General features: G+C 53.3%; 39 protein-coding genes (1 of these 39 cut by a window edge). 30 read left to right on the top strand and 9 right to left on the bottom strand.

Annotated elements, in window-relative coordinates:
- The first annotated feature begins 445 nt into the window (after positions 1 to 445).
- Together PGR10_RS24100 and mdtD are read left to right on the top strand one after the other, a co-directional pair.
- Positions 446 to 1,147 (top strand): FadR/GntR family transcriptional regulator, encoded by a 702-nt coding sequence (locus PGR10_RS24100; RefSeq protein ID WP_087858855.1) that lies wholly within the window; start codon positions 446 to 448, stop codon positions 1,145 to 1,147.
- 13 nt (positions 1,148 to 1,160) lie between these two features.
- A complete protein-coding gene (gene mdtD, locus PGR10_RS24095) occupies positions 1,161 to 2,558 on the top strand; it encodes a multidrug transporter subunit MdtD (RefSeq protein ID WP_430924235.1) in 1,398 nt (465 codons plus the stop codon).
- Here the strand turns inward: mdtD and rbsR are convergent.
- From rbsR to kup, 7 genes are all read right to left on the bottom strand, one after another.
- Positions 2,555 to 3,547 (bottom strand): ribose operon transcriptional repressor RbsR, encoded by a 993-nt coding sequence (gene rbsR / locus PGR10_RS24090; protein ID WP_411325282.1) that lies wholly within the window; start codon positions 3,545 to 3,547, stop codon positions 2,555 to 2,557. The two genes, mdtD and rbsR, sit on opposite strands and share 4 nt — an antisense overlap.
- Before the next feature lie 3 nt (positions 3,548 to 3,550).
- A complete protein-coding gene (rbsK, locus tag PGR10_RS24085) occupies positions 3,551 to 4,483 on the bottom strand; it encodes a ribokinase (RefSeq protein WP_430924233.1) in 933 nt (310 codons plus the stop codon).
- A 98-nt stretch (positions 4,484 to 4,581) separates the two neighbouring features.
- Positions 4,582 to 5,472, bottom strand: a complete 891-nt coding sequence (gene rbsB, locus PGR10_RS24080; protein ID WP_015368990.1) for a ribose ABC transporter substrate-binding protein RbsB — start codon at positions 5,470 to 5,472, stop codon at positions 4,582 to 4,584.
- Positions 5,473 to 5,499: 27 nt separating this feature from the next.
- Positions 5,500 to 6,465 (bottom strand): ribose ABC transporter permease, encoded by a 966-nt coding sequence (rbsC, locus tag PGR10_RS24075; protein WP_015368991.1) that lies wholly within the window; start codon positions 6,463 to 6,465, stop codon positions 5,500 to 5,502.
- Between the two features lie 5 nt (positions 6,466 to 6,470).
- Positions 6,471 to 7,976 (bottom strand): ribose ABC transporter ATP-binding protein RbsA, encoded by a 1,506-nt coding sequence (rbsA, locus tag PGR10_RS24070; RefSeq protein WP_430924232.1) that lies wholly within the window; start codon positions 7,974 to 7,976, stop codon positions 6,471 to 6,473.
- A 10-nt stretch (positions 7,977 to 7,986) separates the two neighbouring features.
- Entirely contained in the window at positions 7,987 to 8,406 is a 420-nt protein-coding gene (gene rbsD, locus PGR10_RS24065) for a D-ribose pyranase (RefSeq protein WP_087858858.1), read from the bottom strand.
- A gap of 186 nt (positions 8,407 to 8,592) precedes the next feature.
- The gene (gene kup / locus PGR10_RS24060) at positions 8,593 to 10,461 is read right to left on the bottom strand and encodes a low affinity potassium transporter Kup (RefSeq protein WP_015368994.1); all 1,869 of its coding nucleotides are present in this window, start codon (positions 10,459 to 10,461) and stop codon (positions 8,593 to 8,595) included.
- Positions 10,462 to 10,678: 217 nt separating this feature from the next.
- On the opposite strand from kup, the gene ravA reads away from it, so the two are divergent.
- Entirely contained in the window at positions 10,679 to 12,178 is a 1,500-nt protein-coding gene (gene ravA / locus PGR10_RS24055; RefSeq protein ID WP_430924230.1) for an ATPase RavA, read from the top strand.
- Positions 12,175 to 13,623 (top strand): ATPase RavA stimulator ViaA, encoded by a 1,449-nt coding sequence (viaA, locus tag PGR10_RS24050; RefSeq protein ID WP_015703920.1) that lies wholly within the window; start codon positions 12,175 to 12,177, stop codon positions 13,621 to 13,623. Before ravA ends, viaA begins: the two co-directional genes overlap by 4 nt.
- 3 nt (positions 13,624 to 13,626) lie before the next feature.
- Here the strand turns inward: viaA and asnA are convergent, their stop codons facing one another.
- Positions 13,627 to 14,619, bottom strand: a complete 993-nt coding sequence (asnA, locus tag PGR10_RS24045; protein ID WP_032712991.1) for an aspartate--ammonia ligase — start codon at positions 14,617 to 14,619, stop codon at positions 13,627 to 13,629.
- Positions 14,620 to 14,771: 152 nt separating this feature from the next.
- On the opposite strand from asnA, the gene asnC reads away from it, so the two are divergent.
- The 26 genes from asnC to PGR10_RS23915 all read left to right on the top strand — a co-directional run bounded on the left by asnC (position 14,772) and on the right by PGR10_RS23915 (position 42,250).
- Positions 14,772 to 15,230 carry a transcriptional regulator AsnC gene (asnC, locus tag PGR10_RS24040; RefSeq protein WP_015368998.1) on the top strand — a complete coding sequence of 153 codons (459 nt, stop codon included), beginning with the start codon at positions 14,772 to 14,774 and terminating at the stop codon, positions 15,228 to 15,230.
- 98 nt (positions 15,231 to 15,328) lie between these two features.
- Positions 15,329 to 15,769: an FMN-binding protein MioC gene (gene mioC, locus PGR10_RS24035; protein WP_087858860.1), complete on the top strand. Its 441-nt coding sequence runs from the start codon at positions 15,329 to 15,331 to the stop codon at positions 15,767 to 15,769.
- A 383-nt stretch (positions 15,770 to 16,152) separates the two neighbouring features.
- Complete coding sequence (gene mnmG / locus PGR10_RS24030; RefSeq protein ID WP_015369000.1) at positions 16,153 to 18,042, top strand: tRNA uridine-5-carboxymethylaminomethyl(34) synthesis enzyme MnmG; 1,890 nt, start codon at positions 16,153 to 16,155, stop codon at positions 18,040 to 18,042.
- 112 nt (positions 18,043 to 18,154) lie between these two features.
- A complete protein-coding gene (gene rsmG, locus PGR10_RS24025; RefSeq protein WP_087858861.1) occupies positions 18,155 to 18,778 on the top strand; it encodes a 16S rRNA (guanine(527)-N(7))-methyltransferase RsmG in 624 nt (207 codons plus the stop codon).
- Positions 18,779 to 19,394: 616 nt separating this feature from the next.
- Entirely contained in the window at positions 19,395 to 19,775 is a 381-nt protein-coding gene (atpI, locus tag PGR10_RS24020) for a F0F1 ATP synthase subunit I (RefSeq protein WP_015703918.1), read from the top strand.
- Between the two features lie 8 nt (positions 19,776 to 19,783).
- Positions 19,784 to 20,599: a F0F1 ATP synthase subunit A gene (gene atpB / locus PGR10_RS24015; RefSeq protein ID WP_015369004.1), complete on the top strand. Its 816-nt coding sequence runs from the start codon at positions 19,784 to 19,786 to the stop codon at positions 20,597 to 20,599.
- Between the two features lie 48 nt (positions 20,600 to 20,647).
- A complete protein-coding gene (gene atpE, locus PGR10_RS24010) occupies positions 20,648 to 20,887 on the top strand; it encodes a F0F1 ATP synthase subunit C (RefSeq protein WP_000429386.1) in 240 nt (79 codons plus the stop codon).
- A 54-nt stretch (positions 20,888 to 20,941) separates the two neighbouring features.
- A complete protein-coding gene (gene atpF / locus PGR10_RS24005; RefSeq protein WP_004107293.1) occupies positions 20,942 to 21,412 on the top strand; it encodes a F0F1 ATP synthase subunit B in 471 nt (156 codons plus the stop codon).
- 14 nt (positions 21,413 to 21,426) lie between these two features.
- Complete coding sequence (gene atpH, locus PGR10_RS24000) at positions 21,427 to 21,960, top strand: F0F1 ATP synthase subunit delta (protein WP_015369005.1); 534 nt, start codon at positions 21,427 to 21,429, stop codon at positions 21,958 to 21,960.
- Positions 21,961 to 21,972: 12 nt separating this feature from the next.
- Positions 21,973 to 23,514, top strand: a complete 1,542-nt coding sequence (gene atpA / locus PGR10_RS23995; RefSeq protein ID WP_015369006.1) for a F0F1 ATP synthase subunit alpha — start codon at positions 21,973 to 21,975, stop codon at positions 23,512 to 23,514.
- A gap of 50 nt (positions 23,515 to 23,564) precedes the next feature.
- Positions 23,565 to 24,428: a F0F1 ATP synthase subunit gamma gene (gene atpG, locus PGR10_RS23990; RefSeq protein ID WP_015369007.1), complete on the top strand. Its 864-nt coding sequence runs from the start codon at positions 23,565 to 23,567 to the stop codon at positions 24,426 to 24,428.
- A gap of 26 nt (positions 24,429 to 24,454) precedes the next feature.
- Positions 24,455 to 25,837, top strand: a complete 1,383-nt coding sequence (gene atpD / locus PGR10_RS23985) for a F0F1 ATP synthase subunit beta (RefSeq protein ID WP_015369008.1) — start codon at positions 24,455 to 24,457, stop codon at positions 25,835 to 25,837.
- Positions 25,838 to 25,857: 20 nt separating this feature from the next.
- Positions 25,858 to 26,277, top strand: a complete 420-nt coding sequence (locus tag PGR10_RS23980; protein WP_015703917.1) for a F0F1 ATP synthase subunit epsilon — start codon at positions 25,858 to 25,860, stop codon at positions 26,275 to 26,277.
- A gap of 704 nt (positions 26,278 to 26,981) precedes the next feature.
- Positions 26,982 to 28,352 carry a bifunctional UDP-N-acetylglucosamine diphosphorylase/glucosamine-1-phosphate N-acetyltransferase GlmU gene (glmU, locus tag PGR10_RS23975; RefSeq protein WP_430924229.1) on the top strand — a complete coding sequence of 457 codons (1,371 nt, stop codon included), beginning with the start codon at positions 26,982 to 26,984 and terminating at the stop codon, positions 28,350 to 28,352.
- Positions 28,353 to 28,537: 185 nt separating this feature from the next.
- Positions 28,538 to 30,367, top strand: coding sequence for a glutamine--fructose-6-phosphate transaminase (isomerizing) (gene glmS / locus PGR10_RS23970; RefSeq protein ID WP_430924228.1), 1,830 nt, complete (start codon positions 28,538 to 28,540; stop codon positions 30,365 to 30,367).
- A 167-nt stretch (positions 30,368 to 30,534) separates the two neighbouring features.
- Positions 30,535 to 31,434: an AraC family transcriptional regulator gene (locus PGR10_RS23965; RefSeq protein ID WP_430924227.1), complete on the top strand. Its 900-nt coding sequence runs from the start codon at positions 30,535 to 30,537 to the stop codon at positions 31,432 to 31,434.
- 52 nt (positions 31,435 to 31,486) lie between these two features.
- Positions 31,487 to 33,244, top strand: coding sequence for an amidohydrolase (locus PGR10_RS23960; RefSeq protein WP_087858864.1), 1,758 nt, complete (start codon positions 31,487 to 31,489; stop codon positions 33,242 to 33,244).
- Positions 33,245 to 33,549: 305 nt separating this feature from the next.
- The gene (gene pstS, locus PGR10_RS23955) at positions 33,550 to 34,590 is read left to right on the top strand and encodes a phosphate ABC transporter substrate-binding protein PstS (RefSeq protein ID WP_015369012.1); all 1,041 of its coding nucleotides are present in this window, start codon (positions 33,550 to 33,552) and stop codon (positions 34,588 to 34,590) included.
- A gap of 125 nt (positions 34,591 to 34,715) precedes the next feature.
- A complete protein-coding gene (pstC, locus tag PGR10_RS23950) occupies positions 34,716 to 35,675 on the top strand; it encodes a phosphate ABC transporter permease PstC (RefSeq protein ID WP_015703914.1) in 960 nt (319 codons plus the stop codon).
- On the top strand, positions 35,675 to 36,565 hold the full coding sequence (gene pstA, locus PGR10_RS23945; RefSeq protein ID WP_015369014.1) for a phosphate ABC transporter permease PstA: 891 nt from the start codon (positions 35,675 to 35,677) through the stop codon (positions 36,563 to 36,565). The genes pstC and pstA overlap by 1 nt, the downstream gene beginning before the upstream one ends.
- Positions 36,566 to 36,611: 46 nt before the next feature.
- Positions 36,612 to 37,385 (top strand): phosphate ABC transporter ATP-binding protein PstB, encoded by a 774-nt coding sequence (pstB, locus tag PGR10_RS23940; protein WP_015369015.1) that lies wholly within the window; start codon positions 36,612 to 36,614, stop codon positions 37,383 to 37,385.
- Between the two features lie 49 nt (positions 37,386 to 37,434).
- The gene (phoU, locus tag PGR10_RS23935; RefSeq protein WP_004145007.1) at positions 37,435 to 38,160 is read left to right on the top strand and encodes a phosphate signaling complex protein PhoU; all 726 of its coding nucleotides are present in this window, start codon (positions 37,435 to 37,437) and stop codon (positions 38,158 to 38,160) included.
- Between the two features lie 166 nt (positions 38,161 to 38,326).
- Entirely contained in the window at positions 38,327 to 38,527 is a 201-nt protein-coding gene (locus PGR10_RS23930; RefSeq protein ID WP_430924226.1) for a hypothetical protein, read from the top strand.
- Positions 38,528 to 38,637: 110 nt separating this feature from the next.
- Positions 38,638 to 40,272: a carbohydrate porin gene (locus PGR10_RS23925; protein WP_430924225.1), complete on the top strand. Its 1,635-nt coding sequence runs from the start codon at positions 38,638 to 38,640 to the stop codon at positions 40,270 to 40,272.
- 42 nt (positions 40,273 to 40,314) lie between these two features.
- Positions 40,315 to 41,481, top strand: a complete 1,167-nt coding sequence (locus PGR10_RS23920; RefSeq protein ID WP_430918437.1) for an alpha/beta hydrolase-fold protein — start codon at positions 40,315 to 40,317, stop codon at positions 41,479 to 41,481.
- Between the two features lie 49 nt (positions 41,482 to 41,530).
- Entirely contained in the window at positions 41,531 to 42,250 is a 720-nt protein-coding gene (locus tag PGR10_RS23915; protein WP_032713000.1) for a glucosamine-6-phosphate deaminase, read from the top strand.
- Between the two features lie 69 nt (positions 42,251 to 42,319).
- Here the strand turns inward: PGR10_RS23915 and yieH are convergent, their stop codons facing one another.
- Positions 42,320 to 42,475: the end of a 6-phosphogluconate phosphatase gene (yieH, locus tag PGR10_RS23910; protein ID WP_113374101.1), read on the bottom strand. The gene runs 510 nt beyond the window's last position; the window shows 156 of its 666 coding nt (coding positions 511-666); its start codon lies off the right edge, out of view; the stop codon is at positions 42,320 to 42,322.

Genomic DNA, 42,475 nt, shown 5'->3' with positions numbered 1-42,475 from the left:
AGAGACTTGGTATTCATTTTTCGTCCGAGGACGTTAAGAATCCATGTCACTTTGAGTGCCCACACAGATTGTCTGATAAATTGTTAAAGAGCAGTTGCAACGCGGCTTTCAGCTCACCGTTGCGAGGTCCCGTATATTACGTTTTCCTCATTCAGAGTCAAGCGTTTATTTTCACTTTTCTCTGTCGGTTTTCAGCGTTGTTATTTACCGCTGAAACCCTGCTGACCCGGCGGCTTGCTTGCCGTTGTTCCGTGTCAGTGGAGGCGCATTATAGGGAGTTCTGAGACGTTGACAAGCCCTGTTTTCAAAAAACTTTTCAACCGTCTCTTTTTTCGCCAAAGGCGGTGTTAAAACCGTAAAAAAACGCCCTTTTGCTGTTTTAACCACCGAAACAAGCCGCCAGATGGCATACTGATGAAGTAGAAAAGAGAAAGGAACGGCATTCATGTCTATAAGCGCACAGCAGCTGGCGGCACAAAAAAACATCTCCTGGGTCATCGCGGAGAAGATCGCCCAAAAAATCCTCACCGGCGAATATCCGCCAGAGAGCATCCTTCCTGGTGAAATGGAACTGGGTGAACAGTTTGGCGTGAGCCGGACGGCAGTGCGAGAAGCGGTAAAAACGCTGGCAGCTAAAGGCATGCTGCTTCCGCGTCCGCGTATCGGTACTCGCGTTCTGGCGCGCAGCAGCTGGAACTTTCTGGATAAAGAGCTGCTCGCCTGGTGGCTGACGGAAGATAATTTTGCCGAGGTGGTTAGCCATTTCCTGGTGATGCGCAGCAGCCTGGAGCCTCAGGCCTGTTTTCTGGCGGCGATAACCGGCACCTCCGAGCAGAAAGCGCAGCTCAATACGCTAATGGAAGAAATGATCGAACTAAAAAGGCATTTTATCCGCGAACGCTGGATTGAAGTTGATATGGCCTGGCATGAACATATCTATGCGATGAGCGGCAATCCGTTTCTCACCTCTTTCGCGTCATTATTCCATTCGGTATATCAGACCTATTTCACCTCGATTACGCAAAATGAAGTCGTTAAACTCGATCTGCACCAGGCTATTGTTGACGCCATTCAGGAAAGCGACGGTCCGCGCGCGCAGCTTGCCTGCCAGACATTATTGAATACCCCAAACCACACAGGTAAATAAAGAAGGAAATGGCATGACCGGGAAGAAAGGGCTGAGTATGGCCGGACTGCCGTGGATTGCGGCCATGGCTTTCTTTATGCAGGCGCTGGACGCCACTATTCTTAATACCGCGCTTCCCGCGATTGCGCATAGCCTCGGTCACTCCCCGCTGGCGATGCAATCCGCCATTATCAGCTACACCCTGACGGTAGCGATGCTGATTCCGGTGAGCGGCTGGTTAGCTGACCGCTTTGGCACCCGCAAAGTCTTTATCGTTGCCGTTAGCCTGTTTACCCTGGGCTCCCTCGCCTGCGCGCTTTCCACTTCGCTTCCCGAATTGGTTGTCTTCCGCGTTATCCAGGGGATCGGCGGCGCGATGATGATGCCGGTTGCGCGTCTGGCGCTGTTACGCGCCTATCCGCGTAGCGAACTGCTGCCGGTACTCAACTTCGTTACCATGCCCGGACTGGTCGGCCCCATCCTCGGTCCTGTACTTGGCGGCGTGTTAGTTACCTGGGCCAGTTGGCACTGGATTTTCTTGATTAATATCCCGATTGGCATCATCGGCATTCTCTACGCCCGCAAATATATGCCGGACTTCACCACGCCCCGCCGTAGTTTCGACACCAGCGGTTTTGTGCTTTTCGGTTTAAGCCTGGTGCTGTTCTCCAGCGGTATTGAGCTCTTTGGCGAGAAAATTGTCGCCAGCTGGCTGGCGCTGGCCGTCATCGCCCTGAGCGTCGTGCTCATGCTGGCCTATATTCGACATGCTCGTCGCCATCCCACTCCGCTGATTTCGCTCTCTCTATTTAAGACCCATACCTTCTCTGTCGGAATCGCCGGTAACCTGGCGACACGGTTAGGTACCGGCTGCGTGCCGTTCCTGATGCCGCTGATGCTACAAGTCGGTTTCGGCTACCCGGCCATTATCGCCGGCTGCATGATTGCGCCGACGGCCATCGGCTCAATTATCGCCAAGTCGACCGTCACGCAGATCCTGCGCTGGTTTGGTTATCGCAAAACATTGGTGGGAGTCACCATCTTTATTGGTCTGATGATCGCGCAGTTTGCGCTGCAGTCGCCGGGAATGCCGCTTTGGCTGCTACTACTGCCGCTATTTGTACTGGGGATGGCGATGTCCACGCAGTTCACCTCGATGAACACCATTACGCTTGCCGACTTAACCGATGACAATGCCAGCAGCGGCAACAGCCTGCTCGCGGTAACCCAGCAGCTGTCGATTAGCCTGGGCGTGGCCATCAGCGCGGCGGTCCTGCGCTTTTATGAAGGGTTTGATAACGCCAGCACCATCGAACAATTCCACTATACCTTTATCACGATGGGTGCGATCACCGTGGTATCAGCGTTGATGTTTATGCTGCTCAGAGCCAAAGATGGCCGCAACCTGATAACGGAGCGGCACAAGCATTAAGCTGAACCGCGAATCACTAGCTCGGGGGTAAGCTGCACGCGCTGTTGTTTTTGCCCAGGTTCCGCCATGCGGTGAATCAGCACATCGATAGCCAGCTCCCCCAGTTCATCTTTGGGTTGATGAATGGTGGTGAGCGGCGGGGTCATATAGCGCGCCAGTTCAATATCGTCATACCCCACCAGCGCCATATCCTGTGGAATACGCAACCCGGCCTGATACAGCGCCTGATAAGCACCGACCGCCATCGCATCATTACCGACAAATACCGCCTGCGGCCGTGGCGTTAACGCCAGCAGTTGCTGCATCGCAGTAAAACCGCCGCCAAATTCAAAATCGCTGGTAATGACATAACCTTCGGCGACATTCAGCCCGGCGCGCGCCATCGCCGCATGATAACCTTCCAGCCGCAGTCGCGACGGCGTCTTATCCAGCGGCCCGGCAATGCAGGCAATACGGGTATGACCGCGATCGATCAGATACTGGGTCGCCATATCGCCACCGAGCAATGAATTATCCTGAATCAGATCGCTGTCGCCGTCGAAAGGCGCCCAATCCATCATCACCGTCGGCACCGACGGATAACGCTGCATGATCTCCTGGGAAGGTTGATGCGTTTCGGTGCACAGCAGCAGCAGACCATCGACGCGTTTTTGCATCAACGTTTCCAGATTGCGGTTCATCCGCTGCTCATCGCCTTCGGTATTACATAGCACCAGGCTGTAACCGCGCTCGAAACAGCTACGCTCCACGCCGCGCACCAGCTCCGAATAAAACGGGTTGGTACTGGCGGTGATCAGCATGCCGATGGTTCGCGTCTGATTTAACTTGAGGCTACGCGCCAGCGCCGAAGGCGCGTAGTTAAGACTTTTGATCGCCGCATCAACTTTGGCGGTAATCGCCTCGCTGACAAAGCGGTCTTTATTAATGACGTGAGAAACGGTCGAGGTGGAAACGCCCGCGACGCGGGCCACATCCTTCATGGTAGCCAAGCATTACCCCTGTTGACGCAAGAATTCGTCGATCTCTTTGCGCCACGGCACAGACGGTTGCGCCCCCTTACGGGTGACGGCAATCGCGGCGGCGGCATGGGCAAAACGGATGGCGTCTGACACTTCGCGGCCTTCCAGCAGCGCGGTGACAAATGCGCCATTAAAAGTGTCGCCAGCGGCAATCGTATCGATGGCCTGAACTTTAAATCCTGGAACCCGGCGGCTTTCGCCCTCGCAGCTTAACCATACGCCGCGGCTGCCGAGAGTAATCATCACCGTACCAATTCCCTTCGCATGAAGCGCGCTGGCGGCTTTCGCGGCATCGTCGTCGCTCTCAACGCGAATACCGGTCAGCTTTTCCGCTTCGGTTTCATTGGGCGTAATGACATCCACCAGCGCCAATAGCTCATCCGAAAGTTCACGCGCCGGTGCGGGGTTGAGTACCACCGTCGTCTGATGCTGATGGGCGATTTTCGCGGCGGCCATCACGCTCTCCAGCGGCGACTCCAGCTGCATTAACAATGCCTGCGCGTTGGTGATACGTTCTTTCTCCGCCTCTACCTGAGAAACCGATAGCGCCGCATTAGCGCCGGCATGAATACCGATGACATTCTCACCTTCCGCGTTAACGAAAATTAACGCGACGCCGGTAGATTCGCCAGCAACGGCGCGCACCGGGGCCACGTCGATATTATCGCTCTCCAGCTGGCGGCGGACGCGTTCGCCAATGTCGTCATCGCCGGTACAGGCAATGAAGGCAATATCCGCGCCGCTACGCCCGGCAGCCACCGCCTGGTTAGCGCCTTTACCGCCGAATGCGACCTGATAGTGGTTTCCGGTGACGGTCTCACCTGGAGTAGGGAAGGATTCAAGGTTAAGAATGTGATCGGCATTGATGCTGCCAAGGACGACAAGTTTGCCTGCGGTTTTCATCATCTTTATTCCCGGGAAAGCGCGCCACCGGACTCCGGTGGCGCATGCCCTGCTTTTCTTTTTATGTTGTCCCTCGGGCCGTTGCCGACCCGAATCGCATTTTACTGCTTAATGACCAGTTTCAGCTCAACCGGATAGCTGGCATCCACTTTTTCGCCCTTCAGCACTTTATCCGCGGTTTCGACGCCTTTAACGCCGATCTGCTCCGGCAACTGGGCGATAGTCGCTGCCAGTTTGCCACTATTTACTGCTTTTTCGCCATCCGGAGTGCCGTCAAATCCAACCACCATCACATCAGATTTTCCTGCAGTCTGCAGCGCACGCAGCGCGCCCAGCGCCATTTCGTCGTTCTGCGCAAACACCGCCTGCACGTCCGGATGCGCCGTCAGCAGGTTCTGCATCACGTTCAGACCTTTAGTACGGTCGAAGTCAGCAGGCTGGCTGGCCAGTACGTTGAACTTATGCGCCGCCACGGCCTGTTTGAAACCTTCGCCGCGCTCGCGCGCCGCAGAGGTACCTGCAATGCCTTGCAGCTCAATCACTTTCGCGCTTTCGCCGACTTTCTTCGCAATATAGTCGCCGGCCATTTTACCGCCCAGCACGTTATCGGAAGCAATATGGCTTACCACATCGCCTTTAGAAGCCTGGCGGTCAAGGGTAATGACCGGGATTTTAGCCTGGTTCGCCATCTTCACCGCATTGCCGACAGCATCGGAGTCGGTTGGGTTAATTAGCAGCAGCTTAGCGCCGCGCACCGTTAAGTCCTGTACGTTCGCCAGCTCTTTTGCCGGGTTATTTTGGGAATCCAGCACCACCAGGTTGTAACCCAGCTTATCGGCTTCTTTCTGCGCGCCGTCTTTCAGAGAAACGAAGAACGGGTTATTCAGGGTAGAGATAACCAGTGCGATGGTATCTTTCGCCATCGCGTTTGCGCTAACGGTCGCGCTTAGAGCAACAGCAGAGACCAGGGTCGCCAGTTTTTTCATATTCATAGTTAAGATGTCCTGTAGAGTTCTCAGTTACTGCTTTTTGTTATCTACCAGTACCGCCAGCAAAATCACCACCGCTTTGACGATCATCTGGTAATAGGAAGAAACGCCTAAAAGGTTCAGACCATTGTTCAGGAAGCCAAGGATCAACGCGCCAATCAGCGTGCCGACGATGCGCCCCTTACCACCGGCCAGGCTGGTGCCGCCAAGTACGACCGCTGCAATCGCGTCTAATTCATAGCCTGTCCCCGCCGTTGGCTGCGCAGAGGAAAGACGCGCCACTTCGATGATACCGGCCAGTGAAGCCAACATCCCGCACAGCGCATAGACGATGATTTTCACTCTATTCACGCTGATGCCGGAAAGCCGCGTCGCCGCTTCGTTACCGCCCAGCGCGTAAATATAACGGCCCAGGCGAGTATGGTGCAGCATGTACCAGGCCGCCAGGAAGACAATCGCCATAATCCATACCGGCGTCGGGATCCCCAGCGGGCGTCCGATACCGAACCAGCCAAATAGATCGGCGTTATCGCTAAAGCCGGTGTTGATCGGGCTGCCGTTGGTATAAACCATCGTCACGCCGCGCAGCAGCAGCATCATCACCAGGGTGGCGATAAACGCCTGCACGCGACCTTTCGCGACAATTACCCCGGTCACCGCGCCAATAGCCGCACCGAGCGCCAGCGCTGCGGCAACGGCCACCAGCGCATTCACTTCGATACCGACGATAGACGCCGCGACGGCGCCGGTCAATGCCAGCAGAGAACCGACGGACAGGTCGATTCCCGATGTCAGAATGACCAGCGTCATCCCGACCGCCATGATGGCGTTAACGGAAGTCTGCTGCAGAATATTGAACAGGTTATTGACGGTAAAAAAGTTGGGGCTCATGGTCGAAACGATCGCGATCAGCACCAGCAGGGCGATCAGCGACTTTTGCTCCATCAGCCACGCTTTAGTGAAATAGCGGCGACCAGTAACAGCCTGGGTAGTCATCTTTTTTACTCCTGATTCACACGGTTAAGCTTGCCCACAGCGGCAGCCATCAATACTTCCTGGGTGGCCTGCTCGCGTGTGAATTCACCGCCGAGATGCCCTTCATGCATCACAATGATGCGATCGCTCATGCCCAGCACTTCCGGCATCTCCGAAGAGACGAGAATGATGCTCAGGCCATCGGCTTTAAACTGGTTAATCAGCTGGTAGATCTCTTTCTTCGCCCCGACGTCGACGCCACGGGTTGGTTCATCAAGGATCAGCACTTTTGGCCGGGTCATCAGCCCGCGAGCGATAGCGACTTTTTGCTGGTTACCGCCGGAAAGCAGACCTATTGCCTGCTCCATTGAAGGCGTCTTCACATTAAACAGCCGAATGAAATCACTGACCGCCTGCTGTTCATCTTTATGCTTAAGGCTGCCGCCCGCCCGGCTGAAGTAGCGCAGCGCGGTCAATGACATGTTCTCTTTGACCGACATTCCGAGCACCAGTCCATCACGCTTACGGTCTTCGGAGATATAGACAATGCCGTTAGCCAGACCATCCTGCGGTGAACGGGTGACAACTTCATGGCCATCCAGCGTCACGGAACCGCTGCTACGTGGCAGCGCGCCGTACAGCACTTTCATCAGTTCAGTACGTCCGGCCCCCATCAGCCCAGCGACGCCAAGGATTTCGCCCTGACGCAGGGTAAACGTCACGTTTTCCACACCGGAGCCGCAGAGATTATCGACCTTCAGACGGACCGCGCCCGGCGCCTTATCGAGATGCGGATATTGATCTTCCAGCTTACGGCCAACCATCATCTCGATCAGTCGGTCTTCATCCAGCGAAGCCACTTCGCGCTCGGCAATAAATTGCCCGTCGCGGAATACGGTGACGTCATCGCAGATTTCGAAGATCTCTTTCATGCGGTGAGAGATATAGACAATGCCGCGCCCCTGCGATTTCAATTCGCGAATGACGCGGAACAGCGATTCGGTCTCGGTATCGGTCAGGGCATCGGTGGGCTCATCCATAATGATGACCTTCGATTCGAAGCTCAGCACTTTGGCGATTTCCACCATTTGCTGATCGCCAATCGAAAGATCGCCCACCAGCTTCTGGCTGTTAAAGCGTAAATTCAGCTTCGCCAGCAGCTTGTCCGCTTCGGCATACATCTTTTTCCAGTCGATTTTGCCAAAGCGGTTAACGAACTCGCGGCCAAGGAAGATGTTTTCTGCAATCGTTAATTGCGGGATCAGGTTGAGTTCCTGGTGAATGATGCCGATACCGGCTTCCTGTGAGGATTTTGGGCCGTTAAAGGTCGTTTCTTTACCTAACCACAGCAAAGAACCGCCATCACGGGTATAGATGCCGGTCAGTACCTTCATCATCGTAGATTTACCGGCGCCATTTTCCCCTACCAGCGCCATTACCCGGCCGGCATAGACATTCAGCGCCGCGCCCGAGAGCGCTTTGACGCCAGGGAACGCTTTATCGATCCCTTTCAGCTGTAATAAAGCTTCCATGACGGCGACCTCAGAAAGTGACGCCAGCACAGAGAATAATATTCGCAAACGGGGAACACTCCCCGCTGCGAATTACCGCCTGACTATCTGCGGTTTGTTTTTTGAACTGCTCATGACTGGTGTAACGAATTTCAATCGTATTTCCCTGGTGCTGCTGCAGCTGCTCAAGATGATTGAGCAACGTCGCGTGGAGTTGCGGATTATGGGTTTTAATCTCTTCCGCGATGACCGCCGCCTCAACCTGCATTTCCGTCGTTACGACTTCCAGTACCTGCATAAAAGAAGGTACGCCCTGAGTAAGCGCCATATCAATGCGCGCGCTGCTGCGGGGAACCGGCAATCCGGCGTCGCAAACAACCAGCGTATCGGTATGACCGAGGCGGGAGATAACGGAAGAAATATCAGCGTTAAGTACGGTGCCTTTTTTCATTTTTTCTCTTTTGCTCCACTAGCGAAACGTTTCGCTGGACTAAGTATTGTCAATCAGCGAACAGAAAACCACCGGCAGAAGAGAGAAATGTGATCGCCATCGAAACGTTTCGCAAGACGTGGACAAGAAGTTACATCAAGATGTGAGAGACAAAAAAGCCCTTCGTTATTGAAGGGCTTTTTAACATCAGATTTCCACCTGCGTACCGAGTTCGATAACCCGGTTCGGCGGGATTTCAAACTGATCCGGCGCGCGCAGAGCGTTACGCTGCAGCAACAGATACAGTTTGCCGCGCAGGCGCAGATACCATGGCCGTTTGCCGATAATCAGCGACTCGTGGGACATAAAGAATGACGTTTCCATCATTCGACAGCTCAACCCTTCCAGGCCGCAGCGATGGAACACCTCTTCGACGTTCGGCGTTTCACGCCAGCCATAGCTTGCCACGACGCGCCAGAACGACGGCGACAGTTGCTCAATCTGCACGCGGCGAACGTTATGCACATACGGGGCATCTTCGGTGCGCAGAGTCAGCAGGATTACGCGTTCATGCAACACCTTGTTGTGTTTCAGGTTATGCAGTAGAGCAAAAGGGATCACGTTCAGGGCGCGAGACATATAGACCGCGGTACCCGGCACGCGCACCGGCGGCGATTTTTCCAGCGAGGAGATCATCGCTTCCAGCGAGTTGCCATGCTCATGCATCCGGCGCAGCAGGCGGAAACGCTCGCTCTTCCAGGTGGTCATCACCGTAAACATCACCAGGCCCAGTGATAACGGCAACCAACCGCCGGAGACGATTTTATCGAGGTTCGCCGAGAACAGCGGAATATCGATACAGAGGAAGGCCACCAGCATCAGGCCGACAAACAGCTTATTCCAGTGCCAGTTTTTGCGCGCCACGGTCGCCGACAGAATGGAGGTCAACACCATGGTGCCCGTTACCGCAATACCGTATGCCGCCGCCAGATTAGAAGAGTGCTCGAAGCTGACAATGACGATGACCACAGAAACGTACAGCAGCCAGTTAATGAACGGGATGTAAATCTGCCCGGACTCCATTTCCGAAGTATGGATAATGCGCATTGGCGACAGATAGCCCAGACGCACGGCCTGGCGAGTCAGCGAGAAGACCCCGGAAATCACCGCCTGCGAGGCGATAACCGTCGCCAGGGTCGCGATAATCAGCATCGGGATCAGCGCCCATTCCGGCGCCAGCAGGAAGAACGGGTTTTTAATGGCTTCCGGGTGCTTCAGCAGCAGCGCGCCCTGGCCAAAATAGTTAAGCACCAGTGATGGCAGCACCACCGAGAACCACGCCACGCGAATCGGTAGTTTGCCGAAGTGGCCCATATCGGCATACAGCGCTTCCACACCGGTAATCGACAGCACCACCGCGCCAAGCGCAATAAAGGATACCGTTTTGTACTGCAGGAAGAAATGTACCGCCCAGTAAGGGTTAAGCGCCTGCAGAACTTCCGGGTTATCGAGGATACTGCGCGCGCCAAGCACCGCCAGCAACAGGAACCAGATCAGCATAATTGGCGCGAACAGCTTGCCGACCATCCCGGTACCGTGTTTTTGAATAGCAAATAGCAGGGTTAGTACAATAATGGAAATGGGGACAATCCAGGTATCCAGCTGTGGGGCGATAATTTCCAACCCCTCTATCGCCGACATCACCGATATTGCCGGGGTTATTACTACTTCACCATAGAAGAAGCTACCGCCAATCAGGCCGAGGATCACCAACACGGAGGTCATCTTTGCCGAGGTGTTACGCCCCGCCAGCGACATCAGCGTTAAGATCCCGCCCTCGCCGGCGTTATCCGCCCGCATCACGAAGGTGATGTATTTAATTGATACGGTAAAGATCAACAGCCAGAAAATCAGCGACAGAAAGCCAAACACCGCATCGCGTTCAACGCCAAAGCCAAACTGGCCTGACAGACATTCGCGAAGAGTATACAGTGGACTGGTACCGATATCGCCGTAAACCACGCCGATTGCCGCCAGCGTTATTGCCGGCAACGATTGTTTATTATCAGTGCTCATAGACTAGTCTTTTCGTTTATAAAACAAATGTGTGCCTAGTCCCTTGGCCCACAAAAAGCGCACAGTATGCACGATTATTTGCTGAATCGTACCCCTAACTGACACCATATTAACTTAGCTCAAAGAAAATAAATCGATTCTTCAGGCTATTACCACCCCTAATCAAACATCTATACTCGACGCAATAACGACACACGACAAAGCACGCAACTCTATTATGGCTCAATCACATTTACTGGCAGAAAGAATTTCCCGACTTAGCGCCACCCTGGAAAAAGGACTCTTTGAACGCAGCCACGCAATACGTCTGTGCCTGCTGGCTGCGCTCAGCGGCGAGAGCGTATTCCTGCTGGGTCCACCCGGCATCGCGAAAAGCCTCATAGCCCGCCGACTTAAGTTCGCTTTCAAGCAAGCGCGCGCTTTCGAATATCTGATGACCCGCTTCTCCACCCCGGAAGAAGTTTTCGGCCCGCTGTCGATTCAGGCGCTCAAAGATGAAGGGCGCTATGAGCGTTTAACGGCAGGCTATCTGCCAGAGGCGGAAATCGTCTTCCTGGATGAAATCTGGAAAGCCGGCCCGGCTATCCTTAATACCCTGCTGACGGCCATCAACGAACGCCACTTCCGCAACGGCGCCCATGAAGAGAAAATCCCGATGCGCCTGCTGGTTGCGGCGTCGAACGAACTTCCCGAAGCGGATAACAGCCTCGAAGCCTTATATGACCGCATGCTGATCCGCCTGTGGCTGGATAAAGTACAAGATAAAACTAACTTCCGCTCGATGCTGGTCAGCCAGCAGGATGAAAACAGCAATCCGGTTCCCGAAAACCTGCAAATCAGCACCGAAGAGTTCACCCAGTGGCAGCACGATATTGGTACCGTGAAGTTGCCGGACAATGTCTTCGAGCTGGTTTTCCAGCTGCGCCAACAATTAGATGCCTTGCCTAATGCGCCTTACGTTTCCGATCGCCGCTGGAAAAAAGCCATCCGTCTGCTGCAGGCCAGCGCCTTCTTTAGCGGCCGCGACGCCATCGCGCCGATCGACCTGATCCTGCTGAAAGATTGCCTGTGGCATAACATCGAAAGCATGAATCTGATGTCGCAGCAGTTGGAATCCCTGATGACCAGCCATGCCTGGGGCCAGCAGGCGATGCTGACTAAACTGGGCGCTATCATCCAACGCCGTATTCAAATCCAGCAGCAGCACAGCGATAAAACCGCGCTTAAAGTCACGCGCGTGGGCGGCATGTTCAGCCGTAAGCCGCATTATGAACTGCCGGACGGAATTGAAGGCGAGACGTTGACGCTGCTTCTCCAGCAACCGCTGAAATTGCACGATCTCGAAGTCATTCATATCACCTTTGAACGCGAAGCGCTGGCCAACTGGCTGGAGAAAGGCGGCGAGATCCGCGGCAAGCTCAACGGCATCGGTTTTGCCCAGCCATTGACGATAGATGTCGATGCCAGCCAGCACCTGGTGGTGCGCGACGTCAGCCTGCAAGGCTCGCGCCTGTCGCTGCCCGGCAGCGAATCTCAGGAAAATATGCCAGCCGAGATCCGCCAGCAGCTGGAAGCGCTGGATGACGAGTGGCACCAGCAACATAACCGCTTTAGCGAACAGCAAAAATGCCTGTTTATTCCCGGCGACTGGCTGGGGCGTATCGAAGCCAGCCTGCAGGACGTCGGCGCGCAAATTAAACAGGCGCGCCAGCCATGACGCTCGACATGCTGAATGTCATGCTGGCGGTCAGCGAAGAAGGGATGATCGAGGAGATGCTGCTGGCGCTGCTGGCCTCTCCTCAACTGGCGGTGTTCTTTGAAAAATTTCCGCGGCTGAAAAATATCATCGCCGCCGATATTCCGCGCTGGCGAGAAGCGGTTCGCGCCCGGCTCAAAGAGACGCAAATCCCTCCCGAACTGGACGCCGAAGTGCAGATCTATCAGCAGGCTCAGCTGCTTTCAACGTCGCAATTTATTGTGCAACTGCCGCAGATCCTCGGCAAGCTGCATAAGCTACAGTCGCCCTTTGCCGCTCAGGCGCAGCAGCTGGTGGACGATAACGCGACCTTCACCCCAGCGCTACATACTCTGTTCTTACAACGCTGGCGCTTAAGCCTCGTGGTACAGACCACCACCCTCAACCAGCACCTATTAGACGATGAGCGCGATCAGCTGCTCAGCGAGGTGCAGGAACGAATGACGCTCAGCGGGCAGCTAGAGCCGGTGCTGGTGGAAAACGACAACGCCGCCGGCCGCCTGTGGGATATGAGCGCCGGCGAGCTTAAACGTGGCGATTATCAGCTGATCGTGCGCTATGGCGATTTTCTCAGCCAACAGCCGGAACTGATGCAGCTTGCTGAGCAGTTGGGCAGATCGCGGGAAGCCAAACTGGTGCCGAAGAAAGATGCGCCGATGGAGACCTTCCGCGCGATGGTTCGTGAACCGGCAACGGTACCAGAGCAGGTCGATGGCCTGCAGCAAAGCGACGATATTCTACGTCTGTTGCCGCCAGAGTTGGCAACGCTCGGCATCACCGAACTGGAGTTCGAGTTCTACCGTAAGCTGGTGGAAAAACAGTTGTTAACCTATCGCCTGCACGGCGACGCATGGCGGGAGAAAATAACCGAACGCCCGGTAACCCGGCAGGATTTTGATGAGCAGCCGCGGGGGCCATTTATTGTCTGCGTAGATACCTCAGGTTCGATGGGCGGCTTTAACGAGCAATGCGCTAAAGCCTTTTGTCTGGCGCTGATGCGCGTCGCGCTGGCGGATAACCGTCGCTGCTACATCATGCTGTTCTCCAGCGAAGTGGTGCACTACGAGCTAACCGGCCCGCAGGGGCTTGAACAGGCGATCCGTTTTTTAAGCCAGCGTTTTCGCGGCGGCACCGATCTGGCCAGCTGTTTTCGCGCGATCGTTGAACGTTTGCAAAGCCCGCAATGGGTCGATGCCGATGCGGTGGTGATTTCCGATTTTATCGCCCAGCGGTTGCCGGATGAAGTGGTCAATAAGGTGGGGGAGTTGCAGCACAAACATCAGCACCGTTTTCACGCGGTGGCGATGTCGGTACACGGCAAACCCGGCATCATGCGCATCTTCGATCATATCTGGCGCTTTGATACCGGATTGCGTAGCCGCCTGTTGCGTCGCTGGCGGCGTTAATCTTTACAACAGAGCGGCGACGCTTTCACGCACCTGCGTGGGCCATACGCCGCACTGTACCTGGCCGATATGGTCAAGCTGCAGCAACAGCATGGTTAAACGCGACTGGCCAATACCGCCGCCAATAGTCTGCGGCATTTCGCCGCGCAGCAGCGCCTGGTGCCATTCAAGTTGCAGACGGTCTTCATCGCCGGTTACCGCCAACTGGCGCTTCAGCGCCTCGGCGTCAACACGGATCCCCATAGAGGAAAGCTCAAAAGCATCTTCCAGCACCGGGTTCCACACCAGGATATCGCCGTTCAGGCCGGCAAAACCTTCCGCTGATGGCGAGCTCCAGTCATCATAATCCGGCGCGCGAACATCGTGGCGCTTGCCGTCAGACAGTTTACCGCCGATACCGATTAAGAAGACGGCGCCAAGCTCTTTAGCGATCGCTCGCTCGCGACCTTTGGCGTCCAGATCCGGATAACGGCTCAACAGTTCCTGACTGTGAATAAAGTGGATCTGTTCCGGCAGGAATGGCGTCAGACCAAATTCCTGACTTACCGCCAGCTCGGTGGCTTTGATCCCGGCGTAGATCGCCTCAACCGTCGCTTTCAGCGTGCCGGTATGACGTTCGCCGTCGCCCATGACGCGTTCCCAGTCCCACTGGTCAACATAAACGGAGTGAATTGGGGTGAGGCGGTCTTCATCGGGGCGAAGGGCCTTCATGTGCGTGTACAGCCCTTCGCCCGCGCTGAAGTCGTGTTGTCCCAGGGTTTGACGCTTCCACTTCGCCAGTGAATGAACCACTTCGAATTGGGCGTCTGGCAGTGTTTTCACTTTTACCTGAACCGCTTTCTCGCAGCCGGATAAGTTGTCCTGCGTCCCATCACCGACGCGGCTTAAGATCGGCGCCTGCACTTCAATCAGGCCAAGCTTCTCTTCCAGCTGACGGGAAAAATGGGATTTAACGAAACTAATCTGGCGTTGTTTTGCGATGTATGCGGTTTTCATTTTTTATCACTCCTGCGTCCTGTTGATATTGATTAAGCAACAGAAATGGCACTGAACTCAATAATCAATCAATAAAAAGACGCCTTGAGTTTTGATTCATTAAATTAACAGGCTAAAATAGTAAGAATCATCAAACATCATAAGAAAAAACAATGGAAAATTATCAGATCGACAATCTGGACCGCGGCATTCTTGATGCCTTAATGGCGAATGCGCGCACTGCCTACGCCGAACTGGCCAAACAGTTCGGCGTTAGCCCAGGTACGATTCACGTACGCGTAGAGAAAATGAAACAGGCGGGCATTATTACGGGGGCAAGAATCGACGTCAGCCCGAAACAGCTCGGTTATGACGTCGGCTGTTTCATCGGCATTATTCTTAAGAGCGCCAAAGACTATCCTTCCGCTCTCGCCCGGCTGGAGAGCCTGGAAGAGGTGACAGAGGCTTACTACACCACCGGCCACTACAGCATCTTTATTAAGGTAATGTGCAAATCCATCGATGCCCTACAACAGGTACTTATCAACAAGATCCAAACAATCGATGAAATTCAGTCCACTGAAACCCTGATCGTGCTGCAGAACCCGATCATGCGTACCATCAAGCCCTGATCGCTTTTTTTAATCCCACATTTTTCCACAGGTAGATCCCAGCTCGCTCACAGCGTACAATACGCCACTCAGAATAGTTGAGCGAGCGATCGGCGATCATGGCAGACATTACACTTATCAGCGGCAGCACCCTGGGCAGTGCGGAATATGTAGCAGAACATCTGGCGGAAAAGCTGGAAGAAGCGGGCTACAGCACTGATATCCAGCACGGTCCGCTGATTGACGATCTGCAGGCTGAAGGGATCTGGTTAGTTATCTCTTCTACCCATGGCGCCGGCGATATTCCGGACAACCTGGTCCCCTTCTATGAAGCATTGCTGGAGAAGCAGGCCGATCTTTCCGCCGTTCGCTTTGGCGCGGTGGGCATCGGTAGCCGCGAATATGACACTTTTTGCGGCGCAATCGACAAATTAGAAGCGGCATTGAAAGCCAGCGGGGCAAAACAGATCGGCGAAACGCTGAAAATTAATGTCCTCGAACACGAGATTCCTGAAGATCCGGCCGAGGTTTGGGTGGGATCCTGGAAAGATTTACTCTGAGTTTTGTAAAGATCCACACTTTCTTCTGTGGATAAACCTGCTCAAAAGCTTGGATCAACCGGTAGTTATCCAAAGAATAACCGAAGTATGCTTTTTGAGCTGTGCATAACCCTTCATTCTGATCCCAGCTTATACGGAACAGGATCACCGATCATTCACAGATTGTGATCCTTCTTAAGCGTTTGATCTTAAATCGTGGATCCGACTTATCCACAAAGAGAGTCGATCCTAATAAGAGATCACAATAGAACAGATCTCTAAATAAAAGATCTTCTTTTTAATACTCAGGATCCCGGAGTCTTTCTCGAAAGAGCAAAGTTGAGTAGAATCCACGGCCCGGGCTTCAATCCATTTTCAAACCGCGTTATGCGAGGCAGATCACCATGTTTTATCAGGATCCTTTTGACGTCATCATCATTGGCGGGGGTCATGCAGGCACTGAGGCCGCGATGGCAGCAGCGCGAATGGGCCAACAAACCCTGCTTTTGACACACAATATCGACACGCTGGGGCAGATGAGCTGCAACCCGGCGATTGGCGGCATTGGGAAGGGACACCTGGTAAAAGAAGTGGATGCGCTCGGTGGTCTGATGGCGAAAGCGATCGATCAGGCAGGCATTCAGTTTAGGATACTAAACGGCAGCAAAGGCCCAGCAGTCCGTGCGACCCGCGCCCAGGCCGACCGGGTGTTGTATCGCCAGGCGGTACGCACCGCGCTGGAGAACCAGCCGAACCTGATGATCTTCCAACAGGCGGTGGAAGATCTGATTGTCGAAAACGATCGCGTCGTTGGTGCGGTAACCCAAATGGGTCTCAAGTTCCGTGCTAAGTCGGTGGTATTGACCGTCGGCACCTTCCTGGACGGTAAAATTCACATCGGCCTGGACAACTACAGCGGCGGTCGTGCCGGCGATCCGCCGTCGATCCCGCTGTCTCGCCGTCTGCGTGAACTGCCGCTGCGCGTAAGCCGCCTAAAAACCGGTACTCCCCCGCGTATCGACGCGCGCACCATCGATTTTAGCGTGCTGGCGCAACAGCACGGCGATAACCCGATGCCGGTCTTCTCGTTTATGGGATCCGCGGATCAACACCCGCGTCAGGTGCCGTGCTATATCACGCACACCAATGAGAAAACCCATGACGTGATCCGTAGTAACCTCGATCGCAGCCCAATGTACGCTGGGGTGATTGAAGGTATCGGCCCGCGTTACTGCCCGTCGATCGAAGACAAAGTCATGCGCTTTGCCGATCGCAATCAGCATCAGATCTTCCTTGAACCGGAAGGGCTAACTTCAAACGAAATTTATCCAAACGGTATCTCCACCAGCCTGCCGTTTGATGTGCAGATGCAAATCGTCCGCTCAATGCAGGGGATGGAAAACGCGAAGATCGTTCGTCCTGGCTACGCCATTGAGTACGATTTCTTTGACCCGCGCGACCTGAAGCCGACGCTGGAGAGCAAATACATTCAGGGTCTGTTCTTCGCCGGCCAGATCAACGGTACTACCGGGTATGAAGAAGCCGCCGCGCAGGGTCTGCTTGCCGGTCTTAATGCCGCCCGCTTCTCAGCGGAAAAAGAAGGCTGGGCGCCGCGTCGCGATCAGGCCTACCTTGGCGTGCTGGTGGACGATCTGTGCACACTTGGTACTAAAGAACCGTACCGCATGTTTACCTCCCGTGCGGAATATCGCCTGATGCTGCGTGAAGACAACGCCGATCTGCGCCTGACTGAACAGGGGCGTGAGCTGGGGCTGGTGGACGATGAGCGCTGGGCGCGTTTCAACGAGAAACTGGAAAGCATTGAGCGTGAACGCCAACGCCTGAAAACCAGCTGGGTTAACCCGCTGGCGGAAAGCGCAGCCGAAGTGAACGCTCACCTGACCGCGCCGCTATCGCGTGAAGCCAGCGGCGAAGATCTGCTGCGTCGTCCAGAAATGACCTACGAACAGCTGGTACAGCTTTCTCCGTTCGCACCGGGCCTGCAGGATCAACAGGCGGCCGAGCAGGTTGAGATTCAGGTTAAGTACGAAGGCTATATCGCTCGTCAGCAGGACGAGATCGAAAAACAGCAGCGCAACGAGAATACTTTGCTGCCGGCAACGCTCGATTACCGTCAGGTATCCGGCCTGTCCAACGAGGTTATTGCCAAGCTGAACGACCATAAACCGTCATCGATCGGCCAGGCATCGCGTATTTCCGGAATTACTCCGGCGGCAATCTCTATTTTGCTGGTGTGGCTGAAAAAGCAGGGGATGCTGCGCCGCAGCGCCTGATAGCCGTCAGAGCGCGCAAATTTGGCGGATGCAAAATCAGCGATCGCCTTTATAATTCACAGCCCGGTAGCGTTAGCGCCTCCGGGCTCATTATTTTTAGAAGGTACTCACCGTGCTCAACAAACTTTCTCGTCTGCTGGACGAAGCGGGTATTTCGCTCACCGATCACCAGAAAAATCAGCTGGTGGCTTATGTCGGGCTGCTGGATAAGTGGAACAAAGCCTATAACCTGACCTCTGTTCGCGATCCTAACGAGATGCTGGTTCGCCATATCCTCGATAGCATTATCGTTGCGCCGTATCTACAGGGCTCACGTTTTATCGATGTGGGAACAGGTCCTGGCCTGCCGGGGATTCCGCTGGCTATCGTGCGCCCGGAATCTCATTTCACATTACTGGATAGTCTCGGCAAGCGTGTGCGCTTCCTGCGCCAGGTCCAGCATGAGCTAAAACTCGATAACATCGCGCCTGTGCAGAGCCGTGTGGAAGCGTTTCCCGCAGAGCCGCCGTTTGATGGCGTCATTAGCCGCGCTTTTGCCTCGCTGAACGACATGGTGAGCTGGTGCCACCACCTGCCGGCGGCTGATGGGCATTTCTACGCGTTGAAAGGGCAGGCGCAGGAAAGTGAAATGGCAGACCTGCCAGAAGGTTATCAGGTTTGCGACGTGATTAAACTCCATGTACCCCAGCTGGAAGGGGAGAGACATTTGGTGGTCATTAAGCCAAACGCCTTATAATTTTTATCAAAAAATGTGGAAAAAATGTGGCCTGCGCATGTTACAAAAATCAAAGTTACCTGCGGGTATTATCTGGCCACTTTTAACCTTGTTTTTACTATGGCTTTTCTAGCGTTTAACTTTAGCGTGGTGGTTTACTGGCAGAATAGTCAACTTTGAAAATATCAGGGTGCTAAAAATCGATGAACTGTCAGTTCATATTGATGTTAAATTTTTATTATAAATGTCAATAAAAGGTTTTTATTGTATGTGGGGTTGTTTTACAAAAAGACCTCACTTTTTATCTTGAATATCAAAAAGATGAAAACTTACTGATTCTGTACAGATTTAATTCGATTGCACCGAAAATGTTTATTATGTGATCTAATGCACGCTTTAATGGCCGCGTTTTCTCATTATTTGCACTTCTGGTTGATCCCTCACTGATTGACGAAATGCATGAAAAATTGCCGCTCAGAAAATAATTAAACATTTATTCACTATTTTGCTACTTAATGTTTGAAATCACGTGTTGTCACCGTATAATTTGTCCGCTTTTTGACGCTTGACTCTTGGTCTTAAAGAACGTTTTATACGACACGCGGCATACCTCGAAGGGAGCAGGAGTAAAAACGTGATGTCTATGTCGCTCGTGAGTCGAAACGTTGCTCGAAAGCTTCTGTTTATTCAGTTACTGGCAGTAATAGCAAGTGGACTGCTGTTCAGCCTCAAAGACCCCTTCTGGGGCATCTCCGCCATATGCGGAGGTTTGGCAGTCGTTTTGCCAAACGCGTTGTTTATGATTTTTGCCTGGCGCCATCAGGCGCATACACCAGCACAAGGCCGAGTGGCCTGGACCTTCGCCTTCGGTGAAGCATTCAAGGTGTTGCTGACCTTCGCCCTACTGGCGATGGCGCTGGCGGTTTTTGAAGTGGTATTTTTGCCGCTGATAGTGACGTGGGTTTTGGTGCTGGTGGTACAAATTCTGGCTCCAGCTGTAATTAACAACAAAGGGTAAAAGGCATCATGGCTTCAGAAAATATGACGCCGCAGGATTACATAGGACACCATCTGAACAACCTTCAGTTGGACCTACGTACATTCTCGCTGGTGGATCCGCACAACCCCCCAGCCACCTTCTGGACGCTCAATATTGACTCCATGTTTTTCTCGGTGGTTCTCGGTCTGCTGTTCCTTGCCATGTTCCGTAGCGTTGCTAAGAGAGCGACCAGCGGCGTACCAGGGAAATTCCAAACCTTCATCGAAATGATCATCGGCTTCGTCCATGGCAGCGTCAAAGACATGTACCATGGCAAGAGCAAGGTCATCGCGCCGCTGGCGCTTACCGTGTTCGTCTGGGTATTCCTGATGAACCTGATGGACCTGCTGCCAATCGACCTGATTCCTTATATCGGCGAACACATTTTCGGCCTGCCTGCACTGCGCGTGGTTCCGTCTGCTGACGTGAACATCACCCTGTCGATGGCGCTTGGCGTGTTCATCCTGATTATTTTCTACAGCATCAAAATGAAAGGCGTTGGTGGGTTCGTTAAAGAACTGACCATGCAGCCGTTCAATCACTGGGCGTTCATTCCTGTCAACTTAATCCTTGAAGGGGTAAGCCTGCTGTCCAAACCGGTTTCTCTCGGTCTGCGACTGTTCGGCAACATGTATGCCGGTGAGCTGATTTTCATTCTGATTGCTGGTCTGTTGCCGTGGTGGTCACAGTGGATTCTGAATGTGCCTTGGGCCATTTTCCACATCCTGATTATTACGCTGCAAGCCTTCATCTTCATGGTTCTGACGATTGTCTATCTGTCGATGGCATCCGAAGAGCATTGATTTTTACCAACACTACTACGTTTTAACTGAAACAAACTGGAGACTGTCATGGAAAACCTGAATATGGATCTGCTGTACATGGCTGCCGCTGTGATGATGGGTCTGGCGGCAATCGGTGCTGCGATCGGTATCGGCATCCTCGGGGGTAAATTCCTGGAAGGCGCAGCGCGTCAACCGGATCTGATTCCTCTGCTGCGTACTCAGTTCTTTATCGTTATGGGTCTGGTGGATGCTATCCCGATGATCGCTGTAGGTCTGGGTCTGTACGTGATGTTTGCTGTCGCGTAGTAAGTTGTTCGAAAGAAACCTAAGCCACAGAGTTAATTTAAGAGGTATTGTGCTGTGAACATGAACGCAACAATCCTCGGCCAGGCCATCGCGTTTGTTATCTTCGTATGGTTCTGCATGAAGTACGTATGGCCGCCGTTAATGGCTGCCATCGAAAAGCGCCAGAAAGAAATTTCTGACGGTTTAGCTTCTGCAGAACGCGCTAAGAAAGATTTGGACCTTGCACAGGCCAACGCGACCGACCAGCTGAAAAAAGCGAAAGCGGAAGCCCAGGTAATCATCGAGCAAGCGAACAAGCGTCGCTCTCAGATTCTGGACGAAGCTAAAGCTGAAGCAGAACAGGAACGCACCAAAATCGTCGCACAGGCGCAGGCTGAAATCGATGCCGAACGTAAACGTGCTCGCGAAGAACTGCGTAAGCAGGTTGCTATCCTGGCTGTTGCTGGCGCCGAGAAGATCATCGAACGTTCCGTGGATGAAGCTGCTAACAGCGACATCGTGGATAAACTTGTCGCTGAACTGTAAGGAGGGAGGGGCTGATGTCTGAATTTGTAACGGTAGCTCGCCCCTACGCCAAAGCAGCTTTTGACTTTGCCGTCGAACACAAAAGTGTTGAGCGCTGGCAGGATATGCTGGCGTTTGCCGCTGAAGTGACTAAAAACGAACAAATGGCAGAGCTTCTCTCCGGTGCCCTGGCGCCGGAAACGCTCTCAGATGCGTTTATCGCTATCTGCGGCGAGCAACTCGACGAAAATGGTCAGAACCTGATTCGGGTGATGGCTGAAAATGGTCGTTTGAAGGTGCTCCCGGATGTTCTTGAGCAGTTCATTCACCTGCGTGCGGCCAGCGAGGCCATCGCAGAGGTAGATGTTATTTCTGCCAACCAACTGAGTGAAGAACAGCTTGCGAAGATCTCCGGCGCGATGGAAAAGCGTCTGTCACGCAAAGTTAAGCTGAATTGCAAAATCGATAAGTCTGTTATGGCAGGAGTTATCATCCGTTCGGGTGATATGGTCATTGATGGTAGCGTACGCGGCCGTCTTGATCGCCTGGCAGACGTCTTGCAGTCTTAAGGGGACTGGAGCATGCAACTGAATTCCACCGAAATCAGCGAACTGATCAAGCAGCGCATTGCTCAGTTCAATGTTGTGAGTGAAGCTCACAACGAAGGTACTATTGTTTCTGTAAGTGACGGTGTTATCCGCATCCACGGCCTGGCCGATTGTATGCAGGGTGAAATGATCTCCCTGCCGGGTAACCGTTACGCTATCGCACTGAACCTGGAGCGCGACTCCGTTGGTGCGGTTGTGATGGGTCCGTATGCTGACCTCGCCGAAGGCATGAAGGTTAAGTGTACTGGCCGTATTCTGGAAGTTCCGGTCGGTCGTGGTCTGTTAGGCCGCGTGGTGAACACCCTGGGTGCGCCAATTGACGGTAAAGGTCCTGTTGAGCACGATGGTTTCTCGCCAATCGAAGTTATCGCTCCGGGCGTTATCGATCGTCAATCCGTAGACCAGCCGGTACAGACCGGTTACAAATCTGTTGATGCCATGATTCCAATCGGCCGTGGCCAGCGTGAGCTGATCATCGGTGACCGTCAGACCGGTAAAACCGCGATGGCAATCGATGCGATCATCAACCAGCGTGATTCCGGCATCAAGTGCGTATACGTAGCTATCGGCCAGAAAGCGTCCACTATCTCTAACGTGGTGCGTAAACTGGAAGAGCACGGCGCGCTGTCCAACACTATCGTTGTTGTGGCTACCGCTTCTGAATCTGCTGCACTGCAATACCTGGCGCCGTATGCCGGTTGCGCAATGGGCGAATACTTCCGCGACCGCGGTGAAGATGCGCTGATCGTTTACGATGACCTGTCTAAACAGGCTGTTGCTTACCGTCAGGTTTCCCTGCTGCTCCGTCGTCCGCCAGGACGTGAAGCATTCCCGGGCGACGTGTTCTACCTCCACTCCCGTCTGCTGGAGCGCGCATCCCGCGTTAACGCGGAATACGTTGAGAAGTTCACCAATGGTGAAGTTAAAGGTAAAACCGGCTCCCTGACTGCGCTGCCGATTATCGAGACGCAAGCTGGTGACGTTTCCGCATTCGTTCCGACCAACGTAATTTCCATTACCGATGGTCAGATCTTCCTGGAAACCAACCTGTTCAACTCCGGTATTCGTCCGGCGGTTAACCCGGGTATCTCCGTATCCCGTGTTGGTGGTGCTGCTCAGACCAAGATCATCAAGAAACTGTCCGGTGGTATCCGTACCGCGCTGGCGCAGTATCGTGAACTGGCTGCGTTCTCTCAGTTCGCATCCGATCTGGACGAAGCGACTCGTAAGCAGCTGAGCCACGGTCAGAAAGTGACCGAACTGCTGAAACAGAAACAGTATGCACCTATGTCTGTAGCACAGCAGGGCCTGGTACTGTTCGCTGCTGAACGCGGTTACCTCGAAGATGTGGAACTGGCGAAAATCGGTAGTTTCGAAGCCGCTCTGCTGGCTTACGTTGACCGTGACCACGCTCCGCTGATGCAAGAGATTAACCAGACCGGTGGCTATAACGACGAGATCGAAGGCAAGCTGAAAGGCATCCTCGACTCCTTCAAAGCAACCCAGTCCTGGTAAAGTCTGGCGGCTTGCCTTAGGGCAGGCCGCAAGGCATTGAGGAGAAGCTCATGGCCGGCGCAAAAGAGATACGTAGTAAGATCGCAAGCGTCCAGAACACGCAAAAGATCACCAAAGCGATGGAGATGGTCGCCGCCTCCAAAATGCGTAAAACGCAGGATCGCATGGCGGCCAGCCGTCCATATGCAGATACTATGCGCAAAGTGATTGGTCACCTTGCGAACGGTAATCTGGAATATAAGCACCCGTACCTGGAAGAACGCGACGTTAAACGCGTGGGCTACCTGGTGGTGTCGACCGACCGTGGTCTGTGCGGTGGCTTGAACATTAACCTGTTCAAAAAACTGCTGGCGGATATGAAAGCATGGTCCGATAAAGGCGTTCAGTGCGACCTCGCAATGATCGGCTCTAAAGGCGTGTCTTTCTTTAACTCCGTGGGCGGCAATATTGTGGCCCAGGTGACCGGTATGGGTGATAACCCGTCCCTGTCCGAACTGATCGGCCCGGTAAAAGTGATGTTGCAGGCCTACGATGAAGGCCGTCTGGACAAGCTTTACGTTGTCAGCAACAAATTTATTAACACCATGTCTCAGGCTCCGACCATCACTCAGCTGCTGCCGTTACCGGCTTCAGAAGATGATGATCTGAAACGTAAGTCCTGGGATTACCTGTATGAGCCCGATCCGAAAGCGCTGCTGGATACCCTCCTGCGTCGTTATGTGGAATCTCAGGTTTATCAGGGCGTGGTAGAAAACCTGGCCAGCGAGCAGGCCGCCCGTATGGTGGCGATGAAAGCCGCGACCGATAATGGCGGCAGCCTGATTAAAGAGCTGCAGTTGGTATACAACAAAGCTCGTCAGGCCAGCATTACTCAGGAACTCACCGAGATCGTCTCGGGGGCCGCCGCGGTTTAACCAGGTTATTTCGTAGAGGATTTAAGATGGCTACTGGAAAGATTGTCCAGGTAATCGGCGCCGTGGTCGACGTCGAGTTCCCTCAGGATGCCGTACCACGCGTGTACGATGCCCTTGAGGTACAGAATGGTAATGAGAGCCTGGTGCTGGAAGTTCAGCAGCAGCTCGGCGGTGGCGTAGTTCGTGCTATCGCCATGGGTTCTTCCGACGGTCTGCGTCGTGGTCTGGAAGTTAAAGACCTCGAGCACCCGATCGAAGTCCCGGTAGGTAAAGCGACTCTGGGCCGTATCATGAACGTCCTGGGTCAGCCGATCGACATGAAAGGCGACATCGGCGAAGAAGAACGTTGGGCTATCCACCGCGCGGCGCCTTCCTATGAAGAGCTGTCCAGCTCTCAGGAACTGCTGGAAACCGGTATCAAAGTTATCGACCTGATGTGTCCGTTCGCTAAGGGCGGTAAAGTTGGTCTGTTCGGTGGTGCGGGTGTAGGTAAAACCGTAAACATGATGGAGCTGATCCGTAACATCGCGATCGAGCACTCCGGTTACTCCGTGTTTGCGGGCGTAGGTGAGCGTACTCGTGAGGGTAACGACTTCTACCACGAAATGACCGACTCCAACGTTCTGGATAAAGTATCCCTGGTTTACGGCCAGATGAACGAGCCGCCGGGAAACCGTCTGCGCGTTGCGCTGACCGGTCTGACCATGGCTGAGAAATTCCGTGACGAAGGTCGTGACGTTCTGCTGTTCGTCGATAACATCTATCGTTACACCCTGGCCGGTACCGAAGTATCTGCACTGCTGGGCCGTATGCCTTCAGCGGTAGGTTATCAGCCGACTCTGGCGGAAGAGATGGGCGTTCTGCAGGAACGTATCACCTCCACCAAAACCGGTTCTATCACCTCCGTTCAGGCGGTATACGTTCCTGCGGATGACTTGACTGACCCGTCCCCAGCAACCACCTTTGCGCACCTTGACGCAACCGTGGTACTGAGCCGTCAGATCGCGTCTCTGGGTATCTACCCGGCCGTTGACCCGCTGGATTCCACCAGCCGTCAGCTGGATCCGCTGGTTGTTGGTCAGGAACACTACGACACCGCGCGTGGCGTACAGTCCCTGCTGCAGCGTTATCAGGAACTGAAAGACATCATCGCCATCCTGGGTATGGATGAACTGTCTGAAGAAGATAAACTGGTGGTAGCTCGCGCTCGTAAGATCCAGCGCTTCCTGTCCCAGCCGTTCTTCGTAGCAGAAGTATTTACCGGTTCCCCGGGCAAATACGTTTCGCTGAAAGACACCATCCGTGGCTTTAAAGGCATCATGGAAGGCGAATACGATCACCTGCCGGAGCAGGCGTTCTACATGGTCGGTTCCATCGAAGAAGCCGTGGAAAAAGCCAAAAAACTTTAACGCCTTAATCGGAGGGTGATATGGCAATGACTTACCACCTGGATGTCGTCAGCGCAGAGAAACAAATGTTCTCTGGCCTGGTCGAGAAAATCCAGGTAACGGGTAGCGAAGGTGAACTGGGTATTTTCCCGGGTCACGCCCCGCTGCTCACCGCCATTAAGCCTGGTATGATTCGCATCGTTAAACAGTTCGGTCACGAAGAGTTTATCTATCTGTCCGGCGGCATTCTTGAAGTGCAACCGGGCAACGTGATCGTTCTGGCCGATACGGCAATTCGCGGTCAGGACCTCGACGAAGCGCGAGCCCTGGAAGCGAAACGTAAAGCGGAAGAGCACATCAAGAGCTCTCACGGCGACGTGGATTACGCTCAGGCGTCCGCGGAACTGGCCAAAGCGATCGCTAAACTGCGCGTTATCGAATTGACCAAAAAAGCGATGTAACACCGGCTTGAAAGCTAAAAGCCAGTCTGGCAACAGACTGGCTTTTTTTATGCTTAATACGACAGCGGTGACGTCGGACAAAACACACTCCCCCTTAATTGTTATTGATTAGTTAAATGATGAAGCGTAGACTGATTTTTGTGATGCAAATCACAAAAAAACACTGTCAAACCGCACCTGCAATCTGGAAATCATCATGAAACTGTTCCACAAAATCATCGCCAAATTTAGCGCCCTGAGCTTCTGATCGCCGCTCTACCGTCCTGCTTTCACGCACTATCGCTCATCAAAACGACAACACATGCGATGTGAAACAACGGAAAAGAGGTCACCCGAGGGTGGCCTCTTTGCTTTTTATGCCTCTCTTTAACCACTTTCCAGCCCAAACTCATTGACCTTTCCCGCCCGGGACAGGCTAAAATTCTGTCAGGTTATAAACTTACGGTTTATCAGCGACAACGGTAAACACTGCTTTATTCAGGTGACAAAAAAACAGCAAAAGCAGTGAGATAGAAGACTATCTCCCTCACTATCATCGTTTTTCAGCGTTAAACTGATTTGCGATGGTGAAAAATAGCGCCCTAAAATGGTGTATAGCATTGAGCCTGGACGTTTTCTCCACGTCTCGTTTCATGATGAAAAATATGTAGCAATTTCAACGTGAAAGGCTTTTACTTTTCGTTCTAACAGCTGTCAGGATGCGTATGTCAAACAGTGCGATGAGCGTGGTTATCCTTGCCGCAGGCAAAGGGACCCGCATGTATTCCGATCTTCCTAAGGTGCTGCATACTTTGGCCGGGAAGCCAATGGTTCAGCACGTCATTGATGCGGCTAAAGATTTAGGCGCTGCCGCGGTACACCTGGTGTACGGCCACGGCGGCGATCTGCTGCGTCAAACGCTGCATGAAGATAACCTCAACTGGGTGCTGCAAGCAGAGCAGCTCGGTACCGGCCATGCGATGCAGCAGGCGGCGCCGTTCTTCAATGATGATGAAGATATCTTGATGCTCTATGGCGATGTGCCGCTGATTTCGGTTGAAACGCTACAGCGCCTGCGCGCCGCAAAACCGCAGGGCGGTATTGGCCTGTTAACGGTGAAGCTGGATGATCCAACCGGTTATGGGCGCATCACGCGAGAAAATGGCCTGGTGACAGGCATCGTTGAGCATAAAGACGCCAGCGAAGCACAGCGCCAGATTCAGGAGATCAATACCGGGATTCTGGTTGCTAACGGCGCGGACCTGAAACGCTGGTTGGCGAAGCTCACTAACAATAACGCCCAGGGCGAATACTACATCACCGATATTATCGCGATGGCCCATCAGGAAGGTCATGAGATCGTTGCGGTGCATCCTCAGCGTCTGAGCGAAGTTGAAGGGGTGAACAACCGCCTGCAACTCGCGCGTCTGGAACGAGTATATCAGTCAGAGCAGGCGGAAAAGCTGCTGCTGGCGGGCGTGATGCTGCGCGACCCGGCGCGTTTCGATCTGCGCGGCGTGCTGAAACACGGGCGCGATGTCGAAATTGATACTAACGTTATTCTGCAAGGTCATGTCGTGCTGGGCGATCGCGTGAAGATCGGCGCCGGCTGCGTCATCAAAGACAGCGTCATCGGTGATGACTGCGAAATCAGCCCGTATAGCGTGGTTGAAGATGCGCAGTTGCAGGCCGCCTGCACCATCGGCCCGTTTGCGCGTCTGCGTCCGGGGGCTGAGCTGCTGGAAGGCGCTCACGTCGGCAACTTTGTCGAAATGAAGAAAGCGCGTCTGGGCAAAGGTTCGAAGGCAGGTCATCTCTCCTATCTCGGCGATGCTGAAATTGGCGACAACGTTAATATCGGCGCGGGTACTATCACCTGTAACTATGATGGCGCAAATAAGCATAAAACGATCATCGGCGATGATGTGTTTGTCGGTTCTGATACGCAACTGGTCGCGCCGGTCAGCGTTGGTAATGGCGTGACGATTGCCGCGGGCACCACCGTCACGCGTAATATCGCTGACAACGAACTGGTGTTAAGTCGCGTGCCGCAGGTCCACAAACAGGGCTGGCAGCGTCCGGTGAAGAAAAAGTAGTTTTTAGATTGTCGCCGGGTGAGAGTTCGCCCGGCGAACCAGGATGAGAGGATCAATATAGGTCCCCGTCCGCATGCAGTACCATAAAAATAACCCCACTCTCTACAAGGCTCGGGGCGCCCGTAAAGGGCAAATACAGGTCAGCGACAACGCATGGCATATCGCCATTATCAGGAAATTTAACTATGTGTGGAATTGTTGGCGCAGTCGCGCAGCGTGATATTGCTGAAATCCTTCTCGAAGGTTTACGTCGTCTGGAATACCGTGGCTATGACTCTGCCGGTCTGGCTGTGGTCGATAACGAAGGTCATATGACCCGCGTTCGTCGTCTCGGTAAAGTTCAGATGCTGGCTCAGGCGGTAGAAGAGCAACCGTTACACGGCGGTACCGGGATTGCCCATACCCGCTGGGCGACGCACGGCGAGCCGTCTGAGAGCAATGCGCATCCGCATGTTTCTGAACACATTGCGGTGGTCCATAACGGGATCATCGAGAACCATGAGCCGCTGCGCGTCCTGCTGCAGTCCCGCGGCTATGTCTTCGTCTCTGAGACCGATACCGAAGTTATCGCGCATCTGGTGCACTGGGAGCTGGAACAGGGCGGCACTTTGCGTGAAGCCGTGCTGCGCGCAATCCCGCAGCTGCGCGGCGCCTATGGTACGGTGATCATGGATACCCGCGATCCGGGGACGCTGCTAGCGGCACGTTCAGGCAGCCCGCTGGTCATTGGCCTGGGCATGGGCGAAAACTTTATCGCTTCTGACCAACTGGCGCTGCTGCCGGTGACCCGCCGCTTTATCTTCCTCGAAGAGGGCGATATTGCCGAAGTTACCCGTCGTACGGTGGTGATTTTCGATAAATCCGGCGCGGAAGTGAATCGCCAGGAGATCGAATCTAATCTGCAGTATGACGCCGGTGATAAGGGGATTTATCGCCACTATATGCAGAAAGAGATTTACGAGCAGCCGAACGCGATTAAGAACACCCTGACCGGGCGCATCAGCCATGGCGAGGTCGATCTCAGCGAGCTGGGGCCGAATGCCAACGCGCTGCTGTCGCAGGTTGAGCATATCCAGATTGTTGCCTGCGGAACCTCGTATAACTCCGGGATGGTCTCCCGTTACTGGTTCGAAGCGTTAGCCGGTGTGCCGTGCGATGTCGAAATTGCTTCGGAATTCCGCTACCGCAAATCCGCGGTGCGCCGCAACAGCCTGATGATCACCCTCTCCCAGTCCGGTGAGACGGCGGATACCCTGGCGGCGCTGCGCCTCTCTAAAGAGCTTGGCTATCTGGGTTCGTTGGCTATCTGCAACGTTCCGGGCTCCTCGCTGGTGCGCGAGTCCGACCTGGCGTTGATGACCAAAGCCGGTACCGAAATCGGCGTGGCATCGACCAAGGCCTTTACCACTCAGCTGACCGTGCTGTTGATGCTGGTGGCGAAACTGGCGCGTCTCAAGGGCCAGGACGCGGCTATCGAGCAGGATATCGTGCATGGCCTGCAGGCGCTGCCGAACCGTATCGAGCAGATGCTGTCGCAGGATAAGCGCATCGAACAGCTGGCGGAACGTTTCTCCGATAAGCAGCACGCGCTGTTCCTTGGCCGCGGCGATCAGTACCCGATCGCGCTGGAAGGGGCGTTGAAGCTGAAAGAGATCTCCTACATTCATGCTGAAGCTTATGCGGCGGGCGAGCTGAAACACGGTCCGCTGGCGCTGATTGATGCCGAAATGCCGGTCATCGTTGTGGCGCCGAACAACGAATTGTTGGAAAAACTGAAATCCAATATTGAAGAAGTTCGCGCCCGCGGTGGTGAACTGTACGTCTTCGCCGATGAAGACGCCGGTTTCAGCGGCAGCGACAACATGCATATCATCGAGATGCCCCATGTCGAAGAGGTGATTGCGCCGATCTTCTTTACCGTGCCGCTGCAGCTGCTGGCTTATCACGTTGCGCTGATCAAAGGCACCGACGTTGACCAGCCGCGTAACCTGGCGAAATCGGTGACCGTAGAGTAACGGTCTATACGACTGAATCAGGCAGTGAAATCTGTAAATCCGGTAGTGTTAATGAAACACTATCGGATTTTTTTATATCCAGCTCACACTATGTTTATTTATTTTTTCCAGAATTGAATTTCTCTTCGTAAATTATAAAAATGGTTCACATGTAAAGATAATTAGCGATGCCGCAGGATTACAGAAAGAAAGTTTTTAAAGCAATAGACTATATCAATGATCATCTTTGTGTTAATCCAACGCTGGATGAAATAGCGAGTGAAGTAGCGGTATCAAGTTTTCATTTTCACCGAATCTTTAAAGCTCAGGTTGGGGAAACGGTGGCTGCTTTTACTCGCCGTCTGCGAATGGAAAAGGCGGCCATGCATTTGATTGAATCTCCATATGGCGATATCACCGGTCTTGCTTTGCAGATCGGATTTTCCAGTTCGCAAAATTTTGCTAAAGCTTTTCGTCAGCATTTTTCACTCACCCCCGGTGAGTTTCGTCGTCGTTTTGCGAGACAAAAGAAAAGCAAACCTGGAAACGTCAGTATTGTAGAAAGCGACTATTCTCAATCCGATGCGATGTTGAGCACATGGGATGATGCTGGTTTTATCGCGGCTGGCGTGGAATATTTACCGGCAGTGCGCCTGGCATATATGCGGCGATTCGGCCTGTATGGGAAAGAGACGTGCCAACAAACGCACGCAGACCTGTTAGCACTGTTTCCTGATACGCCATTGCAGCCCGGAGGAATGATTTGCCTCTATTGGGATTCGCCAGAAGTTACACCGGAGTTACGTTGCCGCACCGATGTGTGCGTAGAACTCGCTGGCAGTGTAAAAACCGGGCGAGAAATTGCCGTACAGACGCGAGCGAGTGGGCGGTATGCCATTTGTAAGTTTGCTGTTTATGGGGAAGATTTGGATACCGCCTGGGATATCGCATTTGCTTGGGTTAATACTCAGGGTTATTTAAAAGGCGATAGCCCGTGCTATGAAAAATATTATCCAGAAACGGATGTCTCTCGCGATTATTATGTTTTCGATATTGGTATTCCTTTGAAAAACACACCAGCTGAATAACATTTTATAACTATTGATTTGGTCTTTATTGGCAAACGCAACGGAGTTATTAATGAAACGCTCAATGCTTTATCTGGTGTGTGCACTGGCGATGTCTCCTTTTTCAGTTTATTCTCAGCAAGATAATAAAATAATTATATATGGTGGGGACATTTATAGCGCTGATGCGTCAAATCCGCATCCTGAAGCTATTGGTATTGAAGGGGAAAAAATCGTTGCCGTTGGTAAATACCAAGACGTCCTTAAACTAGTTGGTGAGCATGCCCGGCAAATCGATCTAAAAGGTCGGTATCTGATGCCTGGATTGGTTGATACCCATGCCCACGTCGCTAATGCTGGTTTTCAGACGCTAACGCTGGAATTCCCCGGCGGCTTGCAGGATGCCGCAGCAGTGCGTGCTTTCGTCGCTAAAAATAAAGATAATCCGCAGCGCGATCTGCATGGTGTGCAGTACTACAGTAATGTGCCGTTGGATTACTGGGATCGAATTAGTCTGCTAGATAGCGTATTCAATGCGCCGGAATATAAAAATACGCCGGTGGTGTTGGGTGGCGCTGACGCCCATACCGGCTGGGCTAATCAGGCAATGCTACGTAAAGCGGGTTTAACAACGGAAAAACTCCGACATGCAGATAGCGCTTTTAAAGCGGGAACGGGATTGACAGCTGACGGTAAAATCAGCGGTTTTGTCACTGAAGGCGCGTGGGATTTCGTGATGAATGCCATCCCTGCCGTTGATGACGAGACATTATCCCGTGCCATTATTGCGGGAGCGGATGCCATGAACCAGTTCGGCATTACTGCCTGGATGGATCCGCTAAGCAATATTCGCCCATTGTCACCGATGTTTGACGCCAGCCCTAATCGCAACGATGTAGGCTTGCTTCCCGCATACTCGGCGTTGGCTAAGGCCGATAGGCTAACCGCCCATGTTAGCGGCCTGGCGTTGGTGAATATTAATGCCGGGCCTTCAATTATTGACGATGTGTTAGCGCTGCGCGATAAATTCTCTCAAAGCCCTGATTTCAGGCTGGCGGGGATTAAGATCTTTCAGGACGGTGTCATTGAATACCCTTCACAAACGGCGAAACTGAGCCTGCCTTATTTGAATCGTCCAGGCTATCGCGGCAGCGAATCGTTAAATAAAACCAGGTTCTGTCAGCTGATTACCCGTACGGATGCCGAGCATCTGATCGCGCATTTTCATGCGATCGGCGATCGCGCTGTTGAAGAATCGCTGGATGCCGTAGCTTGTGCCCGAAAAGCCAACGGTAATAGCGAGACGCTACATAGCATCACCCATCTGGAAGTGGTCAGCCCGCAGAGCTACCCTCGTTTTCAGCAGCTTAATGTTGCGGCCTCGATGCAGCTATTATGGGCCGGTAAGGATGGTGATGGCGCCACGACAACCTTACTGGAGGGCAAGGTACCTGCACCTCTGTTAACTCATCTTTATCCGGCAGGCGATCTGTACCGTCACCATGCATTGATTGCCGGCGCCAGTGATTTACCGGTGTCCAGCGCGAACCCGCTATTGGCTATTTACACGGCCGTCACGCGCAGGGGGGAGTTGGGCGAGCTACCGCCGGATAGTGAGAAAATTAGTCGGGAGGCGATGCTTCAGGCCTATACTTTGAATGCGGCGAAGGTGATTGGCCGGGGAGATGAAATAGGTTCGCTGGCCGTAGGCAAAAGCGCCGATTTTGCACTTTTCGATCGCAATCTTGAAAAAGTGAGTATTGAGGAGTTGCGTGACGCGAAGGTCGTCTGGACGATGTTTGAGGGCCGTCAGGTTTATCAAGCGGAGTGACGTCATTTCAGGGCTGCCTCCCGGCAGCCTTTTAAGAGATGAAGTAAAATCCGCTTCCCTGCTTTATGACAGACTGTCATTTTCGAACCTTATTTTCATTGTCATACAGGTAAAATCTTGCCGTAAACCTGATGTCACAATTAAATCCAATTCATTGAAAATATTGATTTTAATTTCCTTTCGTCGAACGCATTTTTGCGTGTCATAAAACTGTCATAATTCGTACATTTTACTGTCACCTGTTTGTCCTATTTTGCTCACCATAGCTTCGAAACAACGGTTTACGAATCCCAGCAGGAGACATTATGAACGTTATGCGTACCACCGTCGCAACAGTTGTCGCCGCGACCTTATCGATGAGCGCTTTCTCTGCTTTCGCAGCAGCAAGCCTGACTGGCGCAGGTGCAACTTTCCCTGCTCCGGTGTATGCCAAATGGGCTGATACCTATCAGAAAGAAACGGGCAATAAAGTTAACTACCAGGGTATCGGTTCCTCTGGCGGCGTTAAACAGATTATTGCCAACACCGTGGATTTCGGTGCTTCTGATGCTCCTCTGGCTGATGACAAACTAGCGCAGGAAGGCCTGTTCCAGTTCCCGACCGTTATCGGCGGCGTGGTGCTGGCGGTTAACCTGCCGGGCGTTAAATCCGGCGAGCTGGTGCTCGATGGTAAAACCCTCGGCGACATCTATCTGGGCAAAATCAAAAAATGGGATGACGAAGCGATCGCTAAACTCAACCCTGGCCTGAAGCTGCCGGCTCAGAACATCGCCGTGGTCCGCCGCGCGGATGGTTCCGGTACTTCCTTCGTCTTCACCAGCTATCTGGCGAAAGTGAACGAAGAGTGGAAATCTAAAATTGGCGCAGGTTCTACCGTAAACTGGCCAACCGGCCTGGGCGGTAAAGGCAACGACGGTATCGCAGCCTTCGTTCAGCGTCTGCCGGGCGCTATCGGCTACGTCGAGTATGCTTACGCTAAGCAGAATAACCTGGCCTACACCAAACTGCTGTCCGCTGACGGCAAGCCGGTCAGCCCGACGGAAGATAACTTCGCTAATGCGGCGAAAGGTATCGACTGGAGCAAGTCCTTCGCTCAGGACCTGACTAACCAGAAAGGTGAAAATGCATGGCCGATCACCTCAACCACTTTCATCCTCGTCCACAAGGCTTCCAATAAGCCGGAGAATACCGCGGAAGTGCTGAAGTTCTTCGACTGGGCATACAAAAACGGCGGCAAAGAAGCGAATGCGCTGGATTACGCCAGCCTGCCGGATAGCGTGGTTGAGCAGGTACGCGCCGCATGGAAAACCAACGTGAAAGACAGCAGCGGTAAAGCGCTGTACTAATACCCGCGGAATGTCGAGCTGCCGGCGAGCTTCCTGCAGCTCGAATTATTTCGGGTATAGCATTACCTTTGCCCGTAAGCTCAGTAAAATGCTGGGTTTTTGGGCCCGAACTTAAAGAGTAACCTATGGCTGCAACCAAGCCGGCATTCAACCCTCCGGGGAAAAAGGGTGACATGATCTTCAGCGCGCTGGTAAAACTGGCTGCGCTGATTGTGCTATTGATGCTGGGTGGCATCATCGTCTCCCTCATCATCTCTTCATGGCCAAGTATTCAGAAATTTGGCTTTTCCTTTTTGTGGACCAAAGAGTGGGATGCGCCGAATGAGATCTTCGGTGCGCTGGTACCGATTTACGGGACCCTGGTTACCTCAATTATCGCGTTGTTGATCGCCGTTCCGGTGAGCTTCGGCATCGCGCTGTTCCTGACTGAACTCTCCCCAGCCTGGCTAAAACGCCCGCTGGGTATTGCTATTGAGCTGCTGGCGGCGATCCCGAGTATCGTATACGGCATGTGGGGCCTGTTTATTTTCGCCCCGCTGTTTGCGACTTACTTCCAGGAACCCGTCGGCAACGTCCTTTCGACCATCCCCTTTGTCGGTGCGCTGTTTGCCGGCCCGGCGTTCGGTATTGGCATCCTGGCGGCCGGCGTCATTCTGGCCATCATGATCATTCCTTATATCGCCGCCGTAATGCGTGACGTCTTCGAGCAGACTCCGGTGATGATGAAAGAGTCCGCATATGGGATCGGCTGCACCACGTGGGAGGTGATTTGGCGCATCGTGCTGCCGTTCACCAAAAACGGGGTGATCGGCGGCGTCATGCTCGGCCTGGGGCGCGCGCTGGGTGAAACCATGGCTGTCACCTTTATCATCGGTAACACCTATCAGCTAGACAGCGCTTCGTTGTATATGCCGGGCAACAGTATTACCTCGGCGCTGGCCAATGAATTCGCGGAAGCGGAAAGCGGCCTGCACGTAGCGGCGCTGATGGAACTGGGTCTGATCCTGTTCGTTATCACCTTTATCGTTCTGGCCGCGTCGAAGTTCATGATTATGCGTCTCGCTAAGAACGAGGGGGCTCGCTAATGGCAACGATCGAATTGCAAACCACCGCCGCGCTGGCGGAATCCCGTCGCAAGATGCAGGCTAAACGCCGCCTGAAGAACCGCATTGCCCTGACCCTGTCGATGGCGACTATGGCGTTTGGTCTCTTCTGGCTTATCTGGATCCTGATGTCGACCATCACGCGTGGCATCGACGGCATGAGCCTGGCGCTGTTTACCGAAATGACGCCGCCGCCGAATACCGCGGGCGGCGGTCTGGCGAATGCCCTGGCGGGCAGCGGCCTGCTGATCCTGTGGGCGACCGTCTTTGGTACGCCGCTGGGTATCATGGCCGGTATCTATCTGGCGGAATATGGCCGTAAGTCGGTACTGGCGGAAATCATCCGCTTTATCAACGATATTCTGCTTTCCGCGCCGTCTATCGTCGTGGGTCTGTTTGTCTACACCATCGTGGTGGCGCAGATGCAGCACTTCTCCGGCTGGGCGGGCGTTATCGCGCTGGCGCTGCTGCAGGTGCCTATCGTGATTCGTACCACTGAAAACATGCTGAAACTGGTGCCGGATAGCCTGCGTGAAGCAGCCTATGCGCTGGGGACGCCGAAGTGGAAGATGATTTCCGCGATCACCCTTAAGGCGTCGGTATCCGGCATTATGACCGGTATCCTGCTGGCCATTGCCCGTATCGCCGGGGAGACGGCGCCGCTGCTGTTCACCGCGCTCTCCAACCAGTTCTGGAGCACCGATATGATGCAGCCGATCGCCAACCTGCCGGTGACCATTTTTAAATTTGCCATGAGTCCGTTCGCGGAATGGCAGCAACTGGCTTGGGCCGGGGTATTGATTATCACCCTGTGCGTCTTGCTGCTGAATATTCTGGCGCGCGTTGTCTTCGCGAAGAAGAAACACGGTTAATTTTTGCGGCGCGGCCTAAGCGGCGCCGAATGAGGAAGAGATTGAGATGAGTATGGTGAACGCGAATCCGGGTAAAATTTCAGTTCGTGACCTGAACTTCTACTACGGCAAATTCCATGCCCTGAAGAACATCAACCTGGATATCGCTAAGAACCAGGTGACGGCGTTTATCGGCCCGTCAGGCTGCGGTAAATCCACTCTGCTGCGTACGTTCAACAAGATGTTTGAGCTGTACCCGGAGCAGCGTGCGGAAGGCGAAATTCTGCTGGATGGCGACAATATTCTCACCAATACCCAGGATATCGCCCTGCTGCGCGCGAAAGTAGGGATGGTATTCCAGAAGCCGACGCCGTTCCCGATGTCCATCTACGACAACATCGCCTTCGGCGTGCGCCTGTTTGAGAAGCTGTCGCGCGCCGATATGGACGAGCGCGTGCAGTGGGCGTTGACCAAAGCCGCATTATGGAATGAAACCAAAGATAAACTGCACCAGAGCGGGTATTCTCTCTCCGGTGGTCAGCAGCAGCGTCTGTGTATTGCCCGCGGTATCGCGATTCGCCCGGAAGTACTGCTGCTCGATGAACCTTGCTCAGCGCTGGATCCCATCTCCACCGGGCGTATTGAGGAGCTTATCACCGAGCTGAAGCAGGATTACACCGTCGTTATCGTTACCCACAACATGCAGCAGGCTGCGCGTTGTTCCGACCATACGGCATTTATGTATCTTGGCGAGCTGATTGAATTCAGCAACACGGACGATCTGTTTACCAAGCCCGCTAAGAAGCAAACTGAAGATTATATTACTGGCCGCTACGGTTGATTGCCCTTCTGCTTTCAGGTGCTAACCCGATGGGCAATCAGGAGACATCATGGATAACTTAAATCTTAATAAACATATTTCCGGCCAGTTCAACGCAGAACTGGAGTACATACGCACCCAGGTGATGACCATGGGTGGGCTGGTGGAGCAGCAGCTTTCTGATGCGATCACCGCGATGCACAATCAGGACAGCGATCTGGCGAAGCGCGTAATCGACGGCGACAAGCAGGTCAATATGATGGAAGTGGCGATCGACGAGGCCTGCGTGCGCATCATCGCTAAACGTCAGCCGACCGCCAGCGACCTGCGGCTGGTAATGGCGATCATCAAGACTATCGCCGAGCTGGAACGTATTGGCGACGTGGCGGATAAAATCTGCCGCACCGCGCTGGAGAAGTTTTCCCAGCAGCACCAGCCGCTGCTGGTGAGCCTGGAGTCGCTGGGCCGCCATACCGTGCAGATGCTGCATGATGTACTGGATGCCTTTGCGCGTATGGATCTCGATGAAGCGGTACGTATCTATCGCGAAGACAAGAAAGTCGACCAGGAGTATGAAGGCATCGTGCGTCAACTGATGACCTATATGATGGAAGATTCACGTACCATTCCGAGCGTCCTGACCGCGCTGTTCTGCGCGCGCTCCATCGAACGTATCGGCGATCGCTGCCAGAATATCTGCGAATATATTTTCTACTTCGTTAAAGGCCAGGATTTCCGTCACGTAGGCGGCGACGAACTGGATAAGCTGCTCGCGGGTAAAGATCCGAAAGAGTAAAGATCACGATGGTTGATTCTGGTAAAGGAAATTATCAGAATCAACTATGATTTTGCGCATAGCAGACATATTGCTGCGATTATCGTCACAATTAATACTCTGACTATTTGAGTTTTAAATTTTCTCGCGTAACAATCCCTCTCACTGACTGAGCGCTGAAGCTCAGATGGTTAAAATGGATTGTTACTGCGACAGCAGGCAAAACCTGATATTGCCCCAGGCGGCGATGTCAGGTTTTTTTGTTTTAGACGCTGAATGGTTTGCTGATAAGGGTTGTTACCGCAATGAGCGGGCAAAACCTGAAGAGGATTATCTGTTAATGCAGATGGTCTCCTTCAGGTTTTTTTTTGCTACTTATTCGTTATGAAAATAAAAGCTGCAGTTACGTGGAATGGTATTAATGCAGTTTATTAAAAACATAACGCCATTTATTAATTACGTGTTTCATTTACGCCAATGCTTATATAAGGGATTATTATGATTAGAAGAAATATGATCGCTTCGGCGATGGTTTTGCTGGCGCCGCTTTCTTATTCAAAAAATCTTATTGCCGGGCAACTTACGGTTGAACAACGGCTGGAGCTTCTGGAAAAAGCGCTTCAGGACACACAAAAAGAACTCAAGAAATATCAGGATCAGGAGAAAAAAAGGAACCAGGTCTGGGCCGCCTGGTCGCAACCGGTAAATAGCCAGAAGAGCCGGAGCGCGGAAGCGCCCACGGCGACCAAAGCGGCCGCTAAGCCGGATGCGGTGCTGGTCAAAAATGAACAATCCGAGCAGGGCGGTGAGCCAGCCTATAGCGCCATGACGCTGAAAGATTTTAGCAAATTCGTGAAAGATGAAATTGGCTTTAGCTATAACGGCTATTACCGTTCTGGCTGGGGAACTGCCTCGCACGGCTCGCCAAAATCGTGGGCCATCGGCTCGCTTGGCCGTTTGGGTAACGAGTATTCCGGCTGGTTTGATTTACAGCTTAAACAGCGCGTTTTTCAGGAAGGCGATAAACGTGTGGACGCCATCGTGATGCTCGATGGCAACGTGGGTCAGCAATATTCTACCGGCTGGTTTGGCGACAATGTCGGCGGCGAAAACTACCTTCAGTTCTCGGATATGTACGTCAACACCAAAGGCTTTCTGCCGTTTGCCCCGGAAGCGGATTTCTGGGTCGGTAAGCACGGCGCGCCGAAAATCGAGATCCAGATGCTGGACTGGAAAACGCAAAGAACCGATGCGGCAGCTGGCGTAGGGCTTGAAAACTGGAAGGTGGGCGCCGGTAAATTTGATATCGCGCTGGTGCGCGAAGACATCGATGACTACGACCGCTCTTTGACCAATAAGCAGCAAATTAATACCAATACCCTGGATGTACGTTACAAAGATATTCCGCTGTGGGATAAAGCCTCGCTGATGGTGAGCGGGCGCTATGTCGCTGCGAATCAGAGTTCATCAGAGAAATATAAAGAGGGGAATGAAGGTTACTATCAATGGAAAGATACCTGGATGGTGGGAACTTCGTTAACGCAGAAATTTGATAACGGCGGCTTTAACGAATTCTCATTATTACTGGCGAACAACTCCATCGCCAGCAGCTTCTCGCGCTATGCCGGATCGAGCCCGTATACCACCAATAATGGGCGCTATTATGGCGATCATACCAACGGCACCGCCGTACGCTTAACCTCACAGGGGGAAACCTATCTGCGCGATGATGTCATTATGGCTAATGCGATCGTTTATTCATTTGGTAATGACGTTTATAGCTATGAAACCGGCGCCCATTCAGATTTTGAATCTATTCGCGCCGTGGTTCGTCCGGCATATATCTGGAATAAATATAATCAGACCGGCGTTGAGCTGGGATACTTCAAACAGCAGAACAAAGATGTGATGGGGAAGAAATATAACGAATCCGGTTATAAGACCACCTTATTCCATACCTTCAAAGTTAATACCAGTATGCTGACCTCGCGCCCGGAAATCCGCTTTTATGCGACTTATATTAAAGCCGAAGATATCGACCTGGATAAGGCCGCTAACAATACCACCGCGGTTTTTGAAGATGGCAAGAACGACCAATTCGCCCTCGGCGCGCAGGCCGAAATTTGGTGGTAAGGCCGCAAGCGCCTGCTCATAAAAACGTAAAAAGGAATCAAAATGAAACGACATGCAATCTACTTCGCCCTGGCGCTGGCTGGCGCCACAATTACGGCGCACGCCGCTCCGCTGCCGACGATGCCTGATGCCGCCATTCCTGTCAGCCAGTATATTACTCAGGTGAATACGGATAACAGCGTGACTTTCCGGTTATTTGCCCCCGATGCCAGGCGCGTATCCGTCGTCACGGGATCGACGCCGGATACGTTTGTCTCTCATGACATGACCAAAGATATCCAGGGCGTATGGACGTGGAAAAGCGATCGCCTGGCCGCCAATCTTTATGAGTACTACTTCGATGTGGACGGTTTTCGTTCCGTCGATACCGGTAGCCGCTACCAGAAACCGCAGCGCCAGGTGAATACCAGCCTGATCCTGGTGCCCGGCAGCATTCTTGACGATCGGGCAGTCCCGCACGGCGATCTGCGTACCGTCACCTACCATTCGACGGCGCTTAAGTCAGAACGCCGCGTCTATGTCTGGACGCCGCCGGGTTATAACGGCAGCGGCGAACCGTTGCCGGTGCTCTATTTCTACCACGGTTTTGGCGATAGCGGCCTGTCGGCCATCGACCAAGGGCGCATCCCGCAAATGATGGATAACCTGCTGGCGGAGGGCAAAATCAAGCCGATGCTGGTGGTGGTGCCGGATACCGAAACCGATATTCCTCAAGCGATCGCGGAAAACTTCCCGCCGCAGGAGCGGCGTAAAAACTTCTATCCACTCAATGCGAAAGCCGCAGACAACGAACTGATGCACGACATCATTCCGCTGATCGATTCCCGATTTAACGTGCGTAAAGATGCCGACGGCCGGGCGCTGGCGGGGCTGTCGCAGGGCGGTTACCAGGCGCTGGTGTCCGGGATGAACCATCTTGAGAGCTTCGGGTGGCTTGCCACCTTTAGCGGGGTTACGACAACCACGGTTCCCGATGCTGGCGTGGAGGCGCAGTTGAATAATCCTGACGCCATCAATAAACAACTGCGTAACTTTACGCTGGTGGTTGGCGAAAAAGACGCCGTCACTGGCAAAGATATTGCCGGCCTGAAAAGCGAACTGGAAAAGCAGAAGATCAAATTTGATTACCACTCTTATCCCGGTCTGAATCATGAAATGGACGTCTGGCGTCCGGCCTATGCCGAGTTTGTGCAAAAGCTCTTTAAATAACCGTCAGGGGGCATGGCGCCCCCTGTCTCAACCAGTAAAGGAAGATGAGATGAAATTGATTGTGACGGAAGATTATGAAGAGATGAGCCTGGTCGCCTGCCATCATCTTTTAGGCTATATCACGGTGCCGCGACGGATGAATCTGGCGGTGACGGCGGGGAGTACGCCGAAGCGTATGTATGAGCATTTGGTGGCCGCCATCAAAGGGAAATCATTCTATGATCGGGTTCACTATTACAACTTTGATGAGATACCTTTTCGCGGCCAGCAGCGTGAAGGAGTGACGATTTCCAACCTGCGCCAGCTGTTTTTTACTCCAGCGCAAATCAAAGAAGAGAACATCCATAAATTGACGCTGGAGAACGCGGCTCAACACGATCGCCGCCTCGAAGAGGCCGGCGGTCTTGACCTGGTCGTGCTGGGGCTGGGCGCCGACGGCCATTTTTGCGGCAACCTGCCGAACACTACACGTTTTCATGATGAGACGGTCGAAGTACCGATTCAGGGGGAGCTGATTGGCATTGTCGCGAACGGCGAAATGGGGGGCGATTTCAATGTGGTGCCGGATAGCTATGTCACCATGGGGCCGAAAAGCGTGATGGCGGCAAAAAACCTGCTGCTGATTGTCAGCGGCGCGGCGAAAGCGCAAGCGCTAAAGCAGGTGGTGGAAGGCCCGGTCAGCGAACTGGTGCCGGCCTCTGTACTCAAGTTGCACCCTTCGTTGGTGATTATTGCGGATAAAGCGGCTGCGGCGGAATTGCAGCACTAAAAAGCCGCTGGCCAGCGGGGCTACCGTTGTGACCAACCGTAGCCCGACCGAGCGTAGTGACGTCGGGTCTTAACGAGTAATATCCCAGCCACGCGCTCTCCACAATGCCGGCAGCTCAGCTAAATCGGTAAAGGTCGTTACTTTCGGATGATCGATCGGTTGGTTGTGCGGGTCGGCGCAGAAGTAAAAGACTTCCATACCCGCGGCGATCCCTGATTGGGCTCC

It is taken from the genome of Klebsiella sp. 141198, from assembly GCF_050600785.1.
GTDB classification, from domain to species: Bacteria; Pseudomonadota; Gammaproteobacteria; order Enterobacterales; family Enterobacteriaceae; genus Klebsiella; species Klebsiella aerogenes.
The sequence above is the reverse complement of the archived record's forward strand: the minus strand, read 5'-3'. Positions and strand labels throughout refer to the sequence as shown.

Bases quoted from the DNA above. Each gene is read 5' to 3' on its own strand.
- PGR10_RS23920 (WP_430918437.1), top strand. From the start codon at position 40,315: ATGAAACGACATGCAATCTACTTCGCCCTGGCGCTGGCTGGCGCCACA.
- ravA (WP_430924230.1), top strand. From the start codon at position 10,679: ATGGCTCAATCACATTTACTGGCAGAAAGAATTTCCCGACTTAGCGCC.
- PGR10_RS23930 (WP_430924226.1), top strand. From the start codon at position 38,327: ATGGTTAAAATGGATTGTTACTGCGACAGCAGGCAAAACCTGATATTG.
- atpA (WP_015369006.1), top strand. From the start codon at position 21,973: ATGCAACTGAATTCCACCGAAATCAGCGAACTGATCAAGCAGCGCATT.
- PGR10_RS23925 (WP_430924225.1), top strand. From the start codon at position 38,638: ATGATTAGAAGAAATATGATCGCTTCGGCGATGGTTTTGCTGGCGCCG.
- viaA (WP_015703920.1), top strand. From the start codon at position 12,175: ATGACGCTCGACATGCTGAATGTCATGCTGGCGGTCAGCGAAGAAGGG.
- PGR10_RS23960 (WP_087858864.1), top strand. From the start codon at position 31,487: ATGAAACGCTCAATGCTTTATCTGGTGTGTGCACTGGCGATGTCTCCT.
- rbsB (WP_015368990.1), bottom strand. From the start codon at position 5,472: ATGAATATGAAAAAACTGGCGACCCTGGTCTCTGCTGTTGCTCTAAGC.
- phoU (WP_004145007.1), top strand. From the start codon at position 37,435: ATGGATAACTTAAATCTTAATAAACATATTTCCGGCCAGTTCAACGCA.
- rbsK (WP_430924233.1), bottom strand. From the start codon at position 4,483: ATGATGAAAACCGCAGGCAAACTTGTCGTCCTTGGCAGCATCAATGCC.
- PGR10_RS23965 (WP_430924227.1), top strand. From the start codon at position 30,535: ATGCCGCAGGATTACAGAAAGAAAGTTTTTAAAGCAATAGACTATATC.
- atpH (WP_015369005.1), top strand. From the start codon at position 21,427: ATGTCTGAATTTGTAACGGTAGCTCGCCCCTACGCCAAAGCAGCTTTT.
- rbsD (WP_087858858.1), bottom strand. From the start codon at position 8,406: ATGAAAAAAGGCACCGTACTTAACGCTGATATTTCTTCCGTTATCTCC.
- mioC (WP_087858860.1), top strand. From the start codon at position 15,329: ATGGCAGACATTACACTTATCAGCGGCAGCACCCTGGGCAGTGCGGAA.
- rbsA (WP_430924232.1), bottom strand. From the start codon at position 7,976: ATGGAAGCTTTATTACAGCTGAAAGGGATCGATAAAGCGTTCCCTGGC.
- pstC (WP_015703914.1), top strand. From the start codon at position 34,716: ATGGCTGCAACCAAGCCGGCATTCAACCCTCCGGGGAAAAAGGGTGAC.
- atpI (WP_015703918.1), top strand. From the start codon at position 19,395: ATGTCTATGTCGCTCGTGAGTCGAAACGTTGCTCGAAAGCTTCTGTTT.
- atpB (WP_015369004.1), top strand. From the start codon at position 19,784: ATGGCTTCAGAAAATATGACGCCGCAGGATTACATAGGACACCATCTG.
- rbsC (WP_015368991.1), bottom strand. From the start codon at position 6,465: ATGACTACCCAGGCTGTTACTGGTCGCCGCTATTTCACTAAAGCGTGG.
- glmU (WP_430924229.1), top strand. From the start codon at position 26,982: ATGTCAAACAGTGCGATGAGCGTGGTTATCCTTGCCGCAGGCAAAGGG.
- pstB (WP_015369015.1), top strand. From the start codon at position 36,612: ATGAGTATGGTGAACGCGAATCCGGGTAAAATTTCAGTTCGTGACCTG.
- PGR10_RS23915 (WP_032713000.1), top strand. From the start codon at position 41,531: ATGAAATTGATTGTGACGGAAGATTATGAAGAGATGAGCCTGGTCGCC.
- pstS (WP_015369012.1), top strand. From the start codon at position 33,550: ATGAACGTTATGCGTACCACCGTCGCAACAGTTGTCGCCGCGACCTTA.
- atpE (WP_000429386.1), top strand. From the start codon at position 20,648: ATGGAAAACCTGAATATGGATCTGCTGTACATGGCTGCCGCTGTGATG.
- asnA (WP_032712991.1), bottom strand. From the start codon at position 14,619: ATGAAAACCGCATACATCGCAAAACAACGCCAGATTAGTTTCGTTAAA.
- pstA (WP_015369014.1), top strand. From the start codon at position 35,675: ATGGCAACGATCGAATTGCAAACCACCGCCGCGCTGGCGGAATCCCGT.
- atpG (WP_015369007.1), top strand. From the start codon at position 23,565: ATGGCCGGCGCAAAAGAGATACGTAGTAAGATCGCAAGCGTCCAGAAC.
- mnmG (WP_015369000.1), top strand. From the start codon at position 16,153: ATGTTTTATCAGGATCCTTTTGACGTCATCATCATTGGCGGGGGTCAT.
- glmS (WP_430924228.1), top strand. From the start codon at position 28,538: ATGTGTGGAATTGTTGGCGCAGTCGCGCAGCGTGATATTGCTGAAATC.
- mdtD (WP_430924235.1), top strand. From the start codon at position 1,161: ATGACCGGGAAGAAAGGGCTGAGTATGGCCGGACTGCCGTGGATTGCG.
- PGR10_RS24100 (WP_087858855.1), top strand. From the start codon at position 446: ATGTCTATAAGCGCACAGCAGCTGGCGGCACAAAAAAACATCTCCTGG.
- kup (WP_015368994.1), bottom strand. From the start codon at position 10,461: ATGAGCACTGATAATAAACAATCGTTGCCGGCAATAACGCTGGCGGCA.
- asnC (WP_015368998.1), top strand. From the start codon at position 14,772: ATGGAAAATTATCAGATCGACAATCTGGACCGCGGCATTCTTGATGCC.
- atpD (WP_015369008.1), top strand. From the start codon at position 24,455: ATGGCTACTGGAAAGATTGTCCAGGTAATCGGCGCCGTGGTCGACGTC.
- PGR10_RS23980 (WP_015703917.1), top strand. From the start codon at position 25,858: ATGGCAATGACTTACCACCTGGATGTCGTCAGCGCAGAGAAACAAATG.